The organism is Pseudomonas sp. LBUM1653 (genome assembly GCF_059716115.1).
Map to the genome: position 1 here is coordinate 2,975,852 of NZ_CP166803.1, position 57,671 is coordinate 3,033,522.

The following is a 57,671-nucleotide window of genomic DNA, read 5'->3' on the forward strand; positions in this document are numbered from 1 at the left end:
TCGCCGAAGACCGGCATCAGCGTGTTGTGGCTGCGCTCGGTGGGGCATTCCCACACCGCCTTCGTCATGGAGTCGCTGATCGACGAGCTGGCCGCGGCGTGCAGCCAGGACCCGGTGGAGTATCGACGGACCTTGCTCAAGGCGCATCCACGGCATCTTGGCGTATTGAACCTGGCGGTGGAGAAGGCCAACTGGAAGGCGCCGCTGCCGGACGGCCATGCCTTGGGCGTGGCGGTGCATGAGTCATTTGGCAGCTACGTGGCGCAGGTCGCCGAAGTGTCCCAGGACAACCTGGCGATTCGTGTGCATCGGGTGGTGTGTGCGGTGGACTGCGGGATTGCGGTCAATCCGCAGAGCATCGCGGCGCAAATGGAGTCGTGCATCGCCTTCGGCCTGGGCTTCACCTTGCACAGCAAACTGACGATCAAGGACGGCAGGGTAGTGCAGTCCAACTACCACGATTACCAGGTGCTGCGGCTCAACGAGATGCCGGTGGTCGAAGTGCATATCCTGCCCAGCAGCGAGAAACCCGGTGGAATCGGCGAGGCCGGTGTGCCACCCACGGCGCCAGCAGTGGCCAACGCGGTGTACGCCCTGACCGGGCAACGCCTGCGTGAGCTGCCGCTGCAACTGTCGGGGGTGTGAGATGAAACGACACCATTGGTTGCTCGGCGCGGTGCTACTGATTTGCCTTTTTGTCTATGCAACAGAGCTGTTCGCCGATGACAAAGAGGCCGTGAAGGCCTTCGACACGGTTCGCCAGGTGTTCCAGAGCCCTCGCTGCCAGAACTGCCACATTCCCGGTGATGCGCCCTTGCAGTTCGACGAGGCAATTCCCCACGCGATGAACGTCATGCGCGGCATGGACGGCAAGGGAGCAGCGGGTTTGCCGTGCGCCAGTTGCCATGCCGAGGCCAATCCTCCGGCCAGTTACGGCGCCAATGCACCGCCGGGTGCGCCGCATTGGAGCCTGCCACCGGCGGCGCAGAAAATGGCCTGGATCGGTCTGCCGCCGGACATGTTGTGCAGCATGATCAAGGATCGTGCGAGCAATGGCGACCGCGATTTCGCGGCGCTGATCAAGCATGTCAGCGAAGACAAGTTGGTGCTTTGGGGCTGGAATCCAGGTGGTAATCGCGCACCGGTGCCGGTCCCGCACGACATTTTTGTCAGCCAGTTCAAGCGCTGGGCTGAGGCAGGAGGGCCTTGCACGGTGCTGGGGACTTGACCATCGGTCAATGAACAGGGAGTCAAACCGGTATAGAGGGCTCTAAAGAACATACCCTCCGTTGGAGTATGTGATGCTGATTCCAGGCAAACCGCACAAGACAGGCGTATGCGCAGGAACGCCACAACAGGAGCGCGAGCTTTTGCGCGATCTTGCCCGTAAAGCCGAGCAAGAGCTGATCGGGGTGCAGATGGCGAGCATGGATGAGTTGACGCTGCTGCCCAACCGGCACGGCTTTATAGCTCTCGCTCAATTGGGGCTGGAGGCCTGCATGCAACTGGACAGGCCCGCGACGCTGCTGTTTTTCAATCTGGATGACTTCAAGCGCGTCAACTATCTGTTTGGGCGCGCTGAAGGTGACAACGCGCTGAAAACCTTTGCCGATATGTTGCGCATCGGTTTTCGGGAAAGTGATGTAATCGGCCGGCTGGAAGGTGCGACCTTCGTTGCTTTGCTGACGGGCTCGTGTGGCGTGGACATCACGGCGATCAAGGCGCGACTCGACGAAATGCTCGATGAGCGTAATGCCACGGCGAATCGCGGGTATGAGATTCGTTTCAGTATCGATCAGATCGAGTTCGACCCTGCACTTCATGGCTCGGCTGAAGAGTTGCTGGTTGAGGCTGAAACGGCGTTGGGCCGTTAGTCTAGTGTTGTTTTTGCGGGCCTCTTCGCGAGCAGGCTCGCTCCCACATTTGACCGAGTTGAAATGCGATCAATTGTGGGAGCGAGCTTGCTCGCGATGACGGACTGACATTCAAAATTGATGTTGTCTGACACACCGTTATCGCGAGCAGGCTCGCTCTCACATTGATTTGCGTAATCCATGAAATCGCAGCCATAAAAAACCCGCCTATCGAGGCGGGTTTTTATGGCTAACCGAAGATCACTCTTCGATGTTGCCCATGGCTGTGGTGTTGAAACCACCGTCCACGTACATGATTTCGCCGCTGATGCCCGACGCCAGGTCCGAGCACAGGAAGGCGCCGGCGTTGCCGACTTCGTCGATGGTGACATTGCGACGCAGCGGGGTTTGCGCTTCGTTGGCGGCCAGCATCTTGCGGAAGTTCTTGATGCCGGAAGCGGCGAGGGTGCGGATCGGGCCTGCCGATACGCAGTTCACGCGAGTACCGTCCGGGCCCAGGGAGCCGGCCAGGTAACGTACGCCGGCTTCCAGGGAAGCCTTGGCCATGCCCATCACGTTGTAGTTGGGCATGGTGCGTTCGGCGCCCAGGTACGACAGGGTCAGCAGGCTGCCGTTGCGGCCTTTCATCATTTCGCGGCCGGCCTTGGCCAGGGCCACGAAGCTGTAGGCGCTGATGTCGTGAGCGATGCGGAAACCTTCACGGGTGGTGGCTTCGGTGAAGTCGCCGTCCAGTTGGTCGCCCGGGGCGAAGCCCACGGAGTGCACGATGCAGTCCAGGCCGTCCCACTTCTTGCTCAGCTCTTCGAAGACCTTGGCGATTTCCGCATCGCTGGCCACGTCGCACGGGAAGCACAGCTCAGGGCTCGAGCCCCAACCTTGTGCGAACTCTTCGACACGACCCTTGAGTTTGTCGTTCTGATAAGTGAAGGCAAGCTCAGCGCCCTCGCGATGCATGGCGGCAGCGATGCCGGATGCGATGGACAGCTTGCTGGCGACACCGACGATCAGTACGCGCTTACCGGCGAGAAAACCCATGTGTTGCTCCTCTTTTCAGGTTATTGCGCAGTGGCTGGAGCCAGGAAAGCGGCTTCCAGCAACTGCTGTGTATAGGGATGTTGGGGGGCGGCAAAAATGCTTTGCGCGTCTCCCTGTTCGACCACTTGTCCATGCTTGACCACCATCAGCTGGTGGCTCAGCGCTTTGACGACAGCCAGGTCATGGCTGATAAACAGATACGTCAGGTTGTACTTGCTTTGCAGTGATCGTAAAAGCTCGACCACTTGGCGTTGCACGGTGCGGTCGAGGGCCGAAGTCGGCTCGTCCAGCAGAATCAACGCCGGTTTTAGCACTAATGCCCGGGCAATGGCGATTCTCTGCCGTTGCCCGCCGGAAAATTCGTGGGGGTAGCGGTGCCGGGTTTCCGGATCCAGACCTACCTCCCTGAGTGCCGCAATGATCGCTTGTTCCTGTTCCGCCTCGGTGCCCATCTTGTGGATCCGCAGCCCTTCGCCGACGATCTGGCTGACGCTCATCCGTGGGCTCAGGCTGCCGAAGGGGTCCTGGAACACCACCTGCATTTCCCGCCGAAGCGGCCGGACCTGTTGCTGCGTCAGGCAGTCTAGCTGCTTGCCTTCAAAACGGATGCCACCTTTGCTACCGATCAAGCGCAAGATCGCCAGACCCAGCGTCGACTTGCCGGAACCGCTTTCTCCCACAATCCCCAGGGTCTGGCCCTGGAGCAGGCTGAAATTGATGCCGTCTACCGCCTTGACGTGATCCACGGTCTTTTTCAGCAAGCCTTTCTTGATCGGGAACCAGACTTTCAGATCCTCGACCGTCAGCAATGGTGGGCCAATCACGTTGGTCGCCGGGTTGCCGCTGGGCTCCGCTGCCAGCAGTTCCCGAGTGTACGGATGCTGCGGCGCGCGGAACAATTCTTCGCACGATGCCTGTTCGACGATGCAACCGCGCTGCATGACACATACGCGATGCGCAATTCTTTTGACCAGGTTCAAATCGTGACTGATCAGCAGCAAAGCCATTCCCAGGCGGGCCTGCAATTCCTTGAGCAACTCGAGGATTTTCAGCTGAACGGTCACGTCCAGCGCGGTGGTCGGTTCGTCGGCAATCAGCAGTTCCGGCTCGTTGGCCAGGGCCATGGCGATCATCACTCGCTGGCGCTGTCCGCCGGATAATTCGTGGGGCAGGGCCTTGAGACGCTTTTCCGGCTCAGGTATGCCGACCATCTCCAGCAGCTGCAGGGTGCGCTTGGTCGCCACTTTGCCGACCAGGCCCTTGTGGATGCCCAGCACCTCGTTGATCTGCTTCTCGATCGAGTGCAGCGGATTGAGCGAGGTCATCGGCTCCTGGAAGATCATCGCGATCCGGTTGCCGCGGATGTGGCGGATGGTTTTCTCTTTCAGGCTCAGCAGGTTCTGTCCGGAATACTCGATGGTCCCCGACGGGTGGCGGGCGAGCGGGTAGGGCAGCAGGCGCAGGATCGAATGCGCCGTCACCGACTTACCGGAACCACTTTCGCCCACGAGCGCCAGGGTTTCGCCACGCTTGATATCGAAGCTCACGCCTTCGACCACCCGTTGAACACGATCGCCAACGACAAATTCGACGGCCAGGTCGCGCACTTCGATCAGATTGTCCTGATTCATTTCACTTCCTCGGGTCGAAGGCATCGCGAGCGGACTCGCCGATGAACACCAGCAAACTCAACATCAACGCCAGCACCGCAAACGCGCTCATGCCCAGCCAGGGCGCTTGCAGGTTGGATTTACCCTGGGCCACCAACTCACCCAGTGACGGACTGCCGGCCGGCAAGCCGAAGCCGAGGAAGTCCAGGGCGGTCAGGGTGCCGATGGCGCCGGTCAGGATGAACGGCATGAAGGTCATGGTCGAGACCATGGCGTTGGGCAGGATGTGACGGAACATGATTGCGCCATTCTGCATGCCCAATGCCCGGGCCGCACGCACGTATTCAAGGTTACGCCCGCGCAGGAACTCGGCGCGCACCACGTCCACCAGGCTCATCCAGGAAAACAGCAGCATGATCCCCAGCAGCCACCAGAAGTTCGGTTGGACGAAGCTGGCGAGAATGATCAGCAGGTACAACACCGGCAACCCGGACCAGATCTCCAGAAAACGCTGCCCGGCCAGATCCACCCAGCCGCCGTAGAAACCCTGTAGCGCGCCCGCGATCACACCGATAAGCGAGCTGAACAAGGTCAGCGTCAGGGCAAACAACACGGAAATGCGGAAGCCGTAGATCACCCGGGCCAGCACATCGCGGCCCTGGTCATCGGTGCCTAGCAGGTTGTCAGTCGACGGTGGCGCAGGAGCCGGGACTTTCAGGTCGTAGTTGATGCTCTGGTAGCTGTAGGGAATCGGCGCCCACAGCACCCAAGCGTCCTTGGCCTTGAGCAGTTCGCGGATGTACGGGCTCTTGTAGTTGGCTTCCAGCGGGAATTCGCCGCCGAAGGTGGTTTCCGGGTAGCGCTTGAGGGCCGGGAAGTACCAGCCGTCGTCGTAGTGCACCACCAGCGGTTTGTCGTTGGCGATCAACTCGGCGCCGAGGCTGGCGCCGAACAGGATCAGGAACAGCCACAACGACCACCAGCCGCGTTTGTTGGCCTTGAACAGTTCGAAGCGCCGGCGATTGAGAGGGGACAGGTTCATCTCAATGCTCCCGGCTTTCGAAGTCGATGCGCGGATCGACAAAGGTGTAGGTGAGGTCGCCGATCAGCTTCACCACCAGGCCCAGCAGGGTGAAGATGAACAGGGTGCCGAAGACCACCGGGTAATCGCGGTTGATCGCCGCTTCGAAACTCATCAGACCGAGGCCATCGAGGGAGAAGATCACCTCCACCAGCAACGAGCCGGTGAAGAAAATGCCGATGAACGCCGAGGGAAAACCGGCGATTACCAGCAGCATGGCGTTGCGAAACACATGGCCATACAGCACGCGGTGATTGGTCAGGCCCTTGGCCTTGGCGGTGACCACGTATTGCTTGTTGATTTCATCGAGGAAGCTGTTTTTGGTCAGCAGGGTCATGGTCGCGAAGTTGCCGATCACCAGGGCGGTCACGGGAAGTGCCAGGTGCCAGAAGTAGTCGAGGATCTTGCCGCCCATGCTCAACTCGTCGAAGTTGTTCGAGGTCAGCCCGCGCAACGGGAACCAGTCCAGATAACTGCCGCCGGCAAACACCACGATCAACAGGATGGCGAACAGGAACGCCGGAATCGCGTAGCCGACGATGATCGCCGAACTGGTCCAGACGTCGAAGTGGCTGCCGTGCCGCGTGGCCTTGGCGATCCCCAGCGGGATCGACACCAGGTACATGATCAGGGTGCTCCACAGCCCGAGAGAGATCGACACCGGCATCTTTTCCTTGATCAGGTCGATGACCTTGGCGTCGCGGAAGAAGCTGTCGCCGAAATCCAGGGACGCATAGTTCTTGACCATGATCCACAAGCGTTCCGGCGCCGACTTGTCGAAGCCGTACATGTGCTCGATTTCCTTGATCAGCGCCGGGTCCAGGCCTTGTGCGCCACGATAGGCGGAGCCTGCCACCGACACCTCGGCGCCGCCGCCAGCGATGCGGCTGGTGGCGCCTTCGAAGCCTTCGAGCTTGGCGATCATCTGTTCCACCGGCCCGCCGGGGGCGGCCTGGATGATCAGGAAGTTGATCAGCAAGATGCCGAACAGTGTCGGGATGATCAGCAGCAGTCGCCGAAAAATATACGCCAGCATCTGATTACTCCGTGCCCGCAGGGTCGGCTTGCAATTTGGTTTCGATCTCTATGGCCGGTTTCGCATCGGGCTTGATCCACCAGGTGTTGATGCCGATGTCATATTTAGGCGAGACCTTCGGATGGCCGATGTGGTTCCAGTAAGCCACACGCCAGGTCTTGATGTGCCAGTTGGGGATCACGTAATAGCCCCATTGCAGCACCCGGTCCAGTGCCCGGGCGTGGGCCACCAGGCTGCGGCGTGAGTCGGCATTGATCAATTGTTCGACCAACTGGTCCACCACCGGGTCTTTCAGGCCCATGGAATTGCGGCTGCCGGGTTTGTCGGCGGCCGCGGTCATCCAGAACTCGCGCTGTTCGTTGCCCGGCGAGTTGGACTGCGGGAAGCTGCCGACGATCATGTCGAAGTCCCGCGAGCGCACGCGGTTGACGTACTGCGAAACGTCGACCCGGCGGATCACCAGTTCGATACCGAGGTCGCTCAGGTTACGCTTGAACGGCAGCAGTACGCGCTCGAATTCGGTCTGGGCCAACAGGAACTCGATGCTTACCGGTTTGCCCGTGGCGTCGACCATTTTGTCATCGACGATGCGCCAGCCGGCCTCTTGCAGCAGTTGGTAAGCCTTGCGTTGCTGGGTGCGGATCATGCCGCTGGCGTCGGTCATGGGATTCTCGAATGCTTCGCTGAACACCTGCTCGGGAATCTTGCCGCGAAACGGATCGAGGATTGCCAGCTGATCGGCATCCGGCAAGCCGGTGGCGGCCATTTCCGAGTTTTCGAAATAGCTGCGGGTGCGTGCGTAAGCACCGTTGAACAACTGCTTGTTGGTCCATTCGAAGTCCAGCAGCAGGGTCAGGGCCTGGCGCACGCGCACGTCCTGGAATACCGGGCGGCGTAGATTGAACACGAAGCCTTGCATGCCGGTGGGGTTGCCGTTGGGGATTTGCTCCTTGATCAGCCGGCCTTCGGTTACCGCGGGGATGTTGTAGGCGTTGGCCCAGTTCTTCGCAGTCATCTCCAGCCAATAATCGAACTGACCGGCCTTCAGGGCTTCCAGCGCCACGGTATTGTCGCGGTAGTAGTCGGTGGTCATCACGTCGAAGTTGTAGAAGCCGCGGTTGATCGGCAAGTCCTTGCCCCAGTAATCCTTGACTCGCTCATAGCGTATCGAGCGCCCGGCCTTCACTTCGGTGACCTTGTACGGACCGCTGCCCAGCGGGACTTCCAGGTTGCCCTTGTTGAAGTCGCGGCTCGCCCACCAATGCTTGGGCAGCACCGGTAACTGGCCGAGGATCAACGGCAATTCGCGGTTGTTGCTGTGCTTGAACTTGAACAGCACTGTAAGCGGATCTTCGGCGACCACGTCTTCGACGTCGCTGTAGTAGCCGCGGTACATCGGTGCGCCATCCTTGACCAACGTCTGGAAGCTGAACACCACGTCTTCAGCGCGCACCGGCTGGCCATCATGGAAACGCGCTTCGGGCCGCAGATAGAAACGCACCCAGTCGTTGTTCGGGGCTTTTTCGATCTTGCCGGCGATCAGGCCATATTCGGTGAAGGGTTCATCCAGGCTCTGTCGGGCCAGGGTGTCGTAGATCAGGTCGATGTCGTTGGCCGACACCCCCTTGCTGATGAACGGGTTGAGGCTGTCGAAGCCACCAAATCCGGCCTGGCGGAATTTTCCGCCCTTGGGGGCGTCCGGGTCGACGTAATCGAAGTGTTTGAAGTCGGCCGGATATTTCGGCGGCTCGTTGTACAGGGTCAGGGCATGTTGCGGGGCGGCGAAGGCCCACCCTGCGAACAACAGGGCGCCGGCCTGCAGGAGCAGGACGCTTGCGGATTTCATCGATCTTTCTCCGAAGATTTCAGCCACCACGCGCTCAGGCCCAGGGTGTAGGGCGGCGTCGTGACGAAGGCGAACCGGTTGCGGTAGGCCAGGCGGTGATAATTGAGGTACCAGTTGGGAATGATGTAGTGCTGCCACAGCAGCGCGCGGTCCAGCGCCTTGCCGGCGGCCACTTGTTCATCGCGGGTCTTGGCGGCGAGTAATTGTTCGAGCAGGTGGTCGACCACCGGATTGGCAATGCCTGCGTAGTTTTTGCTGCCCTTGACCCCGGCCTGGCTGGAATGAAAGTACTGCCATTGTTCAAGACCCGGGCTGAGGGTCTGGTTGAGGGTCATCAGGATCATGTCGAAATCGAACTGATCGAGGCGCTGCTTGTACTGCGCGCGGTCGACCGTGCGTAGCTTGGCGTCGATGCCGATGCTGGCGAGGTTCTCGACATAGGGTTGGAGGATGCGTTCCAGGTTCGGGTTGACCAGCAGGATCTCCAGGCGCAGCGGTTGCCCGGCCGCGTTCTGCAGGCGCTGGCCATTGAGCTTCCAGCCGGCCTCGGCAAGCAGAGCCAAGGCCTTGCGCATGGTTTCCCGGGGAATGCCGCGGCCCTGGGTCTGCGGCAGGCTGAAAGGCTCGGTGAACAGCCTGGCGGGCAATTGCTCGCGATACGGCTTGAGTAACAGCCATTCATGGCCGACCGGCAGCCCGCTGGCGGAGAACTCGCTGTTGGGGTAGTAGCTCATGGCGCGTTTATAGGCGCCGCTGAACAACGTGCGGTTGGTCCACTCGAAGTCGAACATCAGGCCCAGTGCTTCACGAACCTTAGACTCGGCGAACGTCGGGCGGCGGCTGTTCATGAACAGGCCTTGGGTCTGGGTCGGGATCTGGTGCGGGATTTGTGCCTTGATCACGTCGCCGCGACGGATCGCCGGGAAGTTGTAACCGGTGACCCAGTTCTTCGCCTGGTGTTCGATATAGATGTCGAACTCACCGGCCTTGAACGCTTCGAACGCCACGTCACTGTCTCGGTAGAACTCGACTTCCATGCGATCGACGTTGTACTTGCCGCGATTGACCGGCAGGTCCTTGCCCCAGTAGTCCTTGACCCGTTCGAACACGATCTGCCGCCCTGGCGTGACCGAGGTGATGCGATACGGCCCGCTGCCGAGCGGCGGCTCGAAAGTGGTCGCCTTGAAGTCGCGACCTTTCCAGTAATGCTGCGGCAACACCGGCAACTCCCCCAGGCGCAGGATCAGCAAGGGATTGCCGGCACGCTTGAAGACGAAACGAATGCGCTGCGGGTTGAGGATGTCGACCCGCAACACTTCCTGCAGGTTGGTGCGGTATTGCGGATGACCCTCCTTGAGCAGCAGGCGGAAGGAGAATGCCACGTCGTAGGCGGTGATCGGCGTGCCGTCGTGGAACCGTGCTTCGGGGCGCAGGTTGAAGACTATCCAGCTGCGGTCCTCGCTGTATTCCACCGATTGGGCGATCAGGCCATAACTGGAGGTCGGCTCGTCGCCGGACGGGGCGTATTGGCCGGTGCCGACCATCAGCGGTTCGTTCAGCTCGTTGATGCCGTATTGCAGGAAATTGGCTGTGGTAACGGGGCTAGTGCCCTTGAAGGTGTAGGGGTTGAGCGTATCGAAGGTGCCAAATGCCATGACCCGCAACGTTCCGCCCTTGGGCGCTTGCGGGTTGACCCAGTCGAAGTGGGTAAATCTGGCCGGGTACTTGAGCGTGCCGAACTGCGCATAACCGTGGCTTTCGCTGATCGTCGCGCTTGCGGTGGAGCTCAAGGCCAGGCTGATCAGGAGCAGGAGGAGGGGACGCTTCAAGTCAGAGATCCGATCCAGGCGGCTTGGGCTTTGTGGATCGTACAGTAACAGCTTGTATGGACAGGAAAAAGACGGGGGCTTGATGCTGATGCCGGTTCGTACATATCCATTCCTGCGGTAACGGCCACCTATGGTTCCGCTCTTAGCGGGTCACTTGGACGAGCCCTGTAGGAGCGAGCCTGCTCGCGATGGAGGTCAACGATTACGTGGGGAGCCTGACACCCCGCGGTGCTCTCTGGTTTTTCGCGAGCATGCTCGCTCCTACAGGGCCCGCCGCGATCGGCCATCCATGGCCGTGCGCGGCTAACCCGGCATCCATGCCGGTTTGCCCACTGCGCAGAACCTGCGCTCGGCCTCTCGATGTGGCAAGAAAATCAAAAGCCAAAGCAAAAGCGAGGCGGCCGACCGGCCGGCCTGATCGGGAGCCGTACGCATTACCCCCTGTAGGAGCAAGCTTGCTCGCGATGGTCGTTAACGATTACGCGTATCTACAGGTTAGCCACGTCGCTCTTGGGTTTTTCGCTAGCAAGCCGGTTCCTACACCGGTCAGTTGAAACATGCGGACAAAAAAAAGCCCCTGAAATCAGGGGCTCATTTTTAGTGCGGATTGGAAACCGTCAAGACCTGCCCAGGCTTGAGCGCCTGGCCGACACGCGGATTCCAGCGCTTGAGGTGTTGCATTTCAACGTTGAAGCGCTTGGCTACCATGTACAGCGAATCGCCCTGTTGCACCTTGTACCGGGATTGCGACTTCCCGGCTTTGGTCTTGGACTTGGCCGCGACCACGGTGTTGATGCGCCCCGAGTTACGCTTGCTAGTGTCTTGCATGACCAGCGTCTGGCCTGGCTTGAGATTCTTGCCGCTCAACTTGTTCCAGCGTTGCAGGTCCTTGACGTCGACATTGTTGGCTTTGGCAATGGAGCCCAGGTTGTCGCCGCGCTTGACCCGATAGTTACGCTTGACGCCTGCCAGTTGGGTATCGTCCGCGCCTTCGAAAACCGGTTTGAGCTGTTTCTTGCTGATCAACTCTTCAGGGCGCATGGTCTGCAGGCTGGTGGTCAGCAGCTGTGCCTTGGAAGTGGGTACCAGCAAGTGCTGCGGGCCGTCGATGGTGGTGCGTTGCTTGAAGGCGGGGTTGAGCTGGAACAGCTCGTCTTCGTCGATGTTGGCCACCGCGGCAACCTTGGACAGGTCCATGCGCTGGTTGATTTCGACGACCTGGAAATACGGTTCGTTGGCGATCGGGTTGAGGTTCACGCCGTAGGCATCCGGCGCCATTACCACTTGCGAGAGTGCCAGCAACTTCGGCACATAGGCCTGGGTCTCGGCGGGCAGCGGCAGGTTCCAGTAGTCGGTTGGCAGGCCGAGTCTCTCGTTGCGTTCGATGGCGCGGCTGACGGTGCCTTCACCGGCGTTGTAGGCGGCCAGGGCCAGCAGCCAGTCGCCGTTGAACATGTCGTGCAGGCGGGTCAGGTAGTCCATGGCCGCCGTGGTCGAGGCGGTGATGTCGCGACGGCCATCATAAAAACGGGTCTGGCGCAGGTTGAAGTAACGCCCGGTGGAGGGAATGAATTGCCACAAGCCCACCGCATTGGCGCGGGAATAGGCCATCGGGTTGTAGGCGCTTTCAATCACTGGCAGCAGCGCCAGCTCCAGCGGCATGTTGCGTTCTTCAAGGCGCTCGACGATGTAGTGGATGTACAGGCTGCCGCGGTCGCCGGCGTTTTCGAGGAAGGACGGATTGCTGGCGAACCACAGTCGCTGTTGCTCGATGCGCGGGTTGACGCCCAGGCCGTCCTGCAGCTGGAAGCCCTGGCGCATGCGCTCCCAGACATCCTGCGGGATCTGCGGGGTGGGCTTTTCGGTGAGGAAGACGGGTTTCTGCTTGGCGCGCGCGGCAATATTCGGTGCGTGTGCCGCATCGGTCTGCGGCACATGACTGGAACAGCCCGCCAATGTCGCGGACACAGCCACCGCTATGGCTTGCGCCAGGCGGGTCAGTGCGTCCGAATTGATGGCTTTGCATATAGATGACGACATTGGCTGGAAGTAAGTTCCGGGCAAAAATGTCGGGCGATTCTAGAAAGCACGCCCTCTGCGGTCAACCTTTCAGAGATTTTGGACTATCGTCCAAACTGTTCAGAACGTATCTTTCCAGGCCCTTAGCGCAGCAAATACCATATCGGGCGCGGAGTTATCGGTGCCGGTCCGTTCATCCGCTTTTTCTTTAACGGATGTTTCGCCGGTACGCAAAAACGGATTAGTACGTTTTTCCAGGGCCACCGTGGACGGCAGCGTCATGATCCCGGCTTCCCGTTGACGGGTCACGCTGGCCAGGCGCTCGAGGGTGTCGGCGTTGCCGGGTTCGACAGCGGCAGCGAAGCGCAGATTGCTCAGGGTGTATTCATGGGTGCAGTAGACCTGCGTTTGCTCGGGCAGGGCGGCGAGGCGCGACAACGAGTTGTACATTTGCTTGGGCGTGCCTTCGAACAGGCGCCCGCATCCGGCGGCGAAGAGGGTGTCGCCACAAAACAGCAGGCCCGGGTGATAATAGGCGATGTGCCCCAGGGTATGGCCGGGGACAGCGATGATATCGAAGTCATGGCCCAGCACGCTGATGCAATCGTTGTCCTTGAGGGCCACGTCCCGTGCCGGAATGTTTTCGCTGGCCGGACCGTAGACGGTCGCGTCCGTCGCTTTCTTCAGCTGTTCGACGCCGCCGACATGGTCATGGTGGTGGTGAGTGATCAGAATATCGCTCAAGATCCATTGCGGATTGTCCTTGAGCCAGGCCTGTACTGGCGCGGCATCGCCCGGATCGACCACTGCACAGCGCCGGGTGCGGGGATCTTGTAACAACCAGATGTAGTTGTCGGTGAAGGCGGGCAGGGCAGTGATCTGTATCATGGTCGGATTCGCCAAGCGGAAAACAATGGCGCATCTTAGAACTTCCTGGCGCGTTGGAGAATGCAATGACCGATAAAGCGTTCGCTCAGGCTGATCCTGACTGGCTGGTGTTGATCAGCGCAGCACGTGACTGGCTGTCCGGCCCCCTCGGGCAATTCCTGCTGGATGAAGAACGGCGCATGCTCGAAGACGAGTTGGGGCGTTTCTTCGGTGGCTACCTGGTGCATTACGGGCCGTCGGCCCAGACACCGCCGTCGGCGCCGCAGGTGCAGCGCAACGTGCGCCTGGGGGCGCCGTTGCCCGGGGTCGAGATCGTCTGCGAGGAACAGGCCTGGCCGTTGAGTGAACATGCCGCCGATGTGGTGGTGCTGCAGCATGGGCTGGATTTCTGCCTGTCTCCCCATGGTTTGCTGCGGGAGGCGGCGAGCAGCGTGCGGCCCGGCGGGCATTTGCTGATCGTCGGCATCAACCCCTGGAGCACTTGGGGGCTGCGTCATGTATTTGCCCATGACGGGTTGCGCAAAGCCCGCTGCATTTCCCCGTCGCGGGTGGCTGACTGGCTGAACCTGCTGGGCTTCGCGCTGGAGAAACGCCGCTTCGGGTGCTATCGTCCGCCGCTGGCTTCACCCACCTGGCAGACCCGTCTGGCCGGTTGGGAGCGCAAGGCCGGTGACTGGCAATTGTCTGGGGGCGGCTTCTATTTATTGGTGGCGCGCAAGATCGTGGTCGGCCTGCGACCGGTCCGTCAGGAGCGCCGCGAGCCGATGGGCAAGCTGATCCCGTTGCCGATGGCCAAGGTCAATCGTCGCAACATCGAACCGTGATACCTCCTTTTTTCCGGCCGGGGTTACCCCGGTCCTGGGCGTCGTCGATCTTCGATTGGCGGGCCACTGCATTTTCTGGATAGATTGGCATGAGCGATAGCGTAGAACTCTTCACCGATGGCGCCTGCAAGGGCAACCCTGGCCCTGGCGGCTGGGGCGCATTGCTGGTGTGCAAGGGCGTCGAGAAAGAACTCTGGGGCGGCGAAGCCAACACCACCAACAACCGCATGGAGCTGATGGGCGCGATTCGCGGCCTCGAAGAACTCAAGCGCTCGTGCGATGTGTTGCTGGTGACTGACTCCCAGTACGTGATGAAAGGCATCAACGAGTGGATGGCCAACTGGAAAAAACGCGGCTGGAAAACCGCAGCGAAAGAGCCGGTCAAAAACGCCGACCTGTGGAAGCTGCTCGACGAGCAGGTCAATCGCCATAACGTCACCTGGAAATGGGTGCGCGGACACATTGGCCATCACGGCAACGAACGGGCCGACCAACTGGCCAATCGTGGCGTGGATGAAGTGCGTGGCTTCAAACAGGCCTGAATCGAATTCAACCGATGTACCGAGTCGCGGCCTTCGCGAGCAGGCTCGCTCCCACACTGGATCGCAGGTGAACGCAAGATTTGCGCTCAAGGAGATCAACTGTGGGAGCGAGCCTGCTCGCGAAGGCCGCGACTCGGTGTATCTGAAGATCCCGGCAAGCGTGTTAACATCGCCGCTTTTGCACGATTGACCGATTGAGAGCTGAGCACTAGATGGCCACCAGATCCGTTGTACTCGATACCGAAACCACCGGCATGCCGGTGACCGACGGCCACCGGATTATCGAAATCGGTTGTGTCGAGTTGATCGGTCGGCGCCTGACCGGTCGGCATTTTCACGTTTACCTGCAACCGGATCGCGAAAGTGACGAAGGCGCCATCGGCGTCCACGGCATCACCAACGAATTCCTGGTGGGCAAGCCGCGTTTCGCCGAGGTGGCCGAAGAGTTCTTCGAGTTCATCAAGGGCGCGCAGCTGATCATCCATAACGCGGCGTTCGACGTTGGCTTCATTAACAACGAATTTGCCCTGATGGGCCAGCACGATCGTGCGGACATAACCCAACACTGCTCGATCCTCGACACCTTGATGATGGCCCGGGAACGCCACCCGGGGCAGCGCAACAGCCTTGATGCCTTGTGCAAGCGCTATGGCGTCGACAACTCCGGCCGTGAGTTGCACGGCGCCTTGCTCGACTCCGAGATCCTTGCCGACGTCTACCTGACCATGACCGGCGGCCAGACCAGCCTGTCCCTGGCGGGCAACGCGTCGGACGGCAATGGCTCCGGTGAGGGCGCGGACAACTCCGCTACGGAAATCCGCCGCTTGCCGGCCGACCGCCAGCCGACGCGCATCATTCGCGCCAGCGAAGAAGATCTGGCCCAGCACATGGCACGCCTGGAAATCATCAGCAAATCTGCGGGTGGGCCGGCGCTTTGGTTGCAATTGGCTGAGGCCAAGGCGGAGGCTTCGGCGTAGGTCCTTTAAAAGATCGCAGCCTCGTTTCATTCTGTAGGAGCTGTCTGTAGGAGCTGTCGAGTGAAACGAGGCTGCGATCTTTTGATCTTCATAACGATCCGATGACCCATTTCAGTGCATCGCACTCGCCACATCCGCTCCAACCCTCTACCCTGAGGTGATTGGCAGTCTCAGCCTGCCGCCTCAGGACACTGAGCCCCATGTATAAAGATCTGAAATTCCCGGTCCTGATCGTCCACCGCGACATCAAGGCCGACACCGTCGCTGGCGATCGCGTGCGGGGTATCGCCCGGGAACTGGAGCAGGAAGGTTTCAGTATCGTTTCGGCGGTGGATTACACCGAAGGCCGGCTGGTCGCTTCGACTCATCACGGCCTCTCGTGCATGCTGATTGCGGCGGAAGACGCCAGTGCCCATTCGCATTTGTTACAGAATATGGCCGAGTTGATCGGGCTGGCGCGAGTGCGCGCGCCGGATCTGCCCATCTTCGCCCTGGGCGAGCAAGTGACCCTGGAAAACGCACCCGCCGATGCCATGGCCGAGCTCAATCAGTTGCGCGGCATTCTCTACCTGTTCGAGGACACCGTGCCATTTCTCGCACGCCAGGTGGCGCGCGCCGCGCGCAAATACCTGGACGGCTTGCTGCCGCCGTTCTTCAAGGCGCTGGTGCAGCACACCGCCGACTCCAACTATTCCTGGCACACCCCCGGTCACGGCGGTGGGGTGGCGTATCACAAGAGCCCTGTGGGACAGGCGTTCCACCAGTTTTTCGGGGAAAACACCCTGCGTTCGGATTTGTCGGTCTCGGTGCCGGAACTGGGCTCGCTACTGGATCACACCGGGCCCCTGGCAGAGGCGGAGGCGCGGGCGGCCCGTAACTTTGGCGCCGATCACACCTTCTTCGTGATCAACGGCACCTCGACGGCGAACAAGATTGTCTGGCACTCCATGGTCGCTCGCGACGATCTGGTGCTGGTGGACCGCAATTGCCACAAGTCGGTGCTGCACTCGATCATCATGACCGGTGCCATCCCATTGTACCTGTGCCCCGAGCGCAATGAACTGGGGATCATCGGGCCGATTCCGCTGAGCGAGTTCAGCCGCGAATCGATCCAGGCCAAGATCGACGCCAGTCCGTTGACCAGGGGCCGGGCACCGAAGGTCAAGCTGGCGGTGGTGACCAATTCGACTTACGACGGCCTGTGCTACAACGCCGAGCTGATCAAGCAGCAGTTGGGCAACAGTGTCGAGGTCCTGCACTTTGACGAGGCCTGGTACGCCTACGCGGCGTTCCATGAGTTTTTCACCGGGCGCTACGGCATGGGCACCTCCCGCAGTGAAGACAGTCCGCTGGTGTTCACCACCCATTCCACGCACAAACTGCTGGCGGCGTTCAGCCAGGCGTCGATGATTCATGTGCAGGATGGTGGCGCCCGGCAGCTGGACCGTGATCGTTTTAACGAAGCCTTCATGATGCACATCTCCACCTCGCCGCAGTACGGCATCATCGCTTCGCTGGATGTGGCGTCGGCGATGATGGAGGGCGGGGCCGGGCGTTCGCTGTTGCAGGAAATGTTCGACGAGGCCCTGAGCTTTCGGCGGGCGCTGGCCAATCTGCGTCAGCACATCGCCGCCGACGATTGGTGGTTTTCCATCTGGCAGCCGCCGTCGGTGGAAGGTATCGACCGGGTGGTGACGGAGGACTGGCTACTGCAACCGGGGGATGACTGGCACGGCTTTGGCGAGGTGAGCGACGATTATGTCTTGCTCGATCCGATCAAGGTCAGCCTGGTGATGCCGGGCCTGACCGCAGGCGGCGCGCTCAGCGATCGCGGAATCCCGGCGGCGGTGGTCAGCAAGTTTCTCTGGGAGCGCGGGCTGGTGGTCGAAAAGACCGGGCTGTATTCGTTCCTGGTGTTGTTCTCGATGGGCATCACCAAGGGCAAGTGGAGCACGCTGTTGACCGAGTTGCTGGAGTTCAAGCGCAGCTATGACGCCAACGTCAATCTGGCCAGCTGCCTGCCTTGCGTGGCTCAGCAGCACGGCGCGCGCTATCAGGGCATGGGTTTGCGTGACCTGTGCGATCAGTTGCACGCCTGTTATCGCAGTAATGCCACGGCCAAACATCTCAAGCGGATGTACACGGTACTGCCACAAATCGCCATGAAGCCGGCGGACGCCTATGATCATCTGGTGCGTGGCGAAGTCGAAGCAGTGTCGATCGATGCGCTGGACGGGCGTATCGCTGCCGTCATGCTGGTGCCGTACCCGCCGGGCATTCCGTTGATCATGCCCGGCGAGCGCTTTACCGAAGCGACCCGCTCGATCATCGACTACCTGGCGTTTGCTCGCACGTTCGACAGCAGCTTCCCGGGTTTCGTCGCTGATGTGCACGGATTGCAACACGAAGACGAGGGCAATGGACGGCACTACACCGTCGATTGCATCAAGGAATGAGGACCTTTCCCAGTATGCAACCGGTCATGAATCCAAATTACCCAGGGCTGTCGGTGCGCGTGGCCGACGAGGGCTTTGCCGCTTATATTTGGGGCAGTGATTTCAGTTTTGAAGTCGCCGCCTACGGTGCTCCCGAAATCGGCCAGCCGGTGGAGCAGTGGCGGGTCACGCCAATCACCCCTTATCGCAAGTGTTATGGCATCGATCCGGAAGAGTTCAGCAGCTTTCGCGATGCCGCCGACAGTGCGATCTTCATGGCGTACCTGGATGACGAACCCGTTGGCCACCTGGTGATCAGCACCAACTGGAACGGTTTTGCCCATATCGATGAGTTGGCGGTGCATGCACCGGCCAGGCGACACGGTGTGGCCAAGGCGTTGCTGGATGTGGCGCAGTTCTGGAGTCGCAAGAAGAAACTGCCCGGCGTCATGCTGGAAACCCAGAACAACAACCTTGGGGCCTGTCGGCTTTACGAGCGTTGCGGCTACGTGATCGGCGGCATCGACCATCTGCGTTATCGGGGTATTGACCCCAATACCGCCGAAGTGGCGCTGTTCTGGTACCGATTGTTCGACAACCCGCTGGAACACCCGATCAGTGCGCCAACATCGCCGCGGCTTGTTCCGTGATGATCGCCAGCAACGCCTGAAGGGCAGGCGAGGGCTCGCCGTTCTTCAGGGTCAGGGCGTAGAGCGTGACCGGCACGGCCGGTGCCAGCGGGCAGACATCGAGCCCGGCCCCTTTGGCACCGAGAGCGGTGAAGGGGTCGACAATGGCCAGGCCTTCACCGGCCTCGACCATGCTGCGCATCATCTGGTGAGTTTGCACCCGGGTCTGGATGACCGGCGCCGGCCGCAGCGCATGCAGTTTGTTTCCCAGCGCCGGGCTGAGCGGGTCATGGCCTTCCAGGCCCACCATCGCCTGACCGGCCAGGTCCTGCAGCGAGATGTACTTCTGCTTGGGTTGCAGCCAGCCGTGGGGGGCGAGCAGTTGCAGCTTGCCTTGGGCGATCGGTTGGCAATGGATATCGGCGTGATCGGGATCATGCAGGCTCAGGCCCAGATCGCTTTCACGCAGCAGCAGGCTTCGGACAATCTCGCGGGTGGGTTGGCTCAGGAGCGTACAAGGCGCATCGGGCAGGCGTCGGCGCAGCGCTGCAATACTTTGCGGCAACAATTGCTGGGCCAGGGGCGGGGTGCAGATGATGCGTAACGGCGCAGCCAGGTATTGCCTGAGGCTGCTGGCCAGGCGCTGCACCGGTTCGAGCGCATCGTAGACGCGGGTGATTTCGACCTGCAACTCCCGCGCCTCACGCGTGGCCTGCAAGCGTCCGCGAACGCTTGCGAACAGCATGAAACCCAACTGATCCTCGGCGTCGCGCAAAATGCGTTCGACTTCGGCCACCGGCAACTGCAGCCATTCGGCGGCCGTGCCCAGGTGACCGGTCTGCAGGAGCGCCTGGATCACTTCGATATGGCGTAAGCGCATGCGTGAAGTCCATGTTCAGCAGGTGAAGGAGTCAGTGATTGAATCCTAACCCAAGTCTGCGCATATGCCTTCTGCTCATAACAGCGAGTTATGAAACGACGTTTACCGGTTCGCGGGTGATGGTCACCCCCGATTGCACCAGCATGAATTCGTTTTCATCGAGCTTGTTCACGCGGTCGCCAATGGCCAGCTTGTACGTGGTAACGGGCGTCGAGCCTGCGTAGCCGTCTGCCGGCGGGGTGGATTCCTGGAACTCATGTACGGAATAAATGCGGCCTTCCGCGTCTCTTGCATGGAACTGACCGACGAGTACTGCTGCCATCTGCTTAAAACCTCTGGAGATAAATCACTCAATGTGCGGTTGGATAGACCGCCACCGAGCACGGTAAGTTTTCCTACGTAAAAAATATAATCAGGACGCAGATATACCTGTATTCACTGGTTGGACCGTCGCCTGATCATCTATAACTACAGGCTCCTCCCACGGACAATCGAGCGTCTTCCATGAGCAATGTCTATACCGTCGCCGTAGTGGTCGGCAGCCTGCGTAAAGCATCGATCAACCGCAAGGTAGCCCTCGCGCTGGCGGATCTGGCGCCGGCCAACCTTAAGCTCCACATCGTCGAAATCGGTGATCTGCCACTCTACAACGAAGACATCGATGGTGCCTCACCGCCGGCAGCCTACAGTACTTTCCGACAACAAGTCAGTTCATCCGACGCAGTGCTGTTCGTCACCCCGGAATACAACCGTTCGGTGCCAGCCCCGATGAAAAACGCCATCGACGTCGGTTCGCGCCCCTATGGCAAGAGTGCCTGGAGTGGTAAACCGGGTGCGGTGATCAGTGTTTCGCCGGGTGCGGTGGGTGGGTTCGGTGCGAACCACCACTTGCGCCAGTCCATGGTGTTTCTCGATGTACCGTTGATGCAGCAACCGGAAGCCTACCTCAGTGGCGCCGGTTCCGCGTTCGACGAGGCGGGCAACCTGTCCGAATCAGTCAGGCCGTTCTTGCAGAAGTTCATCGATGCCTACGGGAAGTGGGTCGAACAGCACAAAAAGCTTTGATACTTCGGATTACGAACCGTTGGCCAGTCGGCTACAGATCGTCGTTTCCATTTCCGACAACCATGCGGCGGTTTGCGCCGCCGCAGGTTGCGCGGTGACGCAATAACGCCGTCCGCCCCAAGCCATGATCACCCACCCATCGATGGTTGCCTGTGAGGGGCGCACAGGCAAGTCGCTGCAGGCCGCAAACGCTTCACCCCATTTCTGTGACAGTTCGTCGAACACCCGCCGATGATGTTTAGGCTCGGCAATCTGGTGTTCGATGAGCAGCACGGCATGGTTGAACAGTGGCTGGCGATCATCGTCGGGTTCGCAGGTCAGGCGTATGAGGCGTTTGATCCGGGTTGGCCAGTCCAGGTCATTGGCTTGAACAACCCCTTCATCCATATGCTGTAACAAAACATCCAGTCGATGTCGGATGTAACCGGACAGCAGGGCTTCCTTGCTCGGGAAATAGTCGTACAGCGTACCAATCGCAACGCCTGCTTCCAGCGCCACTTCCCGGGTGGTCAAGCCGGACCAGCCGTCCCTTTGCCAAATCCGAACAAAAGCCTGGTAAATCGCTTCGACGGTGAAGATCGCCCGGGCCTGACTCGGCCGTTTCAGCGGTTTTGCCCGGGGATTGAGGGTGGGCGCGCTGCCCTTGGTGTTTCCGAACCCGCTCTTCATCGGCTGCCATTACTCTGGTGCTACCCGCCACTTGCGCAGCAGGAGAGTGAAGGATGCAAAGTCCAAGCACGGTAACACGGCTGATAACCCGTAAAAACGCCCTTGACCAAAGCCGGATCGAGCAGGCGCACCGAAGCCTTGTTCCAGCGGCCGGCGAGGTGATCTTAAAGATTGATCGTTGCGCACTGACGACCAACAACATTACCTACGCCGCCTATGGCAACTCGATGAACTACTGGGGTTTCTTTCCTACAGGTTTGGCGCAATGGGGCCACGTACCTGCCTGGGGCTTTGCCGATGTCGTGGCCTCTGACGTGGCTGGTATCAAGGTCGGGGAGCGCTTCTACGGGTATTTTCCGCTTGCCAGCCATCTGTGGTTGCGCCCGGAACGGGTCACCGAGCGGGGTTTCTACGATGGCGCCGAGCATCGACTCGGGTTGACCTCGGCTTACAACCAATACACCCGTTGCAGTTGGGATTCGTACTACCGCGCGGAAACCGAAAACCTGCAGATTTTGCTTAAACCGCTGTTCTTGACCTCTTCAATGCTCGCGGACTTTTTGCAGGACAAGCGGTTCTTCGGTGCAACTCGACTGGTGTTCTCCAGCGCCTCGAGCAAAACCGCCTACGGCACCGCAGTCTGTCTGGGCAATCATCCTGGTCTGGAGCGGGTGGCGCTGACCTCAGCTGACAACAAAACCTTTGTTGAGACCCTTGATTGCTACGAGCGCACGGCGTCTTACGCGGAACTGGCGAAGCTGGCCAATGACCGGCCAACGCTGTATGTGGATTTTTCCGGCGACCTCGATTTGCGTGACCGGGTGCACCAGCATTTTGCCGGGCAATTGGTCTACAGCTGTTTTGCCGGCTCGGCGCAAAGCACCGATGAGGCACGGTTGACGGCCATCGAGGGCCCGCAGCCGGTGTTCTTTTTTGCGCCGATCCAGATCCGCAAGCGCAATGCCGATTGGGGGCCGGAAGGGGTCAGTCAGCATATTGGCGAGGGCTTGCAGGAGTTTTTCCAGAAAGTGACGGATAGTGAACCGCCGTTGCTGAAGGTGATGGAAAGTCAGGGTTATGAAGCGGCGCAGGCGGTTATTTCCCGTCTGGTTCATGGGCAGGTCGCGCCGGTTGAGGGGCATGTGATTCGGTTGTGACCGGACTGGCCCCTTCGCGAGCAGGCTCGCTCCCACAAGGGAACGCATTTTCAATGTGGGAGCGAGCCTGCTCGCGAAAGGGCTCAGTCAGCGAAAAACTCAACCTTGCCCCGGCACATTCGGCCAAAGATCCGCCACCAGAAACAACCGTTCCGCTTCTTCCCAGTCGCCGTGGGCATTTTCCGTCAGTCGCACCAGCAATTGCGCCGGCGCCAGAGGCTCCAGGTCGCTCAGCCAGGCATTCAACTGTTCAGCACCCCAGGTCTGCTCCGCGGGGTAGTGCGCCGGTGCCAGCCAGGCATGGCGGGGCAGGGGTTGCCAGCGGCCGGGCGGACTCTGTGCGAAAAACTCCGACCAGTCCTTTTGATGCAGCCAGCGCCCGCGCAAGTGCTGTGGGTGTGCACCACTGGGCGATGCGGCCTGCCCCGGCCATGGATAGAGCAAATAACCACCCAGCCACAAATGCGCGCTGAACTGGCGGATATCCAGCGCCGCCAGCACTTCGCGACTCTCCGGACGCGCGGAGATCGGCAATTGATGCTGGCTCAGGTGTGCCAGTTTGCGGTCCAGTCGATCGTGGCAACCCGGGCCGAGCCACTGCGCGGAGTCGTGGCCGTCGCCGCTCTGCGGGCCGAGGTAAAGCTTGATCGCCAGTTCAAGGTGATGCACGCCGTCGCGATCGCGCAGCAGCATGTCCAGTTCGCCCAGGGTATGGCCTTCGCGACGGATCGGCATGTTGGCGGCAATCAACTCGATGCCGGGCGCATGCTGCACGGCAAACTGCCACAGGCGCTCGTAGTACAGACCCAGGCGTCTGGTACGGGCCTGGGCCAGCCAGTGCAGCAAACCGTAACTGTCCCGGTCGAGTTTTCGCAGCCAGTTTTCCAGGTGTTCCGGGGCCTGCACCCAGTCGCTGCCGGCCAGCGGATGACGCTGCGGCCACGGCGTGGCGCTGAGCATCGGCGGGGCGAGGATGACCCACGCCAGGTCGCGCACTTCGGGGTGGCGCAACTGGTGGGGTAACTGCAGCAAATCTGGAAATAGGATCATCTTGCGAGCATAGACCGAATCGTGAGTACACCTTGAGGCTGAAAGGATTTTGTCTATGCCGCGCTTTCGCCCATAATCCTGCTTTTCACCGTCGCTGCCCTTCGTTAGGAGCCCCATGGAGCAATTTCGCAATATCGGCATCATCGGTCGCCTGGGCAGTTCCCAGGTGCTGGATACCGTCCGCCGACTGAAACGTTTTCTGCTCGATCGTCACCTGCACGTGATCCTCGAAGACACCATTGCCGAAGTCCTGCCGGGCCACGGTTTGCAAACCTCGTCGCGCAAGATGCTCGGTGAGGTCTGCGACATGGTCATTGTGGTGGGCGGTGATGGCAGTCTGCTCGGCGCGGCCCGTGCGCTGGCCAAACACAATATTCCGGTGCTCGGCATCAACCGGGGCAGCCTGGGGTTTCTCACCGACATCCGCCCCGATGAACTGGAAATCAAGGTCGCCGAAGTGCTTGACGGCCACTATCTGGTGGAAAACCGCTTCCTGTTACAAGCTGAAGTTCGTCGCCACGCCGAAGCCATTGGCCAGGGCGATGCACTGAACGATGTGGTGCTGCACCCCGGCAAATCGACACGCATGATCGAGTTCGAGCTGTACATCGACGGCCAGTTCGTCTGCAGCCAGAAGGCCGATGGCCTGATCGTCGCCACACCCACTGGCTCCACGGCCTATGCGCTCTCTGCCGGTGGCCCGATCATGCATCCCAAGCTCGACGCTATTGTGATTGTGCCAATGTACCCCCATACCTTGTCAGGCAGGCCGATTGTGGTCGATGGCAACAGTGAGCTGAAAATCGTCGTGTCCAAGGATATGCAGATTTACCCGCAAGTCTCGTGTGACGGGCAGAACCACTTCACCTGTGCGCCCGGCGACACCATCACCATCAGCAAGAAAGCCCAGAAGTTGCGGCTGATCCACCCGCTCGACCACAACTACTATGAAGTGTGCCGGACCAAGCTCGGCTGGGGCAGCAGGTTGGGTGGTGGAGGCGACTGATGCTCGATCCCGCGCGTAGCTACGACCTGATCGGTGACGTGCACGGTTGCGCTCTGACCCTTGAGCACTTGCTCGACCGGCTCGGTTATCACAAGCAAGCTGGCGTCTGGCGCCATGCCTCGCGCATGGCGGTGTTCGTCGGAGACATCATTGACCGCGGACCACGAATTCGCGAGGCGCTGCACATCGTCCACGATATGGTCGAGGCCGGCCAGGCGCTGTGCATCATGGGTAACCACGAGTTCAACGCCCTGGGCTGGGTCACCCCGGCACTGCCTGGTAGCGGCAAGCAGTTCGTGCGCGAACACACCCCGCGCCATGCGCGCCTGCTGCACGAGACCCTGACCCAGTTCGAAAACCATCCGGCGGACTGGCATGACTTCCAGCAGTGGTTCTATCAACTGCCGCTGTTCGTCGATGCCGGCCGTTTCCGGGTGGTGCATGCCTGTTGGGACGCCGGGTTGATCGAACCGCTGCGGGCATTGTTCCCCAACGGCTGTGTCGACGAACACTTCCTCCAGGCTTCGGCCATGCCCGGCAGTTTCGCCTGCACGGTGTTCGATCGCCTGTTGCGCGGCACCGACATGCGCTTGCCCCATGGCCTGACCATGACCAGCGGCGATGGTCTGACACGCTCGTTCTTCCGTACCAAATTCTGGGAAGACGATCCGCAAACCTACGGAGACATCGTGTTCCAGCCTGACGCCTTGCCCGACCCGGTGGCCCAAACGCCACTGTCGTCAACCGAGAAAAACACCTTGTTGCGCTACGGCATTGACGAGCCGTTGCTGTTCGTCGGCCATTACTGGCGCAGCGGCAAACCGGCGCCGATTCGTCCGAACCTGGCGTGCCTGGACTACAGTGCGGTGCTCTATGGAAAACTGGTGGCCTATCGGCTGGACCAGGAAACCCGGCTCGATCCGCACAAGTTTGTCTGGGTCGATGTCGAGCGACCGGAGGTGTTGCAATGAGCAGGGTCGCAGTCTTGCGCCTGCCGCTGGCGGTGGATTTGAGCGGGTTCGTCAAGTTGCTGCAACGCATGCAGGTGCCGCATCGGGTCAGCGAGGAAGCGGGCGAGCAGGTGCTGTGGGTGCCGGCGAACATCAGCGACGACGTGCGCGTGTTGTACGAACGCTTTCCCGAGGGCGATCCGGATCAGAAACTCGACATTCCGGTGGCGCAGCCAATTCGCCGGCCGAACTTCGCCGAGCAGCTTCGCCATGGCAAAGCCACAGCAATGGTGCTGCTGCTGAGCCTGGTCGTCGGCGCGCTGACGCTGCTGGGCGATAACCTGAGCACCCTGCGCTGGCTGACGTTTCTCGATTTTCGCGTGGTCGGCGAGTACATCCATTTCGTGCCATTGGCCGACAGCCTGGCGGCGGGGCAGTGGTGGCGCCTGGTGACACCGATGCTGATTCACTTCGGCTTCCTGCACCTGGCCATGAACGGCATGTGGTATTGGGAGCTGGGGCGGCGTATCGAGTCGCGCCAGGGCAGTGTCAACCTCATCGGCCTGACCTTGCTGTTCAGCCTCGTGTCCAACTATGCCCAGTTTGTCTTCAGCGGCCCGACCCTGTTTGGCGGGTTGTCCGGGGTGCTGTACGGCCTGCTCGGGCACTGCTGGATTTTTCAGATTCTGTCGCCGAACAGCGCCTATCGCCTGCCCCGTGGGGTGTTGGCGATGATGCTGATATGGCTGCTGCTGTGCCTGTCCGGGCTGGTCTCGATGATCGGCTTCGGGGAAATTGCCAACGCGGCCCACGTCGGCGGGTTGCTCGTCGGATGCTTGACCGGTTTGTTGGGTGGTTTGTACAACCGCCGTAAACTGGCCGCCTAAAACTGTTATGTGATTCAAAGAGCGCGGAGACCCAATGTCCTCTTTTAACGAAATGATCAAGAACATCACCCCGGATATCTACCAGAGCCTGAAACTGGCGGTGGAGATCGGTAAATGGTCCGACGGTGGCAAGCTCACCGCCGAACAACGCGAACTCTCGTTGCAAGCGATGATCGCCTGGGAAATCAAGAACCTGCCCGAAGACGAGCGTACTGGCTACATGGGTCCGCAGGAATGCAGCTCCAAGTCGATTCAAGTGCCCAATATCCTGTTCAAGTCGGATGCCATCCATTGATCGAGATTGGCCGTGGTGCAATCAGTAAAATGTCGGCGCGCCTGGACGGGCCGAACGTGCAATACGCCTTTCGCCTGGGCGACGTCGAGGTTCCGGTCAATCCGTTGATCGGCACCACGGTGCGCCTGGAATACCTGGGGGCGATCCACTGCACCCATTGCGGACGCAAGACCAAAACCAGTTTCAGCCAGGGTTATTGCTACCCGTGCATGACCAAGCTGGCCCAGTGTGACGTGTGCATCATGAGCCCGGAACGCTGCCATTTCGACGCCGGCACCTGCCGGGAGCCGGAGTGGGGCCAGACGTTCTGCATGACTGATCACATTGTGTACCTGTCGAATTCCTCCGGGGTAAAAGTCGGGATTACCCGCGCCACCCAGTTGCCGACCCGCTGGATCGACCAGGGCGCCAGCCAGGCGTTGCCGATCATGCGTGTCGCGACCCGCCAGCAATCGGGCTTCGTCGAAGACCTGTTTCGTAGCCAGGTGGCGGACAAGACCAACTGGCGTGCCTTGCTCAAGGGTGACGCGGTGTCGGTGGATCTGCCGCAGATCCGTGATCAGCTGTTCGACAGTTGCGCCGAGGGCCTGCAAGGTTTGCAGGAACGATTCGGCCTGCAGGCGATCCAGACGATTGCCGACGTCGAACCGCTCGAAATCCGCTTCCCGGTCGAGCAGTATCCGGCGAAAATCGTCAGCTTCAACCTGGACAAGAATCCGATTGCCGAAGGCACGCTGATGGGGATCAAGGGCCAATACCTGATCTTCGATACCGGCGTGATCAACATTCGTAAATACACGGCTTATCAGCTCGCCGTGCATAGTTAAGGACTCCAGCATGCGCACCGAACAACCGAAGATGATCTACCTCAAGGACTATCAGGCGCCCGATTACCTGATCGACGAAACGCACCTGACCTTCGAGTTGTTCGAGGACCATAGCCTGGTCCATGCGCAACTGGTGATGCGCCGCAACCCCGAGCGCGGCCCGGGCCTGCCGCCGCTGGTGCTGGATGGTCAGCAGCTGGAATTGCTGTCGGTTACCCTGGCTGACCGCGAGCTGGGCATTGCTGATTACCAATTAACCGAGAATCACCTGACCCTGCAGCCGACCAGCACCAGCTTCACGGTCGACACCAGCGTGCGCATCCACCCGGAAACCAACACCGCCCTCGAAGGCCTGTACAAGTCCGGCACGATGTTCTGCACCCAGTGCGAGGCCGAAGGCTTCCGCAAGATCACCTATTACCTCGACCGCCCGGACGTGATGAGCACGTTCACCACCACGGTGGTCGCCGAACAGCACAGCTATCCGGTGCTGCTGTCCAACGGCAACCCGATTGCCTCAGGCCCTGGCGAAGACGGCCGGCACTGGGCGACCTGGGAAGATCCGTTCAAGAAGCCGGCGTATCTGTTTGCGTTGGTGGCCGGTGATTTGTGGTGCGTCGAAGACACCTTCACCACCATGACCGAGCGCACGGTGGCGCTGCGCATTTATGTCGAGCCGGAAAACATCGACAAATGCCAGCACGCCATGAACAGCCTGAAGAAGTCCATGCGCTGGGATGAAGAGGTCTACGGTCGCGAGTACGATCTGGACATCTTCATGATCGTCGCCGTGAACGACTTCAACATGGGCGCCATGGAGAACAAGGGGCTCAACATCTTCAACTCCAGCGCCGTGCTGGCCAAGGCCGAAACCGCTACCGACGCCGCGCACCAGCGGGTCGAGGCCATCGTTGCCCACGAATACTTCCACAACTGGTCGGGCAACCGCGTGACCTGCCGCGACTGGTTCCAGCTGTCGCTCAAGGAAGGCTTTACCGTGTTCCGCGATTCCGGCTTCTCCGCCGACATGAACTCGGCGACGGTCAAGCGCATCCAGGACGTGGCCTACCTGCGTACGCACCAGTTTGCCGAGGACGCCGGTCCCATGGCTCACGCGGTACGTCCGGACAGCTTCATCGAGATCTCCAACTTCTACACCCTGACCGTTTACGAAAAGGGGTCGGAAGTGGTCGGCATGATCCACACCCTGCTCGGCGCCGAAGGCTTCCGTAAAGGCAGCGACCTGTATTTCGAGCGCCATGACGGCCAGGCCGTGACCTGCGATGACTTCATCAAGGCCATGGAAGATGCCAATGGCGTCGACCTGACCCAGTTCAAGCGCTGGTACAGCCAGGCGGGTACGCCACGTTTGGCGGTGAGCGAGTCCTTTGATGCGGCGGCAAAAACCTACAGCCTGACCTTCCGCCAGAGCTGTCCGCCCACCCCGGACAAGGTTGAAAAACTGCCGTTCGTGATTCCGGTCGAACTCGGTCTGCTCGATAGCAAGGGCGGTGAAATTGCCCTGCGTCTTGCCGGCGAAGCGTCGGCGCAAGGCACTTCCCGAGTGATCTCGGTGACCGAAGCCGAGCAGACTTTCACCTTCGTCGACATCGCTGAACAGCCGCTGCCTTCGCTGCTGCGTGGTTTCTCGGCCCCGGTGAAACTGAGCTTCCCGTACAACCGCGACCAACTGATGTTCCTGATGCAGCACGACAGCGACGGCTTCAATCGTTGGGATGCCGGTCAGCAACTGTCGGTGCAGGTGCTGCAGGAACTGATCGTCCAGCAGCAGAAGGGCGAAGCGCTGGTGCTGGATCAGCGTCTGGTTTCGGCCTTGCGTACCGTGCTGTCCGACGAGACGCTGGATCAGGCGATGGTTGCCGAAATGCTGTCGCTGCCAAGCGAAGCGTACCTGACTGAAATCAGCGAAGTGGCCGATGTCGAGGCGATTCACACCGCCCGCGAGTTCGCCCGCAAGCAACTGGCCGATGCGTTGTTCGAAGGTTTGTGGCTGCGTTACCAGGCCAACCGCGACCTGTCGAAGCAGACCCCGTACGTGGCCGAAGCCGAGCATTTCGCCCGTCGCGCATTGCAGAACATTGCGCTGTCGTACCTGATGCTCAGCGGCAAGCCTGAAGTGCTGGCGGCGACGCTGGAACAGTTCGATGCCTGCGACAACATGACCGAACGCCTGACCGCGCTCGCCGTGTTGATCAACTCGCCGTTCGAACAGCAGAAAGCCAAGGCCCTGGCCAGCTTCGCCGAGCATTTCAAGGACAACCCGTTGGTCATGGATCAATGGTTCAGCGTCCAGGCCGGCAGTGTGCTGCCGGGTGGTCTGGATCGGGTCAAGGAATTGATGCAGCACCTGGCGTTCAACATCAAGAACCCGAACAAGGTGCGGGCGCTGATCGGCGCGTTCGCCGGGCAGAACCTGATCAACTTCCATGCGGCGGATGGATCCGGGTATCGCTTCCTGGCGGATCTGGTGATCGAGTTGAACGGCTTCAATCCGCAGATTGCTTCCCGGCAGTTGGCGCCTTTGACGCGCTGGCGCAAGTACGATGATGCTCGTCAGGCCTTGATGAAAGGGGAGCTGGAGCGGATTCGGGCTTCGGGGCAACTGTCGAGTGATGTGTTTGAGGTGGTCAGCAAGAGCTTGGCTTGATCCTCGGTTTGGTCTTGGACTTGGCGGCCTTTGGGCCGACCAGGTTCTTGGTTGATTGAGTACATATCCGTTGCTGCGGTAACGGCTACTTATGGTTTCGCCCTTACGGCGAGTCCCTTTTGTCAAACGCCACAAAAGGAACCAAAAAGTCTTGCCCCAGCGTCCGGCCCCTCGCTGGGGCTCGGGGTTCCTTCGCTCCGGTGTCCATCCGGGGGCATCGCCTCCGGTCGGCTTCGCTTCGACCTCCTCTCGATGTGTGCGGCTTCGCCGCACGGCGCTGCGCGCCTACCCCCCGGATGAACACCTCCACTCAGCCTCCCGAAGGGGCGGGTGGATCAAGATCAAAAGCTGGAGGCGAGCTAACGCTCGGCCTGATGAGTGGTGAGGAGCGGGTGTGCGCAAAACTGTTTTTGTTGGAGCAAGGGTTGCCTGCGATGGCGGCCTGACAGCCGACCTGATTTCAAGTGAACACGTTTCCCTGTAGGAGCGATGCTTGCTCGCGATGGACGTCAACGATAACGCGCCCTGTCTGGATGAACGTGTTGTCTGGTCATTTTTCGCGAGCAAGCTCGCTCCCACAGGTGATCGCGGATCAGCTAGTAATCAGGTCGGCTGTCAGGCCGCCTCGCTTTGGCTTTTGCTTTGGCTTTTGATTTTCTTGCCCCCTCGAGAGGCCGAGTGGAGGTTCTGCGCAGTGGGTAACCCGGCATGGATGCCGGGTTAGCCGCGCTGGGCCAGGGATGGCCCATCGCGGCGGGCCCACGGAGCAGGACCGGAGCGAGGGCATGCCGAGCCCCAGCGAGGCACCGAACGCCAGGGGCAAGAGCCCTTGGTTACTTGGGGCTTTTCCAAGTGACTCGCCGTAAGGGCGAAACCATAAGTCGCCGTTACCGAAGAAACGGATATGTACACCAACCGCCAACCGCCATCCACCAACCCCGCAATCACCCCACCAAATACCCAATCATTCAGAAACCCCCCATCCCCCTCTGGTTAACAAAACATAACGTGCCACCGATTGTCAGCCCTTCAAAAACCTCTATAGGATAAGCCAGCTTCCGAAGGGGCTCTGGATTGCGGGTTTCAGGACTATGCTTAAAAACAGGTCATCCCGCGAACACCCCTTACGGCGCCCTGAAAGGTTGAATGACCTAACAATAATAATGGGGGAAGGTCTATGAGTGAGCCTGTCATGGGTGTGGGTATCTGCCGCCCGCCGGCATTGCGCAAGTTCGCGTTGCTGGCTACAGCGCTCTCGCTGTTGGGCTCTGCCATGCTGTCGGCACCTGTGCTGGCCGCGGTTGCGCCCGCATCCGACGTCGTTTATTCCGTTGAATCGGCCAAGGCCAGCAAAAGCCTGGTTCTCGATGTCGCGCACGCCGGCAAGCGCCTGGTGGCGGTCGGGGATCGCGGGCACATTCTGTATTCCGATGACCAGGGTTCGACCTGGACCCAGGCCAAGGTGCCAACCCGGCAGCTGCTGACCTCGGTGTTCTTTGTCGATGACAAACACGGCTGGGCCGTTGGTCATGACGCGCAGATCCTTGCCAGCGAGGATGGCGGCGTCACCTGGACCAAGCAATTCGAAGATCTGAAACGCGAATCGCCGCTGCTCGACGTCTGGTTCCAGGACGCCAACAGCGGCATTGCCGTGGGCGCCTACGGTGCGTTGATGGCAACCACCGACGGTGGGAAAAACTGGGAAGACGTCAGCGATCGCCTGGACAACGAAGACCAGTTCCACCTCAACGCCATCACGGCGGTCAAGGATGCCGGCCTGTTCATCGTTGGCGAGCAGGGCAGCATGTTCCGCTCCGCCGATTGGGGCCAGACCTGGGAAAAGCTCGAAGGTCCATACGAGGGTTCGCTGTTCGGTGTGATCGGCACCGCGCAAGCCAATACGCTGTTGGCGTATGGCCTGCGCGGCAATCTATACCGCTCCACGGATTTCGGCAGCACCTGGGAACAGGTCGAGCTCAAGGCTGAACGCGGTGACCTGGAATTCGGTCTGTCCGGCGGTACAGTGCTCGATGATGGTTCCATCGTGATCGTCGGCAACGGCGGTTCGGTGATCAGCAGCAGCGACAACGGTGAAACCTTCAGCGTCTTCAACCGTCGGGATCGTATCTCGCTCTCATCGGTAGTCGCCGCGGGGAACGGCAATCTGATTCTGGCTGGACAGGGCGGCGTTCGCGCCACTTCGCCAAATGGCGCTGAGCTGGGCAAATGAGCCGGGTTAATAATAAGAAGGCGTAGCTATGACATCCTTAAGCACCCATCATCAGGACAAGGCGACGTTTCTTGAACGCCTGATCTTCAACAACCGCCCGGCAGTGATCTTCATCTGCCTGCTGGTCAGTGTTTTCCTGTTCTGGCAGGCGACGCTGATCCGCCCGTCCACCAGCTTCGAAAAAATGATCCCGCTCGAGCATCCGTTCATTCAAAAGATGATGGAGCACCGCAACGATCTGGCGAACCTGGGCAACACCGTACGAATTTCCGTGGAAGCCACGGACGGCGACATCTTCTCCAAGGAGTACATGGAGACGTTGCGGCAGATCAACGACGAGGTGTTCTACATCTCCGGCGTTGACCGATCCGGCCTCAAGTCGCTGTGGAGCCCGAGCGTACGCTGGACCGAAGTGACGGAGGAGGGCTTTGCTGGCGGTGAAGTGATCCCGCAGAGCTATAACGGCTCCCAGCAAAGCCTCGACCTGTTGCGTAACAACGTGCTCAAGTCCGGGCAGGTCGGCCGCCTGGTGGCCAACGACTTCAAGTCGAGCATCGTCGACATCCCGCTGCTGGAGTCCTACCCGGACCCACAGGACCAAGGCAAGTTGCTGGCGCTGGACTATCGCAAGTTCTCCCACGAGCTGGAAGAGAAGATCCGCGACAAGTTTGAGAAACAGAACCCCAACGTGAAGATCCACATCGTCGGTTTCGCCAAGAAAGTCGGCGACCTGATCGACGGCCTGGTGATGGTGGTGATGTTTTTCGGAATTGCCTTCGTCATCACCCTGATTCTCTTGCTGTGGTTCACCAACTGCCTGCGCAGCACCGTCGCCGTGTTGAGCACGACGCTGGTGGCGGTGGTCTGGCAGCTGGGGTTGATGCACTTTTTCGGCTTCGGGCTCGATCCGTACTCGATGCTGGTACCGTTCCTGATCTTCGCCATCGGTATTTCCCACGGTGTGCAGAAGATCAACGGCATTGCCCTGCAATCCAGCGAGGCGGAAAACGCCCTGACCGCGGCGCGGCGCACGTTCCGCCAACTGTTCCTGCCGGGGATGATCGCGATCCTCGCCGATGCGGTGGGCTTCATCACGCTGCTGATCATCGATATCGGTGTGATCCGTGAGCTGGCCATCGGCGCTTCCATTGGTGTGGCCGTGATCGTGTTCACCAACCTGATCCTGTTGCCGGTGGCAATTTCCTACGTCGGCATCAGCAAGCGCGCCGTGGCCCGCAGCAAGAAGGATGCGACCCGCGAGCACCCGTTCTGGCGCCTGCTGTCTAACTTTGCCAGCGCGAAAGTCGCCCCGGTTTCCATTCTCCTGGCGCTGGTCGCCTTTGGCGGCGGTCTCTGGTACAGCCAGAACCTGAAAATCGGTGACCTGGACCAGGGCGCTCCGGAACTGCGTCCAGACTCGCGCTACAACAAGGACAACAACTTCATCATCAGCAACTACTCCACCAGTTCCGACGTATTGGTGGTGATGGTCAAGACCAAGTCCGAAGGCTGCTCGCGCTACGAAGCCATGGCTCCGATCGACGAGCTGATGTGGAAGATGCAGAACACCGAGGGCGTGCAGTCGGCGATCTCCCTGGTTACCGTGTCCAAGCAGATGATCAAGGGCATGAACGAGGGCAACCTGAAGTGGGAAACGCTGTCGCGTAACCCGGACGTGTTGAACAACTCCATCGCCCGCGCCGATGGCCTGTACAACAACAGCTGTTCATTGGCACCGGTACTGGTGTTCCTCAACGATCACAAGGCCGAAACCCTGGATCGTGCAGTGCTTGCGGTGCAGGAGTTCGCCAAGGAACACAACACCGAGAACCTGGAGTTCATCCTGGCTGCCGGTAACGCGGGGATCGAGGCGGCCACCAACGAAGTGATCAAGAAGTCCGAGTTGACCATCCTGATCCTGGTGTACATCTGCGTCGCGGTCATGTGCATGATCACATTCCGTTCCTGGGCGGCGACCTTGTGCATCGTGTTGCCGCTGGTGCTGACGTCGGTGCTGGGCAACGCCCTGATGGCCTTCATGGGCATCGGCGTGAAAGTCGCGACCCTGCCGGTCGTAGCGCTGGGTGTGGGCATTGGCGTGGACTACGGCATCTACATCTACAGCCGCCTGGAAAGCTTCCTGCGTGCTGGCCTGCCGTTGCAAGAGGCGTACTACCAGACGCTGAAATCCACCGGCAAGGCCGTGCTGTTCACCGGCCTGTGCCTGGCGATCGGCGTGTGCACCTGGATCTTCTCGGCCATCAAGTTCCAGGCCGACATGGGCCTGATGCTGACCTTCATGCTGCTGTGGAACATGTTCGGTGCGCTGTGGCTGTTGCCGGCACTGGCGCGGTTCCTGATCAAGCCGGAGAAGCTGGCGGGGCAGAAGGGCAATTCGTTGTTCGCTCACTAAACCGCAGGTAGAACAGGAAAGCCGCAACCTGGGTTGCGGCTTTTTTTATGGGCGATTGAAAAACTCAGCGTGGTTGCAACGGTAGAAAAACGCTGCTCGCCAGCTCCTTGCTGATGATTCCATGATGAATGTCGATTTTCTGTTTCGGGTCTTTGGCCTTGGCCATCGCCGACTCATAAGTCTCGAAGCGTTGTTCCCTGGTTTTCAGATGGGCCTGGGTGTAGTCGGCCTTGGCAATCTCACCGGTGGCGTAGTGAAAATGCGCGTACCACCAAGGTTGATTGTCCTCATTCAACAAGACGTACTCTTGCATGAAGTCACGCCGTCCGGTTTTCAGCTGAACCCGATTGCCGATGATGCGGGCAAAAATTACATTGCGTCGCAGCAGATACGCCACGCCCTCGCTACTGGGTGGTCGGGCGAGGGTCATGCGGGTGCGCAGTTCGGTGGCCTTGGTGTCGAGCACGCGCGCCTTGTCCCGAAGCCCGTCAATCAGCGAAACGTCGGGATCACGGTTGGCGGGAGGGCTGTCGTGCTGATCCAGGCTATCGGCGTACCCGGTCAGCTTTTGTGCCTCACGTTGCAATTGCTCTTCGATTTCCTTGGGAGAACTGGCGCGTTGCGCGTAACCGTCGATCTTCTGCACGTTTTTATCGACATCGGCCAACGCCTTGCGAGCATCGCCCTTGACCTGCTGATAGGAGCGTGGGGCCTTGGGCGCTACGGGCCTGATATCGACAACTTCTACCCAGACATTGGGCTCGTGTTCGTGGAACGAAGCCAGTGGCTTTGCTTCGAAAGGACTGTTGATGTCGACGATGTCCCCTTCCTGGTTGGCAACTCGTTGGCGAAGATCGCCGATCAACGTGCCCTTGGCGGTCTTGATCACCCGCTTGCGACTGTGCCATGGGTGAGGGTGTTGCACCGGCGGCCTGGGGCCGGATGCAGAAGCTGGCGGCTCCTCGGGTTGTGGCTCGAGTTGAAGCGCTTGCGCGAGACGCTGCTCGGCATCGACACGCAACTGATCAATTAGCTCGCGCAGACGATTGAATGGATGTGTCTGCACTTCATCTGTGCTGAATATGCCTATCGCCTCCAGGCCGTCCTGTGCCTTGTTGTAATGATCGACCAGGTTTTCCAGAACGGCGATCCGGTCGGAGTTGATGTAGGTGTGCTCCGTCTGCAGTTCGGAATGTGATCGAGACAGCAACAGCAGGGGACTGAGGGCGCTTTCGAGCACAGCCATGGTGCTGCTACCCAGGGCCTTGAGACTGAGCAGGCGCAAGACATTCAACTGGTAGCTCTTGACTCGCAGCGCCGTCATTTCATCTTCGGGCCTATTGGCGGTCAGTCGCTTCCAGTACTCCATCCCCACGCGAGGGACCTGCTTGAGCTCCTGCAGCCGACTCTCGACTTGCTCAAAAAGCTTGATCATGGTTTCGTTGATTTCGGCGGTTTTGCGCATGAGTTCAAAGTAGCGATCCAGTACCACGTCACCTTCGCTGATTATTGCTTCCTGTAAGTGCTGGATGCCATTTCTCAAGTCTTCATACGTGTGGTCGACAGCTTCGCGCTCCCAGTCAGCGATGACGACCTGTTTGCGAGTATTGTTGATCAGATTTTCCAGCAGGCTGCACAGCCGCACAGGTTCCGGATCAGATTTGGTCAAATCGCCCAATTCCCTGATCTCGGCCAGCAGTGTGGCGTAGCTTTGAGACTGCTTGTCCAACTCAACAGCGAAGCGTTGCCTGTACGTGGCGCGATCGACGTCGGTACTGGCGGGATCATTGTTTTTCAGCTGCATCAGGTTCTCGGCGATGTCGACACGTTTCTGCACCCTGGCCTGTTGGTCCACGAACTCCTGCTGATTCAGTTCCAGCAGTCTGATGCGCTGTTGGGTCATTTCGCGCTGGGCGTCGATTCGCGTGTTGCGCCCGCCGCCCTGCAGTTTCAGCCCCTGATCCAGACTCCAACGGCCATCTCCGTTGGTCTTGAGCTTGATTCCCGGATGATCCGGATGCTCGGGGTGGATCAGATACGCCTCACCGAACCCGGGCACGATACTGACGCGAAACAGCAGGCCGGCGACGGTGGCATGCCATTGGTTGCCGATCAGGTACAAACCCTTGAAGGCGCCGGTGGCAACCGGCTCTGGCAGAGGTGTCGGCCACGGCACCTGAACCTCCCGTAGCGTGTTGAATAGCCGGGCCGCTGCCGAGTCGCGCGCGCTCGACAGGTTGAAGTCGAGCAGGGTATTGCCACTGCCCGGCGGCTCGGAGGGCAGGCCCGGAGTTTCCTGGATGATGGTCGGTTCGGTGGGCCATGAAAATGTCTGTGAAGGACGGCGCAGGGAGGCGAGGGCATCCGGAACTGCCGGCGCAGCGCGGTCGGAAAGTGCCGGGGCCCCGGTTTCTCGGGCGACATGCAGCACCAGCAGGCCAATGTTCAACAGCACATCGATCCATGCCTGGTTCCGCGCGTTCGGGTCATCACTGTCCAGCGCTGGAAGATCGTTGATCAGGCTGTGGGCGATTTGCAGCATCCAGCCCACAACCATGGCGGGGCCGCGTAACAGCGGCAGAATCACGTTGTTGAACACCAGCCAGCCACCCTCAAGGATGATTGCCCAACGGCTCTCGATATTCGACACGGATTCCCGGTCCGCCAGATCGACCAGTGTGCGTGCGTTGCTGACGAACAGACTGGCCAGCAATCGACCCTCGTCCAGTGCGGTGAGCCATTCGCCGGCTGCTTCGTCGCCGACCAGAATAGCCGGCTGCGGCTTTTCCAATGGTGAGGGTGGTGTGAATTGGTCGCCGGCATTGAAGTGGACGATGTGGGGTTCGTTGAACCCGTTGTTGTCGTAGATCGGTCGTGCGCGATCCGGCAGCCAGGTCAGTACACTGGTTTGCAACGGACCGGCTTGGGCAATGGCATTGTGCAAGTCCTGACGGCTGGAGTATTGGTGTAGGGGTTCTGGGTACAGCGGTCGGTAAAGAATATGCGGGCCGCCCGCCTTCAGGTCTTTCGGCTCGATGATGAACATGTTGCTGACCACATCACTCGTGGCGCCGGATTTGCGTTGAAACGCCAAGGGCCTGATGACGACTGATTGCTCTTCAACAGCTCGCTCGGCAGCCAACGGCTGGAACAGCGCATCGACATATCGATAGCCCAGGAGGGTGAAGCCGTACTCACCCTTGATCGAGTGTTCAAGTGCACGCAGCGGCAAATGCATGCTCAGTTCCAGACCAAAGAGTCGCAGACGTTCCCTGGCCTCGGGACTATTACTCAGCAGCTGCGTTTCGATGTATTCGGGGTAATGTTTTCCGACATCGACCCGGCTCACCAGAGCCAGCAAATAGGCCTCGGTGGTCCAGTCTTGTACCAGTTGGTTCTGGGTGTGGCGGATAGTCATCCGGCCCTTGGGTTTGCCCGCGAGATTGTTGATCGCAAGATCGGTCAGTGACATTTTGACGGGTTCGAGGTAACCGCTGCCCAAGTCGCCGACAGGCACATGAAAGGTCAATTCCAGTTCATCGGACTTGTAGCCGGGGGCCAGGGGCTGGTCTTTGAGCATTTGTTCATGCAGCGCATTTTGGGCGAAGGTGCGAAGGTCAACGACGTCGTCGCGTAACGAGCGCTCCTGCGTCTGCTGTTTGACACTGGCCATCGACAACGTGTGTTTGCGCCACGCCATACGATCAGTGCTGCCGGCGCCTTGCAACCACTGGGGAATCGTTGCCTGCACGGGTTGCAGGTGGATAGGGTTGTTGTCGCTGCCGATAAACCGCGCGGCCACATCGGTGATCGAATCAAAACGTTTTTCAAGGACATCGAGACGTTGCAATGCAGGCAGTTTGATCGACGCCAGATCTTCCAGTTGCTGGTTCAGCAACAGGGCGGCCTGGGTATCGAAAATATTGCCGTCCGGTTCAAAGCGTTTGCATGTAATGGAATCAGCCATGAAATGTTGCTCAAGCCTCAATCGCCACGCCTGGTCAAAGGCTAGCGACGAAGGGAAAGACTCAATGTTGCCGGTCACGCTGCACAGCAAGTGGTTATCACCGCAAATCACCAGGATATCGGGCATCTGCAGCGTGAAAGACACTTCGCCTTTGGTCAGTGTGGTTTGAAGCGTGCAGGCTTCAATAGTGCCTTTTGACCACGGTCGCTGAAGGCGTTCCCGGTTGTCGGGTTGGCGGGCTAACTCCATGAGGATCTCGGCCTGTAGTGCATTGCTCGCTGCCAGGCGCGTCGCGGACGTTTTCAGCACGCCAGCGAGCAGATCCCCCAACCATTGCCAGCGGCTGAAGCCGGTTTCGTCTTTCTCGTTCCAGCAAGCCGTCAATGATTCCTGAAAGCCGATGTAGAGAATGGTGGGCAACTCAGCGATGACTTGCGCGATCACTTGCATGTCGGGCAGCCGCGATGTCGTGTTGTTGATAGTGAGTTTCGCGGGGGCGCGGTTTGTCAAAAAACAGCTGCGACCCAATTGCTCGTCGAGATCGGGGAATGCACCACTCGCCAGATATTCGAGCACCACGTCCAACAGCGGCGTCAGGCTCCAAGCCCCTCCTGGGATCGGTTGGGCAACTTTGGTCTGCTCGGGGTCGAATGCCAGTTGCGGGTATTTTTCCAGAATGCCGTCCTTGAGCATGCGGGCTGTTTGCGAGCGTAATGTCGGGCGGATATTGAATCGGGTGTTGACCGCGCGCGCGGTGATGTCGGTGTTGTCTGCAGGGGCTGGCGGTGAGGCAGATGTCGGCATGATGCAATCCTTTGCGTGAGTGAATTTCACAGCATAAGGAGCGGCCGGTTTGAATGTGCGGTAGCCGGATGCCGCACATTGATCGGTTCGATGGATTAAGGGATGCCGTCAGGTCACAAACGAAAAAGCCGCAACCCGGGGCGCGGCTTTTTTTCTCGAGTTGCGCGCCGGGTTATGACGGATCGCTACCCAGCACCACATTCAGCGCACTGCGCGCATCGTCCAGTTGCACCAGCGTCGCATGCCGCGCACCCAGTGCATCGCGGTTTTCAATCGCCGTGAGAATCGCCTTGTGCCGAGGCAACGCCAGTTCATGCAGGTTCGGGCGCTGGTTGGAGTGCTTCAACGCTTCGGCTATCGCCACCGACAGCATGTTGCACAGGTTGGCCAACAGGTCGTTGTGAGTGGCGTCGGCAATACGGCTGTGGAAATCCAGGTCCGGTTGCAGCAAGGCTTCCGGCGTCGGCGCGGCTTCCATGCGTTGGTAGGCTTCACCGATGGAGGCGATATCGGCGTCGGTGGCGAACTGCGCGGCGAGGGCGGCGGCGGCCGGTTCGATGATGCTGCGCACACTGGTCAGCAGGTCAAAGAACTGGTTCTGCGGGCTGCTTTGCATCAGCCAATGCAGCACGTCGGGGTCGAGCATGTGCCATTCCTTGCGCGGCTTGACCACGGTGCCGACTCGCGGACGGGAATACACCAGGCCCTTGGCGACCAGTACACGGGTGGCTTCGCGCAACACCGGCCGGCTGACGGCATATTCCTCACAGAGCAGGGCTTCGGCGGGCAGTTTGTCGTCCGGCAGGAAACGTCCCGAGACGATCTGCATGCCCAATTCCTGGACGATGCGCGAGTGCATGCTTTTGCGGTCGGAGGGTTTGCGGTAATCCATGGGGAACGGCGCGGTCCTGTGCGATGGAGATGCCGCGCATGATAGCAGGCGCGGCACGACCTTGAGGCGGGCATAGATCAAATGTGGGAGCGAGCTTGCTCGCGATGGCGGAGTGTCAGTCACCATAAATGTTGAATGATAAACCGCTAATCGCGAGCAAGCTCGCTCCCACAGTAGGGGGTGGGGTTAGTGAGAGTGGCGCGGTACTTCGGCTCCTCGGCAACCGACCAGGAAGTCGAAGTCACAGCCCTGATCCGCCTGCAGGACGTGGTCGATGTACAGCTGACGGTAACCGCCCACCAGCAGTTGCTGTGGTGGTTGCAGGTCAGCCATGCGCGCTGCCAGTTCGGCATCCGGGATGTCCAGGTGCAATCGACCACTGGCGCAGTCGAGTTCGATCCAGTCGCCTTCCTTCACCGCCGCCAAGGGACCGCCGGCAGCGGCTTCCGGTGCTACGTGCAGCACCACGGTGCCATACGCGGTACCGCTCATGCGCGCATCGGAAATGCGCACCATGTCGGTCACGCCCTGGGCCAGCAGCTTGGCCGGCAAGCCCATGTTGCCGACTTCGGCCATGCCCGGATAACCCTTCGGCCCGCAGTTTTTCATGACCAGGATCGAGTTGGCATCCACGTCCAGTTCCGGATCGTTGATCCGCGCCTTGTACATGTCGAAGTTCTCGAACACCACCGCACGTCCCCGGTGCTGCATCAGCTCTGCGCTGGCGGCAGAGGGCTTGAGCACCGCGCCCAGTGGCGCCAGGTTGCCGCGCAATACGCAGATCCCGCCGTCGGCGCGGATCGGGTTGTCGAGGGTACGGATCACTTGGTCTTCGCCATAGATCGGCGCGTCCCTGGTGTTCTCGCCGATGGATTTGCCGTTGACGGTCAAGGCATTGGGGTTCGGGATCAGATTGGCTTCGCCGAGGCGGCGCAATACTGCTGGCAAGCCACCGGCGTAGTAGAACTCTTCCATCAGGAAGCGCCCGGACGGTTGCAGGTCGACGATGGTCGGCATGCCGCGACCGATGCGGGTCCAGTCGTCCAGGTCCAGCTCCACGCCGATGCGGCCGGCAATGGCCTTTAGGTGAATCACGGCGTTGGTCGAACCGCCGATGGCCGCGTTGACCCGGATGGCGTTTTCGAAGGCTTCCTTGGTGAGGATCTTCGACAGCTTCAAATCCTCGCGCACCATCTCCACGGCACGCATGCCGGACATGTGTGCCAACACATAACGACGCGCATCGACAGCGGGAATCGCCGCGTTGTGGGGCAGGGACGTGCCCAGTGCTTCGGCCATGCAGGCCATGGTCGAGGCGGTGCCCATGGTGTTGCAGGTACCGGCCGAGCGGGACATGCCACCCTCGGCTGCAAGGAAGTCATCGATGCTGATGGTGCCGGCCTTGACCTGTTCGCTGAGTTGCCAGACCACGGTGCCCGAGCCGATGTCCTTGCCTTTGTGCTTGCCGTTGAGCATCGGCCCACCGGTGACGACGATCGCTGGCACGTCGCAACTGGCCGCGCCCATCAGCAATGCCGGGGTGGTCTTGTCACATCCGGTCAGCAGCACCACGCCGTCGATCGGGTTGCCGCGAATCGCTTCTTCCACGTCCATGCTCGCCAGGTTGCGGGTCAGCATGGCGGTCGGGCGCAGGTTGGATTCACCGTTGGAGAACACCGGAAATTCCACCGGGAAGCCCCCGGCCTCGATCACTCCGCGCTTGACGTGTTCCGCGATCTGGCGGAAATGCGCGTTGCACGGGGTCAGTTCCGACCAGGTGTTGCAGATGCCGATGATCGGCTTGCCATGGAACTGGTGGTCGGCGATGCCCTGATTCTTCATCCAGCTGCGGTACATGAAGCCGTTCTTGTCGGCGGTGCCAAACCATTGGGCGGAGCGCAGGGTGGGTTTCTTATCAGACATGATCGATTCTCTTATTGTATGACTATATTGTTCGAGCTGAGGCGTAACATAAGCGCAAATTCGCTTGTTTGGAAGTGTTGTTGGGTAAATAGTATTACTATATAGTCACTTTCAGCGGAGGGATGGCCCTGACGGTTGACCGTGAGAGGCGTCCCCCGAGGTTCTATAAAAACAACAATCGGAGACCGATCACATGAGCCAGGAACTGCGGCTGATACGTCGCATCACGCTGAAACTGATTCCCTTCCTGATCCTGCTGTACCTGATCGCCTATGTGGATCGCTCCGCAGTAGGGTTCGCCAAATTACACATGGGCGCTGACATCGGCCTCGGCGATGCGGCGTACGGGCTGGGCGCAGGGCTGTTCTTCATTGGCTATTTCCTCCTGGAAATCCCCAGCAACCTGATGCTTGACCGTTTTGGCGCGCGGCGCTGGTTCGCACGGATCATGGTCACCTGGGGCGCCATCACCATCGGGATGGCGTTCGTCCAGGGGCCGAACAGCTTCTACCTGATGCGCTTTCTGCTCGGTGCGGCGGAAGCCGGGTTCTTTCCGGGCGTTCTCTACTACATCACCCAGTGGTTCCCGGTGCGCCATCGCGGCAAGATCCTGGGCCTGTTCATCCTTTCCCAACCCATCGCGATGATGATCACCGGACCCGTGTCCGGCGGCCTGCTGGGCATGGACGGCGTCCTCGGCCTGCATGGCTGGCAGTGGCTGTTCATCGTCATCGGCACGCCGGCGATCCTGCTGACCTGGCCGGTGCTGCGCTGGTTGCCGGATGGTCCGCAACAAGTGAAATGGATGGATCAGGCGGAAAAGGACTGGCTCAGTGGCGAGCTAAAGAAAGACCTGGAGCAGTACGGCCAGACCCGTCACGGCAACCCGCTGCACGCGCTCAAGGACAAACGCGTCCTGTTGCTGGCGCTGTTCTACCTGCCGGTGACCCTGAGCATCTATGGCCTGGGCCTGTGGCTGCCGACCCTGATCAAGCAGTTTGGCGGCAGCGATCTGGTGACCGGGTTCGTGTCATCGGTGCCCTATGTATTCGGGATCATCGGTCTGCTGATCATCCCGCGCAGCTCCGATCGATTGAATGATCGTTATGGCCACTTGGCGGTGCTTTACGTGCTGGGCGCCATCGGCTTGTTCTTCAGCGCCTGGTTCTCGGTGCCGGTGCTGCAACTGGCGGCGCTGTGCCTGGTGGCGTTCGCACTGTTTTCCTGCACGGCGATTTTCTGGACCTTGCCCGGTCGCTTCTTCGCCGGCGCGAGTGCGGCGGCGGGGATTGCCCTGATCAACTCGGTGGGCAACCTCGGCGGCTACATCGGCCCGTTCGTGATCGGCGCGCTCAAGGAATACACCGGCAACCTGGCGTCGGGGCTGTATTTCCTGTCCTGCGTGATGCTGTTCGGCCTGGTGTTGACCGGCGTGGTGTATCGACTGTTGGAGCGCAAGCATGTGTTGCCGGCGGATGAGTTTGCCGCGAGTGCGCGTGGCGCCACCCGCACCTGACCCAACCACGGACCCACTGTGGGAGCGAGCCTGCTCGCGATGGGGCCGTCACATTCAATATTTATGGTGACTGATACACCGCTATCGCGAGCAGGCTCGCTCCCACAGGGAACCGCGGTGTTTGAAAAAACAGGAGAAATTTCATGCGTTTGGTTCAGTTCGAATTGAGTAACGGCGAACGCCGCGTAGGCGTGGTCGAGGAAGGATTGGTGCGTGAAGTGCAAGATGCCCGCACGGTTCGCGACCTGGCCCTGGCGGCCATTGAGGCCGGGGCCAATCTTGAGCAACAGGTGCAGAGCCTGGGCCTGGGCATCAGTCATGACTACGCAGAGCTGCTGGCGAAGCTGCGCATCCTGCCACCGCTGGATCACCCGGACCCGGCGCACATGCTGGTCAGTGGCACCGGCCTGACTCACCTGGGCAGCGCGTCGGCCCGGGACAAGATGCACCAGCAGGCGGGCGACGAAGCAGCGATGACCGACACCATGCGCATCTTCAAGTGGGGCGTGGAGGGCGGCAAACCCCCGGCAGGTCAGGCGGGCGTACAGCCGGAATGGTTCTATAAGGGCGACGGCAGCATCGTTGTTCGCCCCGGCCAGCCATTCCCGTTGCCACCGTTTGCCGAAGACGCCGGGGAAGAGCCTGAACTCAGCGGTCTCTATGTCATCGGTCACGACGGCAAGCCGTATCGCCTTGGTTTTGCAGTCGGCAACGAGTTTTCCGATCACGTCATGGAACGCAAGAATTACCTGTACCTGGCCCACTCGAAGCTGCGCAGTTGCAGTTATGGCCCCGAGCTGCGGGTCGGCGGCCTGCCGCAACACCTGGCCGGTACCAGCCGCATCCTGCGTGGCGGTGAGGTGCTGTGGCAGAACGAGTTCCTCAGCGGCGAGGCCAATATGTGCCACAGCCTGGCGAACCTTGAGTTCCACCATTTCAAGTACAGCCAGTTCCTGCGTCCTGGGGACGTGCACATTCACTTCTTCGGCACCGCGACCCTGTCCTTCGCTGATGGCATTCGCACGCAACCGGGCGATGTGTTCGAGATCAGCCAGGGCGAATTCGGCGCGCCGTTGATCAATGGCATCGCTGCGGTCGATGCGGCTTTCGAACCCGGCACTGTCGGCACACTTTAAGGAGTCATTGATGACCCGAATTCTTGGTCACAACTACATCGGCGGCCAGCGCAGTGCGTTGGGCAGCGTGACATTGCACAGCGTCGACGCCGAAACCGGTGAGGCATTGCCCCATGCTTTCATTCAGGCCACGCCGCAAGAAGTCGATGCCGCCGCCAAGGCTGCCGCCGCAGCGTACCCGGCTTATCGCAGCTTGAGTGCCGAGCGTCGCGCACAATTTCTCGATGCCATCGCCGCTGAACTGGACGCGCTGGGTGATGAATTCGTCACCCTGGTATGCCGGGAAACCGCGCTGCCTGCCGCACGGATTATCGGTGAGCGTGGCCGCACCAGTGGGCAGATGCGTCTGTTTGCCAACGTGTTGCGTCGCGGCGACTTTTACGGTGCGCGCATCGACCAGGCATTGCCCGTGCGTCAACCCTTGCCGCGTCCCGATCTGCGCCAATACCGCATCGGGCTCGGTCCGGTGGCGGTGTTCGGTGCCAGCAACTTCCCTTTGGCGTTCTCCACGGCTGGCGGCGATACCGCGTCGGCATTGGCGGCCGGATGCCCGGTGGTGTTCAAGGCCCACAGTGGTCACATGGCCACGGCGGAGCAGGTGGCCGATGCAATCATTCGCGCGGCAGAAAAAACCGCGATGCCGGCCGGCGTGTTCAACATGATCTACGGCGGCGGAGTCGGCGAAGCGCTGGTCAAGCATCCGGCCATTCAGGCGGTGGGCTTTACTGGTTCGCTCACAGGTGGTCGCGCGCTGTGCGACATGGCGGCGGCGCGCCCACAACCGATCCCGGTGTTCGCCGAGATGTCGAGCATCAACCCTGTGATCGTGCTGCCCCAGGCGTTGCAGGAGCGCACGGAAACTATCGCCCGTGGCCTGTCCGCTTCGGTGGTTCAAGGCTGCGGTCAGTTCTGCACCAACCCTGGCCTGGTGATCGGCATCCGTTCGCCGCAGTTCACTGCATTCCTGCAGTTACTGGCCGACATGATGGCCGATCAACCGGCGCAGACCATGCTCAACGCCGGGACCCTGCGCAGCTATGCAAAGGGCTTGAAACAGCTCCTCGATCATCCTCGCATCGAACACTTGGCGGGTCAGGCGCAACAAGGGCATCAGGCGCAACCGCAACTGTTCAAGGCCGATGTCAGCCTGCTGATCGAGGGTGATGAAGTGCTGCAAGCGGAAGTGTTCGGCCCGACCACAGTGGTGGTCGAAGTGGCGGATCAGGCACAACTGAGCGCCGCGCTGAACGGTCTGCATGGTCAATTGACCGCGACGATCATCGGCGAGCAGGCGGATTTCGAGCAGTTCAGCGAGTTGACGGGGTTACTGGAGCAGAAGGTCGGGCGAATCCTGCTCAATGGCTATCCAACCGGCGTGGAGGTCTGTGATTCGATGGTGCATGGCGGACCGTATCCAGCGACATCGGATGCGCGCGGCACGTCGGTGGGCACCCTGGCCATCGACCGCTTCCTGCGCCCGGTGTGCTTCCAGAGCTACCCGGACAGCCTGCTGCCGGATGCGTTGAAGAATGCGAATCCGCTGGGTATTCAGCGCCTGGTGGATGGCAAGCCGTCGCAGAAGGCCCTTTAACGGTCACGCACACAATCCCTGTGGGAGCGAGCCTGCTCGCGAAGACGGCGGAACAGTCAAGGAATATGTCGACTGACACTCCGCATTCGCGAGCAGGCTCGCTCCCACATTGGACTGTGGCGCAATGAGCTATCATTGCGTCTTTCCCATTCAAAGATTGACTGCCATGACTGCCGTTACAGACACCTTGCTCAACGCCCTCGAACACTGCGGGATGGTGGAAATCGACGGGCTGCATGCCTTCGAATTCGCCCTCGATGAAGACGACAATCTGCATATCGAATGCATGGATGGTCGAAATGCCAAGCACTGGGAATTCACCCCCGCACAGATCCAGGCCGCAATCTTCGACACCACACTGCAAAGCTGGCTGATCAACGATAACGACGGGGAACACCGTCTGGTGTGCCTCGGCGATGTCATCAGCGGTGACAACGAAGACGATGATCAACAGGATGCGTAATTTCTGGCCGCTGCTGATCGCTGGCAGCATCGGCGCAATGGGCGTTCAGGTGGCATCCGCCGACGACTATCAATTGCTCGTGGGTTCGTACACTGGCGGCCCAAGCCAGGGCATTTATCGCCTGAACTTCGACAGCGCGACCGGGCAAATTGACGCCAGGCCGCTGCAAGTAATCGACAGCGAAAACCCGTCCTGGCTGACCCTGTCCAAGGATCTGCAGCGTTTGTTCGTGGTCAACGAAAATGGTCCGGGGCAGGCCGATCCGGTAGGGCGAGTCAGCAGTTATGCGATCAACCCCAAGACCCACGAGCTAACGCTGATCAATCAGGTGCAAAGTCTGGGTAACGAGCCAACGCATTCGAGCCTGAGCCTTGAAGCGAGCCATTTGTTCGTCAGCAATTACTCGGTGAATGAAGATCCGGGTGGCACCCTGGCGGTGTTGCCGGTGGCGGCCGATGGCACGCTCAAACCGGTTGTGCAGATGAGCAGTCATCCGGCCAGCCGGGTCGATCCCGAGCGGCAGATGTCGGCGCATGTGCATTCGACGATCTCGTCGCCTGATGGCAAATACATGTTTTCCAACGACCTGGGGGCGGACAAGGTCTTTGTCTACCGTTTCGACCCCAAGGCCCATCCTGACTTGCCGTTGACCCCGTCCACACCGTCGTTCGTTCAACTGCCGCCCGGTAGCGGGCCGCGTCATTTGCTGTTCAGTGCCGATGGCAAACACGCCTGGCTGACCATGGAAATGAGCGCGCAAGTGGCGGTGTTCAATTACCGTGAAGGCAAGCTTGAGCAAACCCAAATGGTCGAATTGGCTGCCGGTCAGCCCGTTTCGGACAAGGCCGCCGCTGCATTGCATGCGTCAAGCGACGGCAAATTCCTTTATGTCAGCAACCGTGGCACAGCCAATCAATTGCTGGTGTTCGCCATCGACCCGGCGACGGGCCATCTCAAGGAACTGCAACGTCGCACGGTAGACGGCGATCATCCGCGGGAATTCAGCCTCGATCCGAGCGGCAAGTTCCTGCTGATCGCCAATCAGAAAAGCAACCAGATTGTCGTCGTCGAGCGCGATGCCAAGACCGGCTTGCTGGGTAAAACAGTGCAAAAACTGCCGATGGATGCGCCAAGCGACCTGAAATTCCTGGTGCGTCAATAGACCGCAGGCCCCGGGTGATGGGGCCTGCATCCTTCTATCAATGAGGGTGATATCTGGAAGTGCTACAAAACATTTCAAGCTGATAACCCCGAGGGTTAAGTTGGCTTCACGGCCCCACCGGGCAAGCAAGCCAACTGACTTCGAGGAACATCCGCATGAACTTCAATCTCTTCTCTGTAATCGCTGCTTCCGCCATTTCCGCCACCGTTGCCCTGCCAGCCAGCGCCAACGTTGAAATCAGCGACAAGAAATCCCACACCCAGAGCTACACCCAGAAATACCTGCAACAGAGTGCCAACTTCTACGCCGCGCTGGATCACAAAGCCCAGCACTGAAATTTCAGCCCTGCAGCCTTTATGCAGGAGCGAAGTCACTTGCCCAACGAAGCCCTGGCAGCGGAAGGCGTTGAAGTGATGTCGCTCCTGCATAACGCATTTACGACACTATCATTCAGCCATCCATGTAATGCTTGATATCAGGTGGCCATGCCTCTAAATTTGACGCTGATTTTTTGACTCCTCCTTCTCCAGAAAAGGATTGCCAAAATGACCATGCGTCTCGCCGTAGTGCTGTTGTTCCTCTATTCGACCCCGATCCTGTCTGCTGCCGTGCCCATTCCCGGCGAACCTGACGCTGCCCGCGAGCGCATGATGAGTTTTATTGAAGACTGAGATTGTCTGGCTCAATGATCAACGAAGTTGATATTTGCTATGAATCAGACTCGTTGGTTACCGGTGCTTTTTTGATTGATTCTGTGGACTCTGAAACATGTCCACGGAGTTCATCATGGCCAGCACGATCATCACCTCTGCCAAACACGGCGCCTATGTGGCTATCGGTCTTTACCTGGTCATGGTGCTGGTAGTCAGTCTTTCGCCGCAGTCGCAGCAAACCGCTGAACCACCGATTCACGTCGCACACCCTGGCATCCAGTTTGAACACCGTGCGCAACAGACGATGGTCGATTCGGTTGCGCTCGCGGGAGTGGGCGGAGCATGAACCGTTGCAAACTTTTGGTTATCGCCTTCCTGGCATTCATTACCAATGGATTTTCCCTGTTGGGGATCGGGCAGGGGTCAATAGGCGGGGTGGCACGGGCCATGGAGGCCAACCACAACATCGCGCACAACATCGAGATAGCGAAGGCCATGGGGATGCTGGCCGGTAACCCGCCGATCAAGCCCGATGAAGGTTTTTTCGGACCATTTCATGTTGATTGCTCAGTGCTTGGCATGTGTGAGGTATTGGTCTGACCCACCACGTTCCCCTGTAGGAGCCAGCGGTGCGGCGATCCGACTTGCCGGCGAAGGCGATCTCGACGACGCCTTCGCCGGCAAGTCGGATCGCCGCACCGCTGGCTCCTACAGGGGTCGTGTTTTATTTGGCCATCACTGATGTAAACAACGCTGACTCCAGAAATCGCTGCAACCAGTCCTGCAGCCGTCGATTGGGCGTCTGCGCAAACCACTCGCGATCGACATGGGCGAATTGCCGTATGAACGGCATCAACGCTACGTCGGCCAGAGTTAGGTGGTTGGCCAGCAAATAATCGCGACCGTCCAGTAACTCATCCAGTTTGCGCAAGAACCCCTCGCCCTCGGCGCGGTAAAACGCCATCGGCTGCTCGGGATAGCGTTCGGCGTACTTATAGCGGTTCAAATGCACTTTGAAGCGTTGATCGTTCTCCTCGATCAACGCCTCGATGGCGAGCTGTCCTTGCGGATCATCCTTGAGCAGCCAGTCCTGTGGGTCATTGCACGCCAAGGCCCAGCGCATGATTTCCAGGCTTTCATCAATGACCTGACCGTCTGCATTCAGCACCGGCACCGTGCCTTTGCTCGACAGCGCGAGCATCTCGGCGGGTTTTGCCTTCAGGCTGACCTCGACGATGTCCACGGCCACCTCGCTGTAGCGCAGCGCCATGCGTGCCCGCATGGCGTACGGGCAGCGACGGAACGAGTAGAGCGTGATCATTTCACCTCCAGGGTGCTCAAGCCGTTGCCCTGCCGGCGGACCTGGATCTGCACCGGAATCCGCTCATGCATTTCCTGCACATGGGAAATCACCGCGACCTTGCGCCCCTGGGCCTGCAGGCCGTCGAGGGCGTCCATCGCCAGTTGCAGGGATTCCGGATCGAGGCTGCCAAAACCTTCGTCGATGAACAGCGATTCGATTTTCAGCGTGCTCGAGGCCATCGATGCCAGGCCCAATGCCAGGGCCAGCGACACCAGGAAGGTCTCGCCACCGGACAACGAATGCACCGAACGCAGTTCGTCACCCATCTCGGTGTCCATTACCAGCAAGCCCAGCATGCTGCCGCCGCGCTTGAGGCGGTAGCGTCGCACCAGTTGGCGCAATTGCACGTTGGCGTGGTGCACCAGCAGATCGAGGTTGTAGGCCTGGGCGATCTTGCGGAAGGTGTCGCCGGTGGCCGAACCGATCAACGCGTTCAAGCGAGCCCAGCGCTGGTACTCGGTGTACGCGTCGGCGATCTGTTGCGCGAGGGCCTGATTGGCGTTCTGCCGGCGCTGATCCTCAGCCTGTTCGGCACGCAGTTCGGCGCAGAGCTGCTCGCTGACGGTGAACTGGTTTTGCAACGCGGTGAGCGCGCTAGCGAGTTGCTCGGCATCCAGGTTGCCGTTGTGCTGTGCCTTGTGATCGAGCAAGCGCTTGTCGCGCTCCTGTACCAGGACATTGGCCTGTTCGATGGCTTTTTCGCTGTGCTGCAAGCGTTGGCGCAGTTCGCTCACATGGGCGTCGTCGACCTGCAGCAGGTCTTCAAGGCCACCGTCATCCAGTTCCGGATGACGGGCGCGCCAGTCGGCGATTTTGCCGCAGAGTTCGCGGTTTTCGCCTTCCAGCGCTTGCAAACGTTCTTGCTGTGCCTTGAGTTCAGCAGCGATTCGTACCAGTTGCGTGTGTACGTTTTGCAGTTCCGTGGCCGTGGTGGTTTCGGCGTTGCGCGCCTGTTCCACTTCCCGCTCAAGCTGCTGCTGCCACTGCTCGGCGCTGCTGTGCGAGCCGAGCAATTGTCCGAGCGCATGCTGGCTCGCCTGTTGCTGTTCGGCCAGCGCATTGAACTGCTGCTCGGCGGTTTGCAATTGCTGCACCCGGGTTTGCTGGCGATCCTGTTCCTTCTCCAGGTTTTGCTGGCGCTGTTGCTGTTCGGCCAGCTCTTCCTTCTGCTGATCGAGTTGCCCCAGGCGTTCGGCGATCTGCCGGTCAAGCTGCATGAAGGTCGCGGCGGGCTCGATTCGAAGCGCTTCCAGGGTTTCGCCTGGTAGCAGGCTGGCGAACGCGCTGAGTTCTTCGTCCAGGCGCTGACGGTCGTTGCTCAGTTCACGCTGTTGATTGTCCAGGTGCTGGGCCGCGCTCTGATGCGCGGTTTCGGCGTGGCGCAATTGCTGGGTCAGACGCGCAGCGTCCTGTTGCAGGGTGAGCAGGGCGGTTTGCCGTTGTTCGTCCTGGGTGATGCTCTGGTTCAACTGACTGTTTTGCTGGCTGAGCCAGGCGCCGCGTTTGTCGGCGTCCTGATTCAGCAGTGTGGTGGCCGACGGATGCGCTTGAAGGCTTGGCGCGAGGGCTTGCTGCGCAGTCGCCAGTTGTTCCTGCTGTTGCAGCAGTTCTTTTTGCTGGGCGATCAGTCCGCCCACTTCCGCACGCAGTTCGGTAAGCTTTTCCTTGAGCTGATCGACCGCTTTTTGTGCAGTTGCCTGTTCGCTTTCATCAAAGCGAACCAGGCTTTGCAACAGGGCTTCGGGCTGATGATAAGGATGCTCTTGGCTGCCGCAAACCGGGCAGGGCTGGTCATCGTGCAACTGCGCGCGCAGTTCCTCGACGCTGGCGCTACGAGCCAGGCGCTGGCGTTCCAGCAGCTCGCGGGTGACGGTCAGGGTCTGCTCGGCGACGGCGAGTTCAGCCTTGGCCTTCACCCCGTCCTGGGTCAGGCGCTCGCGTTCCTGTTGCGCGGCGACCTGGCGTTGTTGCAACTCGGCGCCGCGCTTGTCCAGGTCCTGTTGGCTGTCCCACAGCCGCGTAAGGTCTTCGATGGCACGCAGTTGCTTGCGGTTGTCCTGCAACAGACTGCCGAGGATGCCGATCTGCTCGGCGACGGCATCCGGTTCGGCGCCGGCCTCTTTGAACAGCACCTCCAGTTGCTGTTTCTGCGCAGTGAAGGCTTCTGCTGTGCGCACGGCGTTTTGTTCGAGGTTCGCAAGTTCAGCCTGGCCCTTGTTCAGTCGATTGCCGATCAACATCAGCTGTTGCAGGCGATCACGGTAGGCATTCCAGGCATCGCTCAACGGCGCCAAATGTGCGCTTTGTGCAAGCTGCGCAGCCATGCGCTGCAAGTGTTCGGCAACCCGGGCCTGTTGCTCGTGCAAGGTTTGAATCGCGCTCTGGCCTTGGGTGCAGGCCTGCTCGGCGCTCTGCTTGGCTTCGGCGCTGAGGGCTGCGTCCTTGGCCAGGCGGGCGAGGGTGCTTTGTTCCTCGAACGCCTGGCGCAACAGCGGAGCACATTCGGTTTGCCGTTGTTGCGCTTCGCCCAACGCGATCCGGGTGGCACTCAGTTGCTGTTCCAGTTGCGCCTGACGCTCGCTGAGTTCGCCATGTTGCCGGGTATGCTGGGCAATTTGCTCCGCCAAGGGCGTGAGTTGCGAATCGACCTCGGACTTACGGGCGAACTGATGCCGTTGCGGCGCGAGCTGTTCGAGGCGCGTCAGCTTCAAGCGCTCGCCAGCCAGGCTTTCCCAGGTGTGTTGGGCGCTGTGCAGTTGTTCGGCAGCGGCCAGTTGCGCGTCATGCAAACGGCGTAGTTCTAGAAGCCAAGCGTGCTGAAGCTCAAGCTGCTTGAGCTGCGCCTGCTGCAATTTCAGCTGCTTTTGCGCGGCGTGGAAGCGTTCGTCGAGCTCGACGCGGGCCTCAGGCGCCAGCGGTGTCACGCCGCTGGCCTGATCCTGCAGCAGTTTGTGCGCTTCGCGGGCTTCCTTGGTCTTGTCGAAAGCCCGGCGGCCCAATCGGGTGTAGAGCGCCGTGTCGGTGAGTTTTTCCAGCAGTTCGCTGCGGTCATTGTCATCGGCCTTGAGGAAGGCACTGAACTCGCTCTGCGCGAGCAGCACGGCGCGGGTGAACTGTTCAAAATTCAGGCCCAGTGCGGCCTCGAGCTGGGTCTTGTATTCGCCTTTCTGGCTGGCCAGCAGTTGATCCTGATCGAGATCGCGCAGGCTCTGGCGACTGGCTTGCAGCTTGCCACCGGCCTTTTCCCGCGCGCGATTGGCTTCCCAGCGTGCGCGATAACGCCGGCCGTCGACGCCGACAAAATCCACTTCGGCAAAGCCTTCGCCGGTGCCGCGACGCAGCAGGGTGCGTGGGTCGCCGGTGCCGATTTCGCCATCGGCGTCCGGCACCTTGGCGTCGCGGCCGGTGTTGTTCAGGCGCGGCACGGCGCCGAACAGGGCCAGGCACAAAGCGTCGAGCAGGGTGCTCTTGCCCGCGCCGGTGGGGCCGGTGATGGCGAACAGTCCGGCACTGGCCAGGGGTTCGGCGGTGAAATCGATTTCAAACGGACCGGCCAGGGAGGCGAGGTTTTTCAGGCGGATGGCGAGGATCTTCATGGCTGTTCGTCCTCCATCTGCACGTCTTGCAGCAGCTCGGCAAAGTCCTTGAGGGTTTGCTCATCGACCTCGCTGCCGTAGTTGTCCTGCCAGGCGCGGCTGAACAGTTCATGGGGCGTGATCTGGTCCAGCTCGATCAACCCGGCGCCGTCATCGGCGCCTTCGCGGCTGCCGTTGCCAGCGTATTCGGCGGCGATGCGCACCAGGCGCACGGCTTTGCCCAGCAGGGCGCTTTCCACTTGATGGCGCAAGTCCGGTTGCGGCTCGTCCAGGCGCACCCGCACTTCCAGCCAGGGCTGGCGCTGGTAGTCGGCCAACAGGTCGATGATGGGCAGGTCGGCCAGTAGCAGGAGGATGTCCGCCAATGGCGCAGGGCCCATACGTTGCAGGTTCACGGCGCGGGGGATCAGTTTCGGTTCGACGCTGACCAGGGTCTCGCCGTCGAGTGTGATGTCGAGAATCTGATGCTGGTAGCCGATCTCCGAGAACGACAAGGGTATCGGCGAGCCGCTGTAGCGAATGCGCTCCTCGCCGTTGACCTTCTGTGGCTTGTGCAAATGCCCCAGGGCGACGTAGCTGATGGTCGGCCCGAAGAGGCTGGCGGGCAGGGCTTCGGCATTGCCGATGATCAGGCTGCGTTCGGAGTCTTCCGACACCGAACCGCCGGCCATGTGCGCATGACTGATGGCGATCAGTGCTTGACCTGGCTGGCGCTTGGCGTTGGCCGCTTCGATCAGCCATTCGTGAACCTGGCCGATGCCGCGCAGGTAGTTGTCGCCCAAATGCGCGCCGGTGACTTCGGCCGGGCGCAGGAACGGCAGCGCCAGGCACCAGGCGGCAATGTCGCCATGGGCATCGGGCAGTGGCAGCAACAGGCGTTCGGCGTCCAGTTGCCCGTCATCCAGCCACAGCACCCGGCCCAGAGCATGGGTGCGCAAGCGGCGCATCAAGGGTGCGGGCAGTTCGATCCGTGAACCGGAATCGTGGTTGCCGGCAATCATCACGATGGTCAGCAACGGTTGCTGCTCATGGGCGCTGACGATGAAGTCGTAGAGGCGTTCCTGGGCTTTGACTGGCGGGTTGACCGTGTCGAAGATGTCGCCGGCGATCAGCAGCACATCTGGCTGATCCAGTTTGAGCTGGCGCAGCAGCCAGTCGAGAAAGCAACCGTGCTCGAAATCGCGATCCTGGCCGTGCAGATTCTGCCCGAGGTGCCAGTCGGAGGTGTGGAACAGACGCAAGGCGAACTCCGCTACATGAAAGTGATGGCCGCGAAGACAAATGACAGCGGCGAAAGGGCAGAGAGTTTACTGGCAAACGCGCTGGGTGTGGTCAGACACTGCGCGTAGACCTGTAGGAGCCGGCTTGCTGCGGGCGGCGTTCCGACGATAGCGGTGTGTCAGGCACCATCGAAGTCGATTGATCCACCGCCATCGTCGGAACGCCGCCCGCAGCAAGCCGGCTCCTACAGGGGTCAGATAATGTCACTGCCACCAGGGTTTTTACTTGGGATACAACGGCGGCAATCCACTGTCCCCGACCGGGTCCTGAACCCGTTCAGCCATCGGGATCGTACGAATCGCACGCCACAAATCTTCCCCTTGCCAATGCTGGCCGGTTTCGCTGTACAGCGCGCCGTTCAGGCCGTCGAGGGCGTCGGACAGTGGTACAAAGCGGGCGGCCATGTCGGCCAGGGTTTCCGGTTGCTGGCGGGCCCAGGCGTCGAGCGCCTGGCGCGTAGCGTGGGAGTCGTTGGCCTGGCAGGCACGCTTGAGGTCGTCGAGCACGGTGCGTGGGCTCGGGCCGGTTTGTGCCGCACGCAGGATCGCCGGTTGCCAGCGCGCCCGCCACCAGAGGCCGAACCCCAGCAGGGTGGTGCAGGCCAGGATCAGGCTGCTGAGTTTCCAGCGCCAGAGGGTTTCGCTGCTGGCACTGCTTTCGAGCGCCGAGGTGCCGGCCGGGGTGTCGACCAGCAGGCTGGGATTGGCGGCCACCTGCAGGGTCCGGGCGGGCAGGCTGCTGTGCTCCAGATGGTCTTCGAAGGTATTCCACCAGACCACCTCGACCGACGGTAACTCGATGGCGCCGCTGCGCGAAGGCACCAGCGCTTCGCGATCTTCGCGACTGCCGACCAGGCCTCGCTCGCTGTTCTGGTTACCCAGCACCGGTTGATCGGGATAGCGCCGCAGGCCACTGACCTCGGTACCGGGCAGGGGGGGCAGTTGCGAACTGGCCAGGCCTTCGGCCTTGACCGTCAGGCTGCGGGTGAGCGAATCACCGACCTGAACGCGATCCGGTTCCGGGTTCCAGCTTTCGCTAATCGTCAGGCTGCGGGCCGGTAGCCAGGGCAGATCGGCGGGATAGGTGATGGGTTTGGCCTTCACCGTCAGCAGGATTTCGCCGGAACTGATGCGCATCAGTTTGCCGGATTTCGGCGCCTGTGAAGTGGCGTTCTGGACGGGCTGGGCGTCCACCAGCGCGGCATTGAATATCTGCGCCGGAATGATCAGCTCACCGCTGTGTTGCGGGTAGATCGCGTAACGCATCTCGATGACGCCGTGGCGTAATCCGTTGATGTCTTTCTCGTAGGTGCGTGACTCGCCCAGTTGTTCAATGCGGGCGTCGGGAATCTGCAAGGGCGGCAGGCTGCTGTCGTCGTACAGCGACACCGAATGGTAGATGCGCAAGGTCAGGATCGCCTGGGCCTGCACGTACACGCTGGTTTGATCGAGGCTGGCGTCGATAAACACCGGCGCCTGTTTGTCCGGGTTCGCCTGGGTGTCGCTCTCGATCACTTGCACCGTGATCGGCTGGCTCTGGACGTCGCCCAGCTTTAGCGCCGGGATCACTACAGTGCCGTTGTGCAATGGCAGCAGGGTGACGATCCAGCGGGTGGTGGCCTGGTTGTCGCCGTTGAGCGTGTTCAACTGGTTGACCTGGCGGGTGCCACGCACTTCGAACAGCGGCTCCAGTGGCGTCAGGTCGGGCTTGCCGAACTGGGTCACGTCGTTGGATTCCAGGATCAGTTCGATCGTCTCGCCGGAGTTCAGGCGAGCCCGGTCGACGCTGGCGACCAGCTCGGCTGCCTGGGCCTGGATGGTGCAGAGCAGCAAGGCGGGCAGCGAGGCAAGCATGAAGGCGGTGAAGCGGGTCATCGAGTTTTTCCCTGATCCTGATGTTGTTGCTGTTCGTACCAGAATTTGCGTCTGAGCAATTCACCCGGGTCATCCGGGATCTGTCTGAGCCATTGCTCCAGTGCTTGCTGCTGTTCGCCATCGATGCTGTCGCTGGCCGGGCGCATGGGCGGCGTGGTGTGCTGTTCATCCCCCAGCTCGCTGCCCGGCACTTCGTTGGCACCGGGCCGCGGGGGGCTGGTGGACGGTTGCTCGGTGGCGGCTTGCGTTTGTTCGCCAGTGGTTTCAGGTTCGCCCGTTTTCGACGGCTGCGCAGCGGTACTCGGTGGTGTTTCCTGCTCGGAATCGCTGGTCGCCTCGTTGGCGGTTTTGTCAGGGGGTGGCGCTGCGGCCTTTTGCTTGAGCAGGCTTTCCACCAAGGCCTTGTTGGTCAGTGCCGGGCGCAGATCCGGTTGGCGTTCGAGGGCCTGTTCATAAGCATCCAGTGCCGCCTCCAGCTCGCCACTCCTGGCCAGGGCGTTGCCACGATTGTAGTGGGCATGGGCGTCGTTGCCTTCGGCGAACCGCTGGGCGGCGCCACTGTAGTCGCCGGCTTCGTAGAGGGCAACGCCTTGCCACTGGTGATCTTCGAAGTGCTGCGCAGCCTCGGCAGGGCGTTTCTGCTTGAGCAAGTGCAAGCCCTGCTGGTCGGGGCGCAGCCACAGGTCCTGGAAGTCGAAGGCATATCCCGGTTGCGGCAGCATCAGCAA

General features: G+C 60.4%; 47 protein-coding genes (2 of these 47 running past the window's edge). 27 read left to right on the forward strand and 20 right to left on the reverse strand.

Annotation, left to right across the window (positions count from 1 at the left end; genetic code table 11):
• The 3 genes from ACA054_RS13545 to ACA054_RS13555 form a co-directional block, all read left to right on the forward strand.
• A protein-coding gene (locus ACA054_RS13545; RefSeq protein WP_497689837.1) for a xanthine dehydrogenase family protein molybdopterin-binding subunit crosses the window boundary here: on the forward strand, positions 1 to 645 show its final stretch. 1,524 nt of this gene lie to the left of the window's left edge; only the last 645 of its 2,169 coding nucleotides appear in the window; its start codon lies beyond the left edge, outside the window; it ends in the stop codon at positions 643 to 645.
• 1 nt (position 646) lies between these two features.
• Positions 647 to 1,228, forward strand: coding sequence for a hypothetical protein (locus ACA054_RS13550; protein WP_497689838.1), 582 nt, complete (start codon positions 647 to 649; stop codon positions 1,226 to 1,228).
• A gap of 73 nt (positions 1,229 to 1,301) precedes the next feature.
• Positions 1,302 to 1,874, forward strand: a complete 573-nt coding sequence (locus tag ACA054_RS13555; protein ID WP_497689839.1) for a GGDEF domain-containing protein — start codon at positions 1,302 to 1,304, stop codon at positions 1,872 to 1,874.
• Positions 1,875 to 2,114: 240 nt separating this feature from the next.
• On the opposite strand, the gene fabI is transcribed toward ACA054_RS13555, so the two are convergent.
• The 8 genes from fabI to gloB all read right to left on the reverse strand — a co-directional run bounded on the left by fabI (position 2,115) and on the right by gloB (position 13,218).
• The gene (gene fabI / locus ACA054_RS13560; protein ID WP_034146538.1) at positions 2,115 to 2,909 is read right to left on the reverse strand and encodes an enoyl-ACP reductase FabI; all 795 of its coding nucleotides are present in this window, start codon (positions 2,907 to 2,909) and stop codon (positions 2,115 to 2,117) included.
• A gap of 20 nt (positions 2,910 to 2,929) precedes the next feature.
• The gene (locus tag ACA054_RS13565) at positions 2,930 to 4,540 is read right to left on the reverse strand and encodes an ABC transporter ATP-binding protein (protein WP_497689840.1); all 1,611 of its coding nucleotides are present in this window, start codon (positions 4,538 to 4,540) and stop codon (positions 2,930 to 2,932) included.
• A gap of 1 nt (position 4,541) precedes the next feature.
• Complete coding sequence (locus tag ACA054_RS13570; RefSeq protein WP_497689841.1) at positions 4,542 to 5,561, reverse strand: ABC transporter permease; 1,020 nt, start codon at positions 5,559 to 5,561, stop codon at positions 4,542 to 4,544.
• A gap of 1 nt (position 5,562) precedes the next feature.
• On the reverse strand, positions 5,563 to 6,636 hold the full coding sequence (locus ACA054_RS13575; RefSeq protein ID WP_497689842.1) for a microcin C ABC transporter permease YejB: 1,074 nt from the start codon (positions 6,634 to 6,636) through the stop codon (positions 5,563 to 5,565).
• A gap of 4 nt (positions 6,637 to 6,640) precedes the next feature.
• The gene (locus ACA054_RS13580) at positions 6,641 to 8,482 is read right to left on the reverse strand and encodes an extracellular solute-binding protein (RefSeq protein ID WP_497689843.1); all 1,842 of its coding nucleotides are present in this window, start codon (positions 8,480 to 8,482) and stop codon (positions 6,641 to 6,643) included.
• Positions 8,479 to 10,293 carry an extracellular solute-binding protein gene (locus ACA054_RS13585; protein ID WP_497690295.1) on the reverse strand — a complete coding sequence of 605 codons (1,815 nt, stop codon included), beginning with the start codon at positions 10,291 to 10,293 and terminating at the stop codon, positions 8,479 to 8,481. Before ACA054_RS13585 ends, ACA054_RS13580 begins: the two co-directional genes overlap by 4 nt.
• A 615-nt stretch (positions 10,294 to 10,908) precedes the next feature.
• Complete coding sequence (locus tag ACA054_RS13590) at positions 10,909 to 12,351, reverse strand: transglycosylase SLT domain-containing protein (RefSeq protein ID WP_497689844.1); 1,443 nt, start codon at positions 12,349 to 12,351, stop codon at positions 10,909 to 10,911.
• Between the two features lie 99 nt (positions 12,352 to 12,450).
• Entirely contained in the window at positions 12,451 to 13,218 is a 768-nt protein-coding gene (gene gloB, locus ACA054_RS13595) for a hydroxyacylglutathione hydrolase (RefSeq protein ID WP_497689845.1), read from the reverse strand.
• Positions 13,219 to 13,283: 65 nt separating this feature from the next.
• Between gloB and ACA054_RS13600 the strand changes: the two genes are divergently transcribed.
• The 5 genes from ACA054_RS13600 to ACA054_RS13620 all read left to right on the forward strand — a co-directional run bounded on the left by ACA054_RS13600 (position 13,284) and on the right by ACA054_RS13620 (position 18,646).
• Positions 13,284 to 14,042, forward strand: a complete 759-nt coding sequence (locus ACA054_RS13600) for a class I SAM-dependent methyltransferase (RefSeq protein ID WP_497689846.1) — start codon at positions 13,284 to 13,286, stop codon at positions 14,040 to 14,042.
• 89 nt (positions 14,043 to 14,131) lie between these two features.
• Positions 14,132 to 14,584 carry a ribonuclease HI gene (gene rnhA, locus ACA054_RS13605; RefSeq protein ID WP_008062270.1) on the forward strand — a complete coding sequence of 151 codons (453 nt, stop codon included), beginning with the start codon at positions 14,132 to 14,134 and terminating at the stop codon, positions 14,582 to 14,584.
• 212 nt (positions 14,585 to 14,796) lie between these two features.
• Complete coding sequence (dnaQ, locus tag ACA054_RS13610; RefSeq protein WP_497689847.1) at positions 14,797 to 15,561, forward strand: DNA polymerase III subunit epsilon; 765 nt, start codon at positions 14,797 to 14,799, stop codon at positions 15,559 to 15,561.
• 200 nt (positions 15,562 to 15,761) lie between these two features.
• A complete protein-coding gene (locus ACA054_RS13615; protein ID WP_497689848.1) occupies positions 15,762 to 18,017 on the forward strand; it encodes an Orn/Lys/Arg family decarboxylase in 2,256 nt (751 codons plus the stop codon).
• Between the two features lie 14 nt (positions 18,018 to 18,031).
• Complete coding sequence (locus ACA054_RS13620; RefSeq protein WP_497689849.1) at positions 18,032 to 18,646, forward strand: GNAT family N-acetyltransferase; 615 nt, start codon at positions 18,032 to 18,034, stop codon at positions 18,644 to 18,646.
• On the opposite strand, the gene ACA054_RS13625 is transcribed toward ACA054_RS13620, so the two are convergent.
• Positions 18,612 to 19,505, reverse strand: coding sequence for a LysR substrate-binding domain-containing protein (locus ACA054_RS13625; protein ID WP_497689850.1), 894 nt, complete (start codon positions 19,503 to 19,505; stop codon positions 18,612 to 18,614). The genes ACA054_RS13620 and ACA054_RS13625 overlap by 35 nt on opposite strands.
• An 88-nt stretch (positions 19,506 to 19,593) precedes the next feature.
• Positions 19,594 to 19,827: a hypothetical protein gene (locus ACA054_RS13630; protein ID WP_274077006.1), complete on the reverse strand. Its 234-nt coding sequence runs from the start codon at positions 19,825 to 19,827 to the stop codon at positions 19,594 to 19,596.
• 182 nt (positions 19,828 to 20,009) lie between these two features.
• Between ACA054_RS13630 and ACA054_RS13635 the strand changes: the two genes are divergently transcribed.
• Positions 20,010 to 20,570 (forward strand): NADPH-dependent FMN reductase, encoded by a 561-nt coding sequence (locus tag ACA054_RS13635; protein WP_497689851.1) that lies wholly within the window; start codon positions 20,010 to 20,012, stop codon positions 20,568 to 20,570.
• 9 nt (positions 20,571 to 20,579) lie between these two features.
• On the opposite strand, the gene ACA054_RS13640 is transcribed toward ACA054_RS13635, so the two are convergent.
• Positions 20,580 to 21,239, reverse strand: a complete 660-nt coding sequence (locus ACA054_RS13640) for a TetR/AcrR family transcriptional regulator (RefSeq protein WP_497689852.1) — start codon at positions 21,237 to 21,239, stop codon at positions 20,580 to 20,582.
• Positions 21,240 to 21,292: 53 nt separating this feature from the next.
• On the opposite strand from ACA054_RS13640, the gene ACA054_RS13645 reads away from it, so the two are divergent.
• Entirely contained in the window at positions 21,293 to 22,396 is a 1,104-nt protein-coding gene (locus tag ACA054_RS13645) for a DUF2855 family protein (protein WP_497689853.1), read from the forward strand.
• Between the two features lie 99 nt (positions 22,397 to 22,495).
• Here the strand turns inward: ACA054_RS13645 and ACA054_RS13650 are convergent, their stop codons facing one another.
• Complete coding sequence (locus ACA054_RS13650; protein WP_497689854.1) at positions 22,496 to 23,446, reverse strand: DUF1853 family protein; 951 nt, start codon at positions 23,444 to 23,446, stop codon at positions 22,496 to 22,498.
• Between the two features lie 115 nt (positions 23,447 to 23,561).
• Here ACA054_RS13650 and ACA054_RS13655 point away from each other — a divergent pair, with 115 nt between their 5' ends.
• From ACA054_RS13655 to ACA054_RS13690, 8 genes are all read left to right on the forward strand, one after another.
• A complete protein-coding gene (locus ACA054_RS13655) occupies positions 23,562 to 24,452 on the forward strand; it encodes an NAD(+) kinase (RefSeq protein WP_007944594.1) in 891 nt (296 codons plus the stop codon).
• Positions 24,452 to 25,423, forward strand: coding sequence for a metallophosphoesterase (locus ACA054_RS13660; protein ID WP_497689855.1), 972 nt, complete (start codon positions 24,452 to 24,454; stop codon positions 25,421 to 25,423). The genes ACA054_RS13655 and ACA054_RS13660 overlap by 1 nt, the downstream gene beginning before the upstream one ends.
• Complete coding sequence (locus ACA054_RS13665; RefSeq protein ID WP_497689856.1) at positions 25,420 to 26,289, forward strand: rhomboid family intramembrane serine protease; 870 nt, start codon at positions 25,420 to 25,422, stop codon at positions 26,287 to 26,289. Before ACA054_RS13660 ends, ACA054_RS13665 begins: the two co-directional genes overlap by 4 nt.
• A gap of 34 nt (positions 26,290 to 26,323) precedes the next feature.
• A complete protein-coding gene (locus tag ACA054_RS13670; RefSeq protein WP_497689857.1) occupies positions 26,324 to 26,584 on the forward strand; it encodes a YeaC family protein in 261 nt (86 codons plus the stop codon).
• Entirely contained in the window at positions 26,581 to 27,411 is an 831-nt protein-coding gene (locus tag ACA054_RS13675) for a DUF2797 domain-containing protein (protein ID WP_274076997.1), read from the forward strand. Before ACA054_RS13670 ends, ACA054_RS13675 begins: the two co-directional genes overlap by 4 nt.
• Positions 27,412 to 27,421: 10 nt before the next feature.
• Entirely contained in the window at positions 27,422 to 30,079 is a 2,658-nt protein-coding gene (gene pepN / locus ACA054_RS13680; protein WP_497689858.1) for an aminopeptidase N, read from the forward strand.
• A 1,177-nt stretch (positions 30,080 to 31,256) separates the two neighbouring features.
• Positions 31,257 to 32,309, forward strand: a complete 1,053-nt coding sequence (locus ACA054_RS13685) for a WD40/YVTN/BNR-like repeat-containing protein (RefSeq protein WP_497689859.1) — start codon at positions 31,257 to 31,259, stop codon at positions 32,307 to 32,309.
• A gap of 28 nt (positions 32,310 to 32,337) precedes the next feature.
• Complete coding sequence (locus tag ACA054_RS13690; RefSeq protein WP_497689860.1) at positions 32,338 to 34,722, forward strand: efflux RND transporter permease subunit; 2,385 nt, start codon at positions 32,338 to 32,340, stop codon at positions 34,720 to 34,722.
• A 64-nt stretch (positions 34,723 to 34,786) separates the two neighbouring features.
• On the opposite strand, the gene ACA054_RS13695 is transcribed toward ACA054_RS13690, so the two are convergent.
• The 3 genes from ACA054_RS13695 to ACA054_RS13705 form a co-directional block, all read right to left on the reverse strand.
• Complete coding sequence (locus ACA054_RS13695; protein ID WP_497689861.1) at positions 34,787 to 39,493, reverse strand: dermonecrotic toxin domain-containing protein; 4,707 nt, start codon at positions 39,491 to 39,493, stop codon at positions 34,787 to 34,789.
• Between the two features lie 172 nt (positions 39,494 to 39,665).
• Positions 39,666 to 40,385: a FadR/GntR family transcriptional regulator gene (locus ACA054_RS13700; protein ID WP_323605836.1), complete on the reverse strand. Its 720-nt coding sequence runs from the start codon at positions 40,383 to 40,385 to the stop codon at positions 39,666 to 39,668.
• Between the two features lie 186 nt (positions 40,386 to 40,571).
• Complete coding sequence (locus ACA054_RS13705) at positions 40,572 to 42,308, reverse strand: IlvD/Edd family dehydratase (protein WP_497689862.1); 1,737 nt, start codon at positions 42,306 to 42,308, stop codon at positions 40,572 to 40,574.
• 193 nt (positions 42,309 to 42,501) lie between these two features.
• Here ACA054_RS13705 and ACA054_RS13710 point away from each other — a divergent pair, with 193 nt between their 5' ends.
• The 9 genes from ACA054_RS13710 to ACA054_RS13750 all read left to right on the forward strand — a co-directional run bounded on the left by ACA054_RS13710 (position 42,502) and on the right by ACA054_RS13750 (position 49,429).
• Positions 42,502 to 43,824 carry an MFS transporter gene (locus ACA054_RS13710; RefSeq protein WP_497689863.1) on the forward strand — a complete coding sequence of 441 codons (1,323 nt, stop codon included), beginning with the start codon at positions 42,502 to 42,504 and terminating at the stop codon, positions 43,822 to 43,824.
• 143 nt (positions 43,825 to 43,967) lie between these two features.
• Positions 43,968 to 44,960: an AraD1 family protein gene (araD1, locus tag ACA054_RS13715; protein WP_497689864.1), complete on the forward strand. Its 993-nt coding sequence runs from the start codon at positions 43,968 to 43,970 to the stop codon at positions 44,958 to 44,960.
• Positions 44,961 to 44,970: 10 nt separating this feature from the next.
• The gene (locus ACA054_RS13720; RefSeq protein WP_497689865.1) at positions 44,971 to 46,551 is read left to right on the forward strand and encodes an aldehyde dehydrogenase (NADP(+)); all 1,581 of its coding nucleotides are present in this window, start codon (positions 44,971 to 44,973) and stop codon (positions 46,549 to 46,551) included.
• A 124-nt stretch (positions 46,552 to 46,675) separates the two neighbouring features.
• Positions 46,676 to 47,014: a DUF5629 family protein gene (locus ACA054_RS13725; protein WP_497689866.1), complete on the forward strand. Its 339-nt coding sequence runs from the start codon at positions 46,676 to 46,678 to the stop codon at positions 47,012 to 47,014.
• Positions 47,007 to 48,176 (forward strand): lactonase family protein, encoded by a 1,170-nt coding sequence (locus ACA054_RS13730; RefSeq protein ID WP_497689867.1) that lies wholly within the window; start codon positions 47,007 to 47,009, stop codon positions 48,174 to 48,176. The genes ACA054_RS13725 and ACA054_RS13730 overlap by 8 nt, the downstream gene beginning before the upstream one ends.
• A gap of 155 nt (positions 48,177 to 48,331) precedes the next feature.
• Positions 48,332 to 48,511, forward strand: a complete 180-nt coding sequence (locus tag ACA054_RS13735; RefSeq protein WP_007941320.1) for a hypothetical protein — start codon at positions 48,332 to 48,334, stop codon at positions 48,509 to 48,511.
• Positions 48,512 to 48,721: 210 nt separating this feature from the next.
• On the forward strand, positions 48,722 to 48,847 hold the full coding sequence (locus ACA054_RS13740) for a hypothetical protein (protein ID WP_497639641.1): 126 nt from the start codon (positions 48,722 to 48,724) through the stop codon (positions 48,845 to 48,847).
• 115 nt (positions 48,848 to 48,962) lie between these two features.
• A complete protein-coding gene (locus ACA054_RS13745) occupies positions 48,963 to 49,175 on the forward strand; it encodes a hypothetical protein (RefSeq protein WP_497689868.1) in 213 nt (70 codons plus the stop codon).
• On the forward strand, positions 49,172 to 49,429 hold the full coding sequence (locus tag ACA054_RS13750; protein WP_497689869.1) for a hypothetical protein: 258 nt from the start codon (positions 49,172 to 49,174) through the stop codon (positions 49,427 to 49,429). The genes ACA054_RS13745 and ACA054_RS13750 overlap by 4 nt, the downstream gene beginning before the upstream one ends.
• A gap of 124 nt (positions 49,430 to 49,553) precedes the next feature.
• On the opposite strand, the gene ACA054_RS13755 is transcribed toward ACA054_RS13750, so the two are convergent.
• The 5 genes from ACA054_RS13755 to ACA054_RS13775 all read right to left on the reverse strand — a co-directional run.
• Entirely contained in the window at positions 49,554 to 50,150 is a 597-nt protein-coding gene (locus ACA054_RS13755; RefSeq protein ID WP_497689870.1) for a glutathione S-transferase, read from the reverse strand.
• Positions 50,147 to 53,788: an AAA family ATPase gene (locus ACA054_RS13760; RefSeq protein WP_497689871.1), complete on the reverse strand. Its 3,642-nt coding sequence runs from the start codon at positions 53,786 to 53,788 to the stop codon at positions 50,147 to 50,149. Before ACA054_RS13760 ends, ACA054_RS13755 begins: the two co-directional genes overlap by 4 nt.
• Positions 53,785 to 55,029 carry an exonuclease SbcCD subunit D C-terminal domain-containing protein gene (locus ACA054_RS13765; protein ID WP_497689872.1) on the reverse strand — a complete coding sequence of 415 codons (1,245 nt, stop codon included), beginning with the start codon at positions 55,027 to 55,029 and terminating at the stop codon, positions 53,785 to 53,787. Before ACA054_RS13765 ends, ACA054_RS13760 begins: the two co-directional genes overlap by 4 nt.
• Before the next feature lie 261 nt (positions 55,030 to 55,290).
• Positions 55,291 to 56,943, reverse strand: a complete 1,653-nt coding sequence (locus ACA054_RS13770) for a BatD family protein (protein ID WP_497689873.1) — start codon at positions 56,941 to 56,943, stop codon at positions 55,291 to 55,293.
• Positions 56,940 to 57,671: the 3' portion of a vWA domain-containing protein gene (locus ACA054_RS13775; RefSeq protein ID WP_497689874.1), read on the reverse strand. 1,002 nt of this gene lie beyond the right edge of the window; 732 of the gene's 1,734 nt are visible here — the last part of the coding sequence; its start codon lies off the right edge, out of view — the gene reads right to left on this strand; its stop codon occupies positions 56,940 to 56,942. Before ACA054_RS13775 ends, ACA054_RS13770 begins: the two co-directional genes overlap by 4 nt.

What these genes read in the sequence shown, in the direction of transcription:
- ACA054_RS13655 (WP_007944594.1), top strand. Translation starts at nt 23,562, where the DNA reads ATGGAGCAATTTCGCAATATCGGCATCATCGGTCGCCTGGGCAGTTCC.
- ACA054_RS13670 (WP_497689857.1), top strand. Translation starts at nt 26,324, where the DNA reads ATGTCCTCTTTTAACGAAATGATCAAGAACATCACCCCGGATATCTAC.
- ACA054_RS13735 (WP_007941320.1), top strand. Translation starts at nt 48,332, where the DNA reads ATGAACTTCAATCTCTTCTCTGTAATCGCTGCTTCCGCCATTTCCGCC.
- ACA054_RS13640 (WP_497689852.1), bottom strand. Translation starts at nt 21,239, where the DNA reads ATGAAGAGCGGGTTCGGAAACACCAAGGGCAGCGCGCCCACCCTCAAT.
- ACA054_RS13750 (WP_497689869.1), top strand. Translation starts at nt 49,172, where the DNA reads ATGAACCGTTGCAAACTTTTGGTTATCGCCTTCCTGGCATTCATTACC.
- ACA054_RS13730 (WP_497689867.1), top strand. Translation starts at nt 47,007, where the DNA reads ATGCGTAATTTCTGGCCGCTGCTGATCGCTGGCAGCATCGGCGCAATG.
- ACA054_RS13650 (WP_497689854.1), bottom strand. Translation starts at nt 23,446, where the DNA reads ATGATCCTATTTCCAGATTTGCTGCAGTTACCCCACCAGTTGCGCCAC.
- ACA054_RS13635 (WP_497689851.1), top strand. Translation starts at nt 20,010, where the DNA reads ATGAGCAATGTCTATACCGTCGCCGTAGTGGTCGGCAGCCTGCGTAAA.
- rnhA (WP_008062270.1), top strand. Translation starts at nt 14,132, where the DNA reads ATGAGCGATAGCGTAGAACTCTTCACCGATGGCGCCTGCAAGGGCAAC.
- ACA054_RS13705 (WP_497689862.1), bottom strand. Translation starts at nt 42,308, where the DNA reads ATGTCTGATAAGAAACCCACCCTGCGCTCCGCCCAATGGTTTGGCACC.
- ACA054_RS13580 (WP_497689843.1), bottom strand. Translation starts at nt 8,482, where the DNA reads ATGAAATCCGCAAGCGTCCTGCTCCTGCAGGCCGGCGCCCTGTTGTTC.
- ACA054_RS13740 (WP_497639641.1), top strand. Translation starts at nt 48,722, where the DNA reads ATGACCATGCGTCTCGCCGTAGTGCTGTTGTTCCTCTATTCGACCCCG.
- dnaQ (WP_497689847.1), top strand. Translation starts at nt 14,797, where the DNA reads ATGGCCACCAGATCCGTTGTACTCGATACCGAAACCACCGGCATGCCG.
- araD1 (WP_497689864.1), top strand. Translation starts at nt 43,968, where the DNA reads ATGCGTTTGGTTCAGTTCGAATTGAGTAACGGCGAACGCCGCGTAGGC.
- ACA054_RS13700 (WP_323605836.1), bottom strand. Translation starts at nt 40,385, where the DNA reads ATGGATTACCGCAAACCCTCCGACCGCAAAAGCATGCACTCGCGCATC.
- ACA054_RS13620 (WP_497689849.1), top strand. Translation starts at nt 18,032, where the DNA reads ATGCAACCGGTCATGAATCCAAATTACCCAGGGCTGTCGGTGCGCGTG.
- ACA054_RS13660 (WP_497689855.1), top strand. Translation starts at nt 24,452, where the DNA reads ATGCTCGATCCCGCGCGTAGCTACGACCTGATCGGTGACGTGCACGGT.
- ACA054_RS13625 (WP_497689850.1), bottom strand. Translation starts at nt 19,505, where the DNA reads ATGCGCTTACGCCATATCGAAGTGATCCAGGCGCTCCTGCAGACCGGT.
- ACA054_RS13570 (WP_497689841.1), bottom strand. Translation starts at nt 5,561, where the DNA reads ATGAACCTGTCCCCTCTCAATCGCCGGCGCTTCGAACTGTTCAAGGCC.
- ACA054_RS13665 (WP_497689856.1), top strand. Translation starts at nt 25,420, where the DNA reads ATGAGCAGGGTCGCAGTCTTGCGCCTGCCGCTGGCGGTGGATTTGAGC.
- ACA054_RS13695 (WP_497689861.1), bottom strand. Translation starts at nt 39,493, where the DNA reads ATGCCGACATCTGCCTCACCGCCAGCCCCTGCAGACAACACCGACATC.
- ACA054_RS13725 (WP_497689866.1), top strand. Translation starts at nt 46,676, where the DNA reads ATGAGCTATCATTGCGTCTTTCCCATTCAAAGATTGACTGCCATGACT.
- fabI (WP_034146538.1), bottom strand. Translation starts at nt 2,909, where the DNA reads ATGGGTTTTCTCGCCGGTAAGCGCGTACTGATCGTCGGTGTCGCCAGC.
- ACA054_RS13565 (WP_497689840.1), bottom strand. Translation starts at nt 4,540, where the DNA reads ATGAATCAGGACAATCTGATCGAAGTGCGCGACCTGGCCGTCGAATTT.
- ACA054_RS13685 (WP_497689859.1), top strand. Translation starts at nt 31,257, where the DNA reads ATGAGTGAGCCTGTCATGGGTGTGGGTATCTGCCGCCCGCCGGCATTG.
- ACA054_RS13645 (WP_497689853.1), top strand. Translation starts at nt 21,293, where the DNA reads ATGCAAAGTCCAAGCACGGTAACACGGCTGATAACCCGTAAAAACGCC.
- ACA054_RS13630 (WP_274077006.1), bottom strand. Translation starts at nt 19,827, where the DNA reads ATGGCAGCAGTACTCGTCGGTCAGTTCCATGCAAGAGACGCGGAAGGC.
- ACA054_RS13600 (WP_497689846.1), top strand. Translation starts at nt 13,284, where the DNA reads ATGACCGATAAAGCGTTCGCTCAGGCTGATCCTGACTGGCTGGTGTTG.
- ACA054_RS13710 (WP_497689863.1), top strand. Translation starts at nt 42,502, where the DNA reads ATGAGCCAGGAACTGCGGCTGATACGTCGCATCACGCTGAAACTGATT.
- pepN (WP_497689858.1), top strand. Translation starts at nt 27,422, where the DNA reads ATGCGCACCGAACAACCGAAGATGATCTACCTCAAGGACTATCAGGCG.
- ACA054_RS13575 (WP_497689842.1), bottom strand. Translation starts at nt 6,636, where the DNA reads ATGCTGGCGTATATTTTTCGGCGACTGCTGCTGATCATCCCGACACTG.
- ACA054_RS13550 (WP_497689838.1), top strand. Translation starts at nt 647, where the DNA reads ATGAAACGACACCATTGGTTGCTCGGCGCGGTGCTACTGATTTGCCTT.
- ACA054_RS13590 (WP_497689844.1), bottom strand. Translation starts at nt 12,351, where the DNA reads ATGTCGTCATCTATATGCAAAGCCATCAATTCGGACGCACTGACCCGC.
- ACA054_RS13745 (WP_497689868.1), top strand. Translation starts at nt 48,963, where the DNA reads ATGGCCAGCACGATCATCACCTCTGCCAAACACGGCGCCTATGTGGCT.
- ACA054_RS13720 (WP_497689865.1), top strand. Translation starts at nt 44,971, where the DNA reads ATGACCCGAATTCTTGGTCACAACTACATCGGCGGCCAGCGCAGTGCG.
- ACA054_RS13555 (WP_497689839.1), top strand. Translation starts at nt 1,302, where the DNA reads ATGCTGATTCCAGGCAAACCGCACAAGACAGGCGTATGCGCAGGAACG.
- ACA054_RS13615 (WP_497689848.1), top strand. Translation starts at nt 15,762, where the DNA reads ATGTATAAAGATCTGAAATTCCCGGTCCTGATCGTCCACCGCGACATC.
- ACA054_RS13755 (WP_497689870.1), bottom strand. Translation starts at nt 50,150, where the DNA reads ATGATCACGCTCTACTCGTTCCGTCGCTGCCCGTACGCCATGCGGGCA.
- ACA054_RS13690 (WP_497689860.1), top strand. Translation starts at nt 32,338, where the DNA reads ATGACATCCTTAAGCACCCATCATCAGGACAAGGCGACGTTTCTTGAA.
- ACA054_RS13770 (WP_497689873.1), bottom strand. Translation starts at nt 56,943, where the DNA reads ATGACCCGCTTCACCGCCTTCATGCTTGCCTCGCTGCCCGCCTTGCTG.
- ACA054_RS13760 (WP_497689871.1), bottom strand. Translation starts at nt 53,788, where the DNA reads ATGAAGATCCTCGCCATCCGCCTGAAAAACCTCGCCTCCCTGGCCGGT.
- gloB (WP_497689845.1), bottom strand. Translation starts at nt 13,218, where the DNA reads ATGATACAGATCACTGCCCTGCCCGCCTTCACCGACAACTACATCTGG.